Here is a 55314-nt window from a genome sequence, read left to right as displayed (position 1 = left end):
TGAGGTCCCGCGCGTAGTCGGTGTTGCCGAGCGCCCGCCAGGCGACCTCGTGCAGGTCGTGGACGTCACAGTCGGAGTCCACGACCACGATCAGCTTGGTCAGCGACATCATGTGCGCCCCCCAGATGGCGCTCATCACCTTCTGGGCGTGCTTGGGGTACTTCTTGTCGATCGAGACGATCGCGCAGTTGTGGAAGCCGCCCGCCTCGGGCAGGTGGTAGTCCACGATGTCCGGGACGATGATCTTGAGCAGGGGCAGGAAGAACCTTTCGGTGGCCCTCCCCAGTGGCCCGTCCTCGGTGGGCGGCCTGCCGACCACGATCGACTGCAGCAGCGGCCGCTTCCGCATCGTCACGCAGTCGATCGTCAGCGCGGGGAAGGGTTCCTGCGGGGTGTAGAAGCCGGTGTGGTCGCCGAACGGTCCCTCCGGCAGCATCTCGCCCGGCTCCAGCCAGCCCTCGATCACGACCTCCGCCCGCGCCGGGACCTGGAGCGGGACGGTCTTGCAGTCGACCATCTCGATCCGCTTGCCCTGCACGAAACCGGCGAAGAGGTACTCGTCGATGTCCCCGGGCAGCGGGGCAGTCGAGGCGTAGGTGACGGCGGGCGGCGCACCGAATGCGATGGCGACGGGCAGCTTCTCACCGCGCCGCGCGGCGACCTGGTAGTGGTTGCGGCTGTCCTTGTGGATCTGCCAGTGCATCCCGATGGTGCGCCTGTCGTGGCGCTGCAGCCGGTAGAGCCCCAGATTGCGGATGCCCGTCTCGGGGTCCTTGGTGTGCGTGAGACCCAGGTTGAAGAAGGAGCCGCCGTCCTCGGGCCAGGTGAAGAGCGCGGGCAGCTGGTCGAGGTCCACGTCGTCGCCGGTCAGGACGACCTCCTGGACGGGAGCACTCTCGGACTTGACCTTCTTCGGCGGCAGGTGCGTCACCGTGCCGAGCTTCCCGAACGCCTCGCGGATGCCGACGAATCCCTGCGGCAGCTCCGGCTTGAGGAGGCCGCCGATCTTGTCGCTGATCTCGGCGTAGGACTTCAGCCCCAGCGCCTTGAGGAGCCGCCGGTCGGTACCGAAGACGTTCATGGCCAGGGGCATGGACGCCCCCTTGACGTTCTCGAAGAGCAGCGCGGGCCCGCCCGCCTTGTTCACCCGGTCGACGATCTCGCCGACCTCCAGATACGGGTCGACCTCGGCCTTGATGCGCTTGAGATCGCCCTCGCGCTCCAGAGCCCGGAGCAGGGAGCGAAGATCGTCGTAAGCCATGCAGTCCAGTATCGGCCACCGGCTACCCTGGGCCCGTCACCGGGGGCGGGACAGCGCCTCCCCATCTCATCTCGGGGGATCCTCCACGATGCTCAGGGCCTTGATCTATCTGCTGCCGCTGGCGCTGACGGTCTACGCGTTCATCGACTGCCTGAACACCCCGGAGGACGAGGCGAAGCACCTGCCGAAGGTGGCCTGGATCTTCATCATCCTGCTGTTCTGGATCGTCGGTCCGATCGTCTGGCTCGCCGCGGGCAAGCTGCGCACGCCGCCCACCGGGGGGCGCACGCCCTCCGAGTGGCATCGCTCTCACCGCACCACGTGGGTCGCGCCCGACGACAACCCGGAGTTCCTCAAGTCGCTGAAGGAAGAGAACAAGAAGGACGAGTCGCTCCTCAAGGACTGGGAGGCGGACCTCCGCCGCCGCGAGGAGGAGATCAAGCGCCGGGAGGGCGGCAAGGCCCCCGAGGACCCGGCTCCCCCCACCGGCGCGTGAGCCGCTGCCCTGACGGCGTCACGTCCTCATGACGAGAGCAGCTGCCCCAGCCGGTTCAGCAGGGGCAGCAAGGCCGTGCGCTCCTCGGGTGTGAGTGCCTCCAGGGCACCGTGCACCACACGCATCTCGGCGCGGATGCGGTGCGCCAGCTCGGTTCCCTCCGCCGTGCGGGAGGCCACCTTGGAGCGGCGGTCGCCGGGTGCCGGGGTGCGCGTCACCAGACCGCGGGCCTCCATCCGGCCGATCAGGCCGGTGGCGTTGGACGCGTCGCACACCAGGTGACTGGCCAGCGCGCTCATGGGCATGGGGTCATTGAGGGCGATCAGCGCCCGCGCCTGTGAGGAGCTGAGGCCATGCCGCCCGGCGACGACGGTGAGATCGTCGTGGTGGCCCCGGACGACGACCGCGAGGGGCTCCAGCAGCTCGTCCGGATCAGGCACGGCGCGGGGTGCCGGTTCCGTCGTCATGGTCGGTCATCCTTCGGTCGGGTACGCGTGGTCCGGGCGCCGGCCGGTCCGGTGCACCACGCCCCGCATTCATTTGACATGCTCAACTTTTGCCCGTTACATGATCTCTATTGCTTGAGCATATCAAGCTTTCCTGTACGTCTGCGTCTCGTAGGGAGCACACCCCATGACCTCCGTACTCTTCGTCCTCACCGGTGCCGACCGCTGGACCCTCAACGACGGCAGCGCCCACCCCACCGGATTCTGGGCCGAGGAACTCGCCGCCCCGCACCGTGTCTTCACCCAGGCCGGCTTCGACATCACCGTGGCCACCCCCGGCGGAGTCGCCCCCACCGTGGACACGTCCAGCCTGGCCGCCGAGGCCAACGGCGGGCAGGAGCAGGCCGACGCCATCGCCTCCTACCTCGCCTCGATCGACGAGACGCTGCGCATCCCGGCCCGGCTCGAGGACGTCGTCCCCACGTCCTACGACATCGTGTTCTACCCCGGCGGCCACGGGCCCATGGAGGACCTGGCCGTCAGCGAGGTGTCCGGGCGTCTGCTCACCGCGGCGCTGGACTCGGGCACCCACGTGGCCGTCCTGTGCCACGCCCCCGCCGCCCTGCTGCCCGCCCGCCGGGAGAACGGCGACTGGCCGTTCGCCGGGTACCGCATGACCGGATTCAGCAACGCCGAGGAGACCCAGGCGGGCTTCGCCGAGAAGGCGCCCTGGCTGGTGGAGACCCGGCTCGTCGAGCTCGGCGCCGACTACGCCGCGGCCGAGCCGTGGGCGGTGCACACCGTGCACGACCGCAACCTGCACACCGGTCAGAACCCGGCCTCTTCCGAGCAGCTGGCCCGCGAGATCGTGGCGGCACTGTGAGCGCCGGGACCGCCGTGGAGACTCCGGCCGATGTGGTCGCCCGGCTCCGTACGGCCTTCCGTACCGGCCGCACCAGGGACCTCGCCCGACGCACCGCCCAGCTGACGCGGCTGCGCGCCCTGCTGACCGAGCGCGGGGACGAGCTGGCCGAGGCCCTGAGGGCCGACCTCGGCAAGAGTCGCAAGGAGGCCTACCGGACCGAGATCGACTTCACGGTCCGGGAGATCGACCACACCCTGGAGCGCCTGGAGGGCTGGCTGGAGCCCGAGCCCGCCCCCGTACCGGCGGTCCTCGCGGGGGCCACCGCCCACACCGTGCAGGACCCGCTGGGGGTCGTCCTCGTCATCGCACCGTGGAACTATCCGGTGCAGTTGCTGCTCGCGCCCGTCGCCGGTGCGCTGGCCGCGGGGAACGCGGTCGTCGCCAAGCCCAGCGAGCTGGCGCCCGCGACCTCCGCCGCCCTGGCGCGGCTGCTGCCGGAGTACCTGGACAGGGACACCGTCGCCGTCGTCGAGGGCGGTGTCCCGGAGACCACCGCACTGCTCGCCGAGCGCTTCGACCACATCTTCTACACCGGCAACGCCACGGTCGGCCGGATCGTGATGGCCGCCGCCGCGAAGCACCTCACCCCGGTGACGCTCGAACTGGGCGGCAAGTCCCCGGCGTTCGTCGACCGCGGCACGGACCTGAAGACGGTGGCCGCGCGGCTGGCCTCCGGGAAGTTCCTCAACGCCGGCCAGACGTGCGTCGCCCCCGACTACGTCCTGGCCGATCCGGAGACGGCCGGCGCTCTGGCGGACGCCCTGGCGGCAGCGGTCGAGGATCTGTTCGGCGAGGACGCTTCGGTCAGCCCCGAGTACGGCCGGATCGTGAACGAGCGGCACTTCGACCGTCTGGTGGGCCTCCTGGGCTCCGGTCGCACGGTGACGGGCGGGGCCCACGACCGGGACGAGAAGTACATCGCGCCCACGGTGCTGGCCGATGTCGCCCCGGACTCCCCCGTGATGCGGGAGGAGATCTTCGGTCCGGTCCTCCCGATCGTCACCGTGCGCGGGCTCGACGAGGCCATCGCCTTCATCAACGACCGGGACAAGCCGCTGGCGCTGTACGCCTTCACCCAGGACCCGTCGGTGCGGGCACGGCTGCTGTCCGAGACCTCGTCCGGCGGGGTGGGCATGGGCCTGCCGCTGGCCCATCTGACCGTGTCCGACCTGCCGTTCGGCGGGGTGGGCGAGAGCGGCATGGGCAACTACCACGGCCGGTACTCCCTGGAGACGTTCAGCCACCGCAAGGCGGTCCTGGACACCCCGCTCGGCTGAGACCCCGTACGCCACGAGGGCGCGACCGCGGTGATGCGGTCGCGCCCTCGTGGCATGTGGAGCCGTGCCGTCAGACCCCGGCGTAGGAGTGCTTGCCGGTCACGAAGATGTTCACGCCGTAGTAGTTGAAGAGCCAGCAGCCGAACGCGATGAGCGCCAGGTAGGCCGCCTTGCGTCCCTTCCAGCCGGCCGTCGCGCGGGCGTGCAGGTAACAGGCGTACGCGACCCAGGTGATGAAGGACCAGACCTCCTTGGGGTCCCAGCCCCAGTACCGGCCCCACGCGTCGCCCGCCCAGATCGCACCCGCGATGATCGTGAAGGTCCACAGCGGGAAGACGGCGGCGTTGATGCGGTACGAGAAGGTGTCCAGGGACTTCGCCGCGGGGAGCCGCTCCAGCACGGAGGAGGCGAACCTGCCGGGAGTCCCGCCGTTCGCGATCTTGTTCTCGTAGCTGTCGCGGAACAGGTAGAGCAGCGTGCCGACGGCCCCGAGGTAGAACACGGCGCCGCAGATGATGGCGGTGGAGACGTGGATCCACAGCCAGTAGGAGTGCAGCGCCGGCACGAGCTGGTCGCTGTCGGTGTAGAGCGTGGTGGTCGCGATGCCGAGGTCCAGCAGGACCGTGGTCACCAGCAGCAGGCCGATCCAGCGGACGTTCTTCCGCAGCGCCAGCAGGATGAGGTACGCGCCGACCGCCACCGTGGAGAAGGTGATGGAGAACTCGTACATGTTGCCCCAGGGGGCACGCCGCACCGACATGGCACGGGCCACGACCCCGCCGGTCTGCACGGCGAAGGCGACGACCGTCAGGGAGACCGCGATCCGCCCCCACAGGTCGCCCTTGAACGTCCCGCCCGCGGCGCCGGGACCGTCCGGTACGTCACGGGACCCGGCGGCCGAACGGGTCACGACCTTGGGGCGTTCCAGCACCGCGGTGCTGCCGCCCTGATGCCCGATCCGCACCTGGGGGGTGGAACCGGCGGCCGCCGGCCCGCTCAGCGCGGCGGCGGTGCGGCCCACCTTGCTGCGGCTGCCGAACACCCACTCCGCGATGTGTGCGAAGAAGGCCAGGGTGTAGACGGCCATCGACGAATAGATCAGCACATTGCTGGTGTGTGCCAGATTTTCGTTGGTTGCGGCGGCGAGACTCACTTCTCAGCCCCTTCGGCAGTTTCTTCGGCAGGTTGTCCGGAAGGTCGTCCGGGCTCGGGATCGGGATCGGGCGCGCTCGGCGCCGTGTCGTGCAGTGCGGCCGCCAGGCCGGCCAGTTCCTCGGGCAGCTTCGCGGACTCGCTGCGGCCGAGGCCGGCCATCTCGACGACGGTGACGCCGTCCGCGCCGCGCACGGCCCGCACCCACACACGGCGTCGCTGGATGAACAGCGAACCGGCGAGGCCGAGGATGGCTGCCACGGCGCCGGTCAGGGCCCAGCCGCTGGCGGGCTGGCGGGAGATCTGGAAGCTGGCCCACTCCTCGACGCTCTCGAAGGTGATCGAGCCCGCGCCGTCGGGGAGCTTCATGGTCTCGCCGGGGCGCAGGCGCTTCTTGAGTTTGTCCCCGTTGCTGTCCTTGAACTCCTTCATCTTGGACGTGTCGAGCTGGTAGACGTTCTGCGGCAGCCCGGAGTCGACGCCGAGGCTGCCGTAGTAGCCGTTGAGCGCGAGGACCGGATAGTCGGCGCCGGGGTACTGCGAGAACATCGTCCCCTTGCCGTCACCGGCGAACGTCGGGACGAAGAACGCCTGGAACCCCAGCTGGGTCTTCTTGCCGCTCTTGTCCTTGTAGCCGTCCATCACCTTGATCGCGCCGGTCGAGGTGACGTTGTTGTCGATGGGCAGCAGGGGAACCGCGTTGCGGTAGACCTCCTTGCCCCTGCCGTCCTTGACGGAGATGACCGGGGCGTAGCCGTGCGCGTTGAGGTAGACCTTCGTGCCGTCGACGACGAGCGGCTTGTTGACCTCGATGACCTTCTTCTTCGGGGCGCCGTCTGCGCCCTCGGAGTAGGTCACGCGTGCCTCGTACGTCCGGGGCGTGCCGCGCTGCGGGCCGTTGCGCTCGTAGGTGCCGACGAACTCGTCCAGGTCGAAGCTGAAGGGGGTGAGGTCGTCGTTGTCGAAGAGCGAGCCCGACTTGAAGTCGTCGTACTGGGTGATCGTGTTGGCGAAGCCGTCGCCCTCGACCACCAGTTTGCCGCCCTCGGACTTGAAGAGCTGTCCGCAGGCGAACGCGACCAGCATGACGATCAGCGCGATGTGGAAGAGCAGGTTGCCCGTCTCGCGCAGGTAGCCCTTCTCCGCCGCGACCGCCTCGCCGACGGTGTGCGAGCGGAAGCGCCGCCTGCGGAGGATCCCGAGGGCGGACTCGCGGACCTGCTCGGGGGACGCCTCGGTGCGCCAGGTGGTGTACGCGGGCAGCCTGGTCAGCGTCCTGGGGGCGCCCGGTGGGCGGCCGCGCAGCTGGCCGACGAACTGGCCGGTGCGCGGGACGATGCAGCCGATCAGCGAGACGAACAGCAGGATGTAGATCGCGGAGAACCACACGGAGCTGTAGACGTCGAAGAACTGCAGCTTCTCGTAGAGCGGAGTGACCGTGGTGTGGGCCTCCTTGAAGGTCTGCACCTTCAGTTCGTCCACGCTGTTCTGCGGGATCAGCGATCCGGGGACGGCGCCGAGCGACAGCAGGAAGAGCAGGATCAGCGCGACCCGCATGGAGGTGAGCTGGCGCCAGAACCACCGGGTCCAGCCGATGACGCCCATCGAGGGTACGGAGGCGGCGGATTCCTCGCGCGGGGCGGTGGAGAGCTGTGCCCCCGCCGCGCCGAGGTCGCGCTCGTCCGTGGTGTGCGTGTTGCTCATGGACTCAGATCCCCACAGTGAAGCCGTTGGACCAGACCTGCATCTCCTGGATGAGCACGTCCCACGCGCCCGTCAGCAGGAGCACTCCGGTCACGATCATCATGCCGCCGCCGATGCGCATGACCCATGCGTAGTGGCGCTTGACCCAGCCGAACGCGCCGAGCGCCCGGCGGAAGGCGACCGCCGCCAGGACGAAGGGGATACCGAGCCCGAGGCAGTACGCCACGGACAGGACCGCCCCGCGGCCCGCCGTCGCCTGGTCGAACGCGAGGGCGTTGACGGAGGCCAGTGTCGGGCCCAGGCACGGGGTCCAGCCGATCCCGAAGAGGGCACCGAGCAGCGGCGCCCCCGTCAGGCCGGTCACCGGCCTCTTGTGGATGCGGAACTCGCGCTGCGTCATCCAGGGCATGAGCCCCATGAAGAAGATCCCCATGAGGATCAGCAGCACGCCGAGGACCTTGGACAGCGTCCCGCTGTACCCCTGGAGCGTCTGGCCGAAGAAGCCGAAGAGCGCGCCCCCGGACACGAACACGACGGTGAAGCCGAGGACGAAGAGCGAGGCACCGGCGACGGTCCTGCCCCGTCGCCGCTCGGCGAGGTCCGCGCCGCTGACCCCGGTGACGTAGCTGAGGTAGCCGGGCACCAGCGGCAGGACGCACGGCGAGAAGAAGGAGACGAGACCACCGAGCAGCGCGATGGGAAGCGCCACTATGAGGGCCCCGTCGGCGACCGTCGCGTTTCCGCCGGCGACCGCGGCCAGCTCGATCGCCGGGATCACTTCTCTGCGACCAGCGGGTCGATCATCTCGCGCAGCTTCGCGGCGTCGAGCGCGGCGAGCGAACGGGCGGCGATCCTGCCGTCCCGGTCGACGACCACGGTCGACGGGATGGCCTGCGGGTTCAGGGTGCCCTTCGGGAAGCGCAGGAGGAGCTTCCCGGTCGGGTCGTAGAGGCTCGGGTAGGTGACCCCGAAGTCCTCCTCGAAGCTCACCGCGAGCGACTTCTGCGGGTCGCGGGTGTTGACCCCGACGAACTGCACGCCCCGGGCCCCGGTCTCCTTCGACACCTTCTCGAAGTGCTTGGCCTCGGCACGGCAGGGGCCGCACCACGAGCCCCAGAAGTTGAGGACGACGACTTTGCCCTTGTAGTCGGCGATGTCGAGGGGCTTGCCCTCCAGCGTCATGCCGTCGAGCTTCGGCGCGTCGGCGCGGTCCGCCTTGGCGACGGTCGAGATCCCGCCACTGCCGGTCACGAAGTTCGTGTTGCCGCCACCGCCTGCCTTGGTGCCGTCGCCACTGCACGCGGACAGGGTCAGCGCGCCTGCCGCAGTGAGGGCGGCGAGCAGGGTGAAGCGGCGTCGGGATGCGCGGCCAGAGCTCATGTGAAAAGTTTCGCATGGCAGTTCCGGGGATCTTGCGCACCCCCCTCGGTGCCCGTAAAGCCCCTTGTCAGGCTTGATTAAAGAAGGCGTTCCAGCCACCGTCGGGTGCCTTGCCGACCTGGAGCGTACGAAGCTTCTCGAGCACCGCCGGATCCTGTGCGTCGAGCCAGTCGACGAACTGCCTGAAGGAGACGAGGCGCACATCCGGCTTGCCCGCGATGTGCTTGAGCGCTTCCTCGACGGCGTCCATATAGATGCCGCCGTTCCACTCCTCGAAGTGATTGCCGATGTAGAAGGGCGCGCGATTCGTCTCGTAGGCGCGGTCGAACCCGGCGATGTACGCCTGGGCGGCCTGGGTGCGCCAGCCCGGATAGCGCGAGGGCATGCCGTTGGTCGAATTCACCGACTGGTTGGCGAGGATGTTGTAGTCCATGGACAGGACTTCGAAGGTGTGACCGGGGAATGGGATGCCCTGCAGCGGAAGGTCCCAGACTCCCTGGCGCTTCTCCGGCCACATCTGGGTGCCACCGGGCGAGCTCGCGTCGTAGCGCCAGCCCAGCTGTTTCGCGGTGGGAAGCAGATTGTCCTGGCCGAGAAGGCACGGAGTGCGGCCGCCGACGAGTTCCTTGCGGTAGTCGAAGGGCAGCGGATCGAGGTCGGTCCAGCCGGAGTTCGTACGCCATTCGGTGACGAACGAGACGGCCTGGTCGATCTCGCTGCGCCATTGCTCGGCGGTCCAGTTGCCGACGGATCCCGATCCCCCGCAGAAATGCCCGTTGAAGTGGGTGCCGATCTCGTGCCCTTCGAGCCAGGCCTGGCGGACGTACTTCAGCGTCTGCTTGACGTGGTCGTCGGTGAGATAGCCGATGTCGGAGGCGCCCCTGGGGTTGTTGGGCGGGCGGTAGAGGGATTTCTTCGACTCGGGCAGCACATAGAGCCCGGAGAGGAAGAAGGTCATCGCCGCGTCGTGTTCCTTGGCGAGATCGAGAAAGCGCGGGAAGAGCCCGTTGCCGACCTCACCGGCCCCGTCCCAGGAAAAGATCACGAACTGCGGGGGCGTCTGCCCCGGTTCGAGTCGTACCGGTGCGGCGGGCTGCTTCGGCTGCTTTCCGGTGTCCGCCGTGGATCCGTCGCCGATGAGCCTGATGTTCTTCTCGGGAGGGCCTCCGCCGTTGCCGTGCGCCCCCTTGCCGCCTTTGCCGCTCTTCGTGGGTTCCGGCCGGTCACCGTCCGATGACCCGAGGGAGCCGCAGCCGGCCATCGAGAGTGCGGCTGCGGCTCCGAGTCCTGCCCCGAGCAGGCCCCTTCGGTTGATTTCACGCATAGCGTCCCCATCTGCGGTCGTATTACCTCAAGGCCATACAAACTGGCGATGGCTTAGATGAGGAAACCAACACGGTGGTTCCGCTGATAATCACAAAAGTTATTACGTGAACAGACCCTTACAGGTGCTGCACAGGATCGCCGGATCGGGGCCGCGCACCGCTCCCGGTGCGCGGCCGGTGGAGCGCTACGCCCCGAACGCCTTGGACTTCCCCTTGACCGGCTTCGCGCCCGCGAGCAGATGCGCCGGGACCAGGTCCCGCGCCGGCTCGGTGTAGGCGACCGACACGATCTTGTCGCCCTGGTAGGTGAAGCTCGTCAGTGAGGCCAGGGTGCACTCGCGCTTGCGCGGGTCGTGCCACAGCCTGCGGCCCTCCACGAAGCTCCGCACGATCCAGATCGGCAACTGGTGGCTGACGCAGACCGCCTCGTGCCCGCGCGCGGCGTCACGCGCCGCGTCGAGGGCGCCCATCATCCGCACGACCTGCTCGATGTACGGCTCGCCCCAGGAGGGCTTGAAGGGGTTGGTGAGGTGCTTCCAGTTCTCGGGCTTGCGCAGCGCGCCGTCGCCGACCCCGAAGGTCTTGCCCTCGAAGACGTTGGCCGCCTCGATGAGGCGCCCGTCCGTGGCGAGGTCCACACCGTGCGACGTGGCGATCGGCGTGGCCGTCTCCTGGGCACGCTCCAGCGGGGAGGCCACGACGTACGTGATGTCGCGCTTCTCCAGGTGCTCGGCGACCCGGTCGGCCATCCGGCGGCCGAGGTCGGACAGGCTGTAACCGGAGCGGCGGCCGTAGAGCACGCCGTCCGGGTTGTGCACCTCGCCGTGCCGCATCAGGTGGACGACGGTGATGTCCTGGTCCGGGTACTCGCTCATGCCGTGGCCTCCGATGCCGCGCGTGCGGCGGCCGGCAGGGCGGCGGCGATCCGCTCCATGGCGCGCTCGTCGTGGGCGGTCGAGACGAACCACGACTCGAAGGCGGAGGGCGGGAGGTAGACGCCCTGCTCCAGCATCGAGTGGAAGAAGGCCGTGAAGCGGAAGGCCTCCTGCTTCTTCGCGCCCTCGTAGTCGCGGACGGGCTCGTCGGTGAAGAACACGGAGAACATGTTGCTCGCCGCCGACACCGTGTGCGCGACGCCCTCCTTGGTGAACGCCTCGCCGACCAGGGAGCGCAGCTCCGCGGAGACCGCGTCGACCTTCGCGTACGCAGCGTCGTCGAGCAGCCTGAGCTGGGCGAGACCCGCCGCCGTGGCCACCGGGTTCCCGGAGAGCGTTCCCGCCTGGTAGACGGGACCGGCGGGTGCCAGGTGCGCCATCACGTCGGCGCGGCCGCCGAAGGCCGCGGCCGGGAAGCCGCCGCCCATGACCTTGCCGAAGGTCATCAGGTCCGGCCGCACCCCGTCGATGCCGTACCAGCCCGCCTTCGAGGTACGGAACCCCGTCATCACCTCGTCGGAGATGTACAGCGCGCCCTCGGCCGCGCAGATCTCCTTCAGCCCGGCGTTGAAGCCGTCCAGGGGCGGCACGACGCCCATGTTGCCCGGCGACGCCTCGGTGATCACACACGCGATCTCGCCCGGCTGCGCGGCGAACGCGGCGCGCACGGCCTCCAGGTCGTTGTACGGCAGCACGATCGTGTCGCCGGCCTGCGCCCCGGTCACGCCGGGCGTGTCGGGCAGACCGAACGTGGCGACCCCGGAGCCGGCGGCGGCCAGCAGCGCGTCGACGTGGCCGTGGTAGCACCCGGCGAACTTCACGACCTTGGCGCGCCCGGTGAACCCGCGGGCCAGCCGGATCGCCGACATGGTCGCCTCGGTGCCGGACGACACCAGACGCACCTGCTCGACCGGCTCGACGCGCGCCACGATCTCCTCGGCGAGCGCGACCTCGCCCTCACCGGGCGTACCGAACGAGGTACCCCGGGCCACCGCGTCCTGGACGGCCGCGACGACCTCGGGGTGCGCGTGGCCGAGGATCATCGGCCCCCACGAACACACGAGGTCGACGTACTCGCGGCCGTCGGCGTCGGTGAGGTACGGACCCGTGCCGGACACCATGAACCGGGGCGTACCGCCCACCGCGCGGAATGCGCGCACGGGGGAGTTGACGCCGCCGGGCGTCACGAGGGACGCGCGGTCGAAAAGCGTCTGTGAAACTGGGGCTTCGTATGAATACGCCACTTTGGTCCTGATCTGCGATTCGGGGGGTTCGGGGCCCGGCCGGATTTTCCCGGCCGCCGGTGAGCAGGGAGCACGCCCTCCCCGTATGAGGCTCGTACAACGAAAGGGCGTCAGTCTCCTCGCGTCTGCGAAACTGGGGCGTCATAGGGAAAGCTCACACGTGCCATGGTGTCAGAGGCGCGCACGGTCTCGCGGACAGGTGTTTCACGGCCCGCCCGTGGGGGAGGTCACTGACGATGATCGGGTTGCGCGGCGGGGCTGTGTCTCCTAAGAAGTAGTCGGGTGGATGAGATATGCATCGCGGTGGCGGAGTGGGCGAAGGGACCGACGGCCTGGGGCCCGAGCCTGCCCGGCGAGGGCGGCACCGGCGCAAGGCCGAACGCGAGGCCGAGCGCGAGGCCGAGCGGGTACGGGACGCACTGGCGGGCGGTGCCGACGGTCCGGGGATCAGGAGTGGTGGACGGGTGGGGGTGACCTACAAGTACTTCGGTGCCCCCGACGGGGCCACCGCGGCACGCGTGCCCATCTCGATGCGCCCCGAGGAACTGGGCGGCGACGAGCTGGGCATGGGCGGCATGTTCAGCAAGATCAAGCCCGAGACGGTCGCGGCCATGGTCCTCACCGGCATACAGGGCATACCCCTGCACAAGGTCCCGCCGCTGGAGCTGGTGGTGCTCCACCCCGACTACGCGGTGGTCAAGCTGCCCATGACGGTGGTCGACCCGCTGCGGGACGTCGGCGAGGAATCCGTCGGCGCGGCGGCCTTCATCTGGTCCACCGTCCCGGACCGCGGCGGGCCGCGCGACGCGTTCAACGTCTACCAGCTGCTCCACGAGTGGCAGGACTTCTCCCACCGCCTGCACGACGCGGGGCACCAGGCCTATTGCCTGGTGTGGCCCTGACCCGCGTCCTCCCCGGAGGGCCGGCCCCCTCGGAGGCCGGCGGTACGCCCTGTCCGCGTCACGTCCCCCGTCACGTCAGTGGTAACTGAAGTCGCCCACGGTCCAGGCGTCCACGTCCTCGATCGCGACCCGGTACATGCCGCCGGTCTCCGGGATGCCGACCGCGCCCTGGAGGATGCGGGCGACGTGGAAGTGCAGATGGGTCGGCGGCCCGTCCCTCCCCGCCCGCTCGGCGAAGATGGCGGAGAACTCACCCAGGTGGGCCGAGTCCGTCAGGACCTCGGAGACACGGCGGCTCCACACCGCCTCGGGGGCCAGCCGGCCGGTGATGACGGCACCGTTGGTGACCACGGTGAGGGACATCTGATTGCTGTGCCCGGACTCCACCAGTGCGGCGATGTCAACGAGCAGCTCGTCAGGCTTCGACATGGCAGCGGATTCTATGCACCGTCGCTGTGACGCTCCCAGCCGGGACACCGTCTGCGCCCACTCCGGGCAGGAGGCGGACGCCCACGCCGGACGATGTAGGAGGATGAGGCCATGACGGGAGACGAGAAGCGGGTGGTCGTCGAGACCGCACCTGCCGGGGCCGTACTGATCCGGGTCCGCGGCAGCCTGGACGAGTGGTCGGGTTCCACGGAACTGGCCGACGCGCTGACGGGTGCCGCCAACGGCGGCGGAAGCCGCACGGTGGTGGACCTCTCCGGGGTGGAGTTCGCCGACTCCGCGGGGCTTCACACCCTTCTGGACGGCCGTCGGCAGCACGGCGAGGCGGGCATACCCCTGGTTCTGGCCGGACCGATGCCCGCGACCGTGCACCGGCTGCTGGAGGTCACGGGCACGCTCGGCGCCTTCCACGTCGCGGACTCGGTGGACTCGGCGTTCAGGTGGTGACCGGCCTCGCTTTCCGTGGCCGTTTCGCGGGCGGCTGGTGTGACCGGAGGCCCACCGGGCAGGCGGAGAGTGCATGAACGGGGAACAGGAAAGGCCAGTGGACGGCATGGACCCGGGGAACGGCCCGGGAGACGCCGTCGGAAGCGCTGGGCCGTCGGAGGCGGCCGGGCGTGAGACGGTTCTCATGCCCCGGAACGCCGCGTCGGCCCGCGACACCGTCACACGTCTCCTGGCGTCCCGGGCCCTCGGACCCGCCGGGCGCCTGGCCGAGATCGTCGTGGCCGACGCACTCCTGGTGACCTCCGAACTGGTGACCAACGCCTTCCGGCACGGGGGCGGGCTCACCGGCTTCACGGCCGAACTCACCGACGAGGGGCTGCTGCTGGCCGTGGCGGACGCCAGCCCCGAGGTGCCGGTCGCATCCCCCCACCCCCCGCGGACGGCCCACGTCGGCGGCTACGGCTGGCCCCTCGTCTGCCGGCTGGCGGAGCGGGTGTCCATCACCTTCCACCCCGGCGGCAAGCGCATCGTCGCGCTGATCGCCCTGCCCTGACAACCGTCCCGAGGTCACCGCGCCGGGCCACGGCCTCCGGCCACCCCTGCCCGGTCGATCAGGGCCCGGCGCTCTTGGCATACTCGACGGCATGTCCAGTACGCCCCCGCCCGGTCCCGGACCCGTGCCGCCGCAGGCTCCCGTGGCCGCCGAGTTCGAGAGCGACGGCTGCTGGGTCGTCCAGGCGCGCGGAGACCTCGACAGCGACACCGTCGACCCGCTGTTCATCGCCATGTGGCAGGCCGCGGCCAGTCACGACGTGGTCGTCCTGGACGCCACCGCCGTCACGTTCGCGGACTCCTCGTTCCTGAGCCTGCTCATCCAGGTGCACCAGCAGACGAGGCTGCGCATTGCCGCGCCGGGGACCGCCCTTCGGCGTCTGCTCAGCACCGCCGGAATCGACCACCTCGTGGAGCGCTACGGCACCCTCGAGGAGGCCCTGGCCGCCCCGCGCTGACCCCTCCCGGGCAGGGGGCCGTTCAGCCCGAGGGCGTGCGGGGCGGAGCGGGCCGGGCCCCCTCGTCCGCGTGTGCCTGTTCGGGCTGCTCGCCCGTCACCCGTGTCTCGAAGATGCCCCGGATGCCGGTCACGGTCAGGATCCGTTCGAGGAACGGCGGGGGGTCCTCCAGGTGCAGACGCACGCCACGCGCGCTGGTGCTCCGGTGGATCTGGAGCAGGGTGGACACCCCCATCGAGTCGCACAGCCGCAGCTCCGCGCAGTCCAGATGAAGGGCGTCCGGACCATGCGTGTCCAGGCAGGCGTCGGCCCGCGCGGCGAGTTCGCCACTGGTGTCGTAGTCCAGATCACCGCCGATGCGCATCCGCACGGTGCCGGGGCCGGTCTCGACGGTCACCGTGAGGAGCGGGTGGGGCAGGGCGGTCATGCGGGAACTCCGGAGGTGTGACCGGCCGCCAGGGTGGCGTCCAGCAGGAGACGGGCGTTGTCGAGCAGCCGTATGCAGCGGGGGAAGTCCTGGAGTTCGGCCGCGAGGACGTCCAGGGCGGGGCGCAGGGACACGGCCGGGACGCCGCGGGCGGTGAGGATGCCCGCGGTCCAGGCCAGGAACGTCGTGAGCAGCTCGTCGTCGTCCGTGTAGAGGCCGACCGCGAGGTGGTCCACGATGTGCGCGATGTCCTCCGCCGTGTGTTCCCGTTGCCGGTCCGTGTAGGACCGCATCGCCGGGAAGCGGCTCTCCATCTGGAGCATGACCTCCCGGACGAGCTGCCCCTGGTTGCGGGCGACGTAGGTGTACTCCTGGTCGGCCAGGTGGGGCAGGTCGTCCACCTGTGTGCGTCCGACGGCCAGGTCCGGGGCGGGGATGCCGTCCGCGAGCTGCCGGGCGGCGGTGCGCGCGTCCGGGGCCCAGGCGTTGGCGCCCAGCAGGCGGGCGTAGCGCCCGTCCGGCCCGAAAGCCGCTCCGCCGGCGAGCACGGGGACCCCGACGGCCTGGCAGGCGGTGATCGCCGCGTGCGCGGTGGGCAGCCGGGTGGGCAGGGACGAGGAGAGCGCGACGATCTCCGCGCCGCTGGTGTGCAGATGGGCGATCAGGTGCGGGGTGGGGACCTGGGCCCCGAGGAAGTCGACCCGCCAGCCGCGCAGCGAGAGGACCTCCGCGAGCAGCCGGGCCGGGAGCACGTGCCATTCCCTGTCGACGCAGGCCACGGTGATCCTGCCGAGCTGCGGGACGGAACGCGTGGACGGATGGTGGGCGAGTGCGGCGATGACCCGTTCGGCTATCGCGCTCGCGGCATGTTCCTCGGCGACGGTGAGACGGTTCGCCGCCCACTCGGTGCCGACCTTCTCCTGGACCGGCGCGATCACGTCGAGCAGGGCGGATTCGGCATCCAGGCCGCCGTCCAGGGCGGCGAAGACGACGCCCGCGGCGGCGTGCTCGTCGCGGTCGGTCACGGCGGCCCACAGCTGGTCCCGCAGTCCCCGGACGTCGTCCGCACCGGTCCTCACACACGCGTTCATGCGGTGTACCTGCCCCGCGTGTGCCCGTTCACCGCGCTCAGGTGCGTGGTGCGCGGCGCGGTGATCGCCACGAGGGCCATGTCGTCGTGCCTGCCGTCGCGAAGCCACTGGGAGGCGAGCATCTGGATGCGCTCCACCACGGCTTCGCCCGGCATCCCCGCGCATCCCGAGAGCGCCCGTGCGAGGCGCTCCTCGCCGAAGAGCTCGTCGCCCATCGGACCGCCACGGGCCTCGGTGACCCCGTCGGTGTAGAGGAGGCAGGTCTCGCCCGGCTGCAGCAGGACCTCCACGCTGCCGGCCTCGATGTGCGGCAGGGCGCCGACCAGAGTGCCGTGCGTGGTGACCTCCTCGACCGTGCCGTCAAGGCGCACCACCAGGGGGGCGGGGTGGCCGGCCGAGGTGAGCCGCAGCAGCACCTGGTTCTGCGTACGCCGGACCGAGGCGAGCACCAGGGTGGCGAAACGGGTGTGGTGCGAGTTCAGCAGCGCTCCGTTGAGGAGCTGGAGCATCTTCACGTGGTCGTCCGCCATCGGCGTCAGGGCCTGCAGCGTGTTGCGGATCTTGCCGGTGAGCACGGCGGCGTCCAGCCCCTTGCCGCAGACGTCGCCCAGGACCACCAGGGACGGCTCAGCGTCCGTGCCACCGGGGTGTACGTCGTAGAAGTCACCGCCCACCCGCTCGCGCGCTCCGGCCGGCTGGTAGCCGCCCGCGAACTCGACGCCGTTCACCCGGTGGAGGCTGGGCGGCAACAGGTCCCGCATCAGGGTCTGGGTGATGTCGCTCTGCTCGGCGTAGAGGCGGGCTGCGGAGAGCGCGGCTCCGGCACGGGCGGCGAACTGCCGGGCGAAGAGCTCGTCGCTCTCGCTGAACTCCGCCCGCCCGCTGGAGCGCAGCAGGATCAGGGCGCCCGCGGGCACCCCGTGACCGGGCAGCGGGGTGACCGCGACCGACCCGATCGTCCCGGTGAAGTCCTCGGGCAGCATCCACGCGGGCAGGGCGGCCGGGTCGATCCAGCGCGACGGCACGGGCGGGAAGCCCTGGAGTGCCTCGCTGAGACCGGGCACGAGTGACGGGTCGTCCGCCACCAGGGCCCGGGAGGTCTCCCCGCCCGCGACGGCGTGTGCGACGGGCATCGTCCGCCCGGAGACGGGTGCGACGACGACCGCCGCGTCGGCGAAGTACTGGGCGGCGAGGCGTGCGATGGCCCGCATGCACCGCTCGCTGTTCAGGGAGGCCATCAGCACGTTGGACGCCTCGGCGAGGAACGTGGCCCGTTCGCGCTCCGTGGTGAGCGCCGCTTCCGCCAGCCGCTGGTCGGTGTCGTCGACCAGCCACCACACGACCCGTCCGTCGGCACCCCACGAGGGGTGGGCCTCGAAGCTCTGCTCCCCGATGTGGCCCCGGACGGAGGCGGCGCCTCCACCGTCCGTCCGTCCCGGAACCGCTCCGGCCCCGGCGAAGTCGGCGTGCGCCCGTGCCAGCCAGGAGGGTGCCGTCTCCGCCATGCCCGATCCCGGCACCATGGCGTCCAGCAGCGACGCGGCGGCCGCGTTCACCTCGACGACCGTGCCGCACCGGTCGGCCATGACCACGGGGTACGGGGCGGTGTCCCAGACACCGGGCGCGGGCGGCTTCTGAGTGATCGTGGCGGTTTCCTTCGGAGGAGCCATGAGGGGGGGCCCGCCGGAAGCGAGCCGCACCACCTTCCAACTGGACGGATATTACTTTCCCTTCGGCAACCATTGCCCAGACGGGCACCGGATGGCAACCCGCCCTCGGCTCCTGCCCCCCGTCCGGGGGCCTGACCGGCACCTTGACCACAGTCCGGGTCCGAAACCTTCACGCCGTGCGCACGAATCCGGCACCGGGGCACCCGGGACCGGACGGGCGGCCGGCCCTCATGTTGCTTCAGGTGGCCGGGCGGCCGTGCCAGTCCAGGCACAGCACGAGTGCGTCGTCCACGGTCGGTCCCGAGCCGCGATGGCCCAGCACCTTCTCCAGCAGCGCCCTGGGCACCTGCGTCGCGGGCAGCATGCGGGTCTCGGTCATCGCCCTGACGAGTGCGTGGAGGCTGTACTTCTCGCCCGCGGGTGACAAGGCGTCATAGACACCGTCACTGATGAAGAACAGCCGGTCACCGGGCTCGACGGTGAAGTGCTGCGGCGTGTAGACCGTGTCCTCGAACATCCCGAGCGGCATCTGGGCGTCCAGTTCGACCGCCTCGACGGTCCCCTCGCGCATGCGCCAGACGCGCGGCGACCCCGCGTCGATGATCTCCACATCGCCGGTCCGGAGATGGAAACGGAGCAGCAGCGTGGCCAGGAACCGGCTTCCCCGGTGCTGACCGTAGAGGGCCTGGTCGGCCAGGTACGCCTGGTCCGCCAGGCTGAGGCCCGCGCGGCGCGCGTTGCGCAGGGCGTTGACCGCGAGGTTGGTGAGCAGCGCGGCCTCGATGCCCTCGCCCATGCCGTTGTTGACGGTCAGGGTGAGCTCGTCGGCGGACGCCGACCAGTCGAAGTTGTCGCCGTGGATGGCGTAGGCGGGCTCCAGTTGGGCGCCGATGCTGTACTCGGGACGGGAGCACGACCGGCCCGGCAGCAGTTGCCACTGCATCTCGGCGGCGAGGGTCAGGCGCTCGGCCCGCCGGGCCTGCAGGAACAGGTCGGTGTCCCGTTCCGCGACGACGATCTCGTGCGCCAGGGCGTCGGCGCACGCCTGCAGGTCCTCCACGACGGCCACGTCGGCGCCCGCCCCGCCGTCGGGCAGTGTGACGCTCAGCACGCCCTGCCGGTCGCCGCGGACACTGACCGGCACGTGCACGGTTACAGTGGAGGCACCGGGGTCGCGCACACAGTGCGGCTCCTGTGCGCCGAAGGCCCGGCCGGGGTCACTGCTGTGGACCGGCACCGGCCTGCGGGTGTGAGGCAGGACACCGACCGGCTGGAGCTGTGTCATCGCGTAGTCGGCGACGAGCAGTTCCACGCGCGAGGCGCCGTGACGGCTCCGGATCGAAGCCTGGAGCACGTCGAAGATCTGGTGCGGGGCGGCCTCGCGAAGCACACGCTCGACGCCGCTGGGTCTGTCCACCTGTACGGCCCTGCTTTCGTTGACATATTTTCATCACGCGACTGTTCACATCGACCAGCCGGAACGGGCATATGCCCCACACGGGAGTGTCACATGCGCGAGGAGCCCATCCAGCTCGACCGGTATGCCCCGGACGAGGCGCCCGAGGTCAGGCAGGTCCTCGAACTCCTCGAGATCGCCTGGGAACGCGGCCGCCACACCCTCACGACCTCGCCGGTCTCCGCGGCACAGATCCGTGTGATGTACATCATCGAGCGCGAGCCGGGGATCAATATGCGGACGCTCGGCCGGTACCTGGACGCGGCCGCTCCCTCCGTCAGCCGGCTGTGCGACCGGCTGCAGGCGGCGGGGTTCGTGCGCAGGACCCCACGCCCCGACGACCGCCGCGAGATGCGGCTGGCCCTCACCGACGCGGGCACGGCACACCTGCGCGACGTGCGACGCCGTCGCGAACAGGGCCTGCACCAGGCGATGAAGCGCATGACCCCCGCCGCACGTGAGGCGCTCGCCACCGGGCTGGCCGCGTTCTGCGACGCGGCCGCCGATCCCTTCCTGCCGGCCGCCGAGCCGCAGCGGCGTCAGCAGACCGTCTGAGGCGTGCCGACGGCAAGGCTCCGTGCCGGGTTCACTCGGCGCCCGCCAGTTCGCCGCTCAGCGCTCCGTGCAGACGGGCGCTCCGCTCGTTGAGGCCGATGAGCTCCACACGCTTCCCGCGCTGTTCGTACTTCGCCGTGACCGCGTCCAGGCTCGCGACGGCCGAAGCGTCCCAGATGTGCGCGCCGGACAGGTCGATGACGACCTCGTCGGGGTCGGTGGCGTAGGCGAACCGGCCGACCAGTTCGTTGGACGAGGCGAAGAAGAGCTCGCCGGTGACGGAGTAGGCGACCTGGCCGCCGTCCGGGTCCGTGACCGCGGTGACGTCCGCGAGGTGGGCGACCCGCCGGGCGAAGATGACCATGGCGGTGACCGAACCGACGACCACCCCGACGGCGAGGTTCTCGGTGACGACGACGCAGACCACCGTGATCACCATGACCGCGATCTCACCGGCGGGCATCCGCCGGAGGGTGCGGGGTGCGATGGAGTGCCAGTCGAAGGTCGCGAAACAGACCATGACCATGACCGCGACGAGGGCGGCCATGGGGATGTGGGAGACGAGCGGCCCGAACGCGATGCAGAGGACCATCAGGAAGACACCGGCGAGGAAGGTGGACAGCCGGGTGCGGGCGCCGGAGACCTTCACGTTGATCATGGTCTGACCGATCATCGCGCACCCGCCCATGCCGCCGAAGAAGCCGGTCACGATGTTGGCGACGCCCTGACCGATGGACTCGCGGGTCTTGCTGGACCGGGTGTCCGTGATCTCGTCGACGAGCGTGGCCGTCATCAGCGACTCCATCAGCCCGACCAGCGCCATGGCCAGTGCGTAGGGGGCGACGGTGGTCAGGGTGTCCAGGGTGAAAGGCACGTCCGGGAGGCCGGGCACCGGCAGGGTCGAGGGCAGCTCGCCCTTGTCCCCGACCGTCGGTACGGCGATGCCCGCGGCAACGGTGATCACGGTCAGGACGACGATGGAGACGAGCGGCGCGGGGACCGTCCTGGTGATCCTGGGGAAGAGCACCATCAGGGCCAGCCCGCCGGCGACCAGCGGATACACGGGCCAGGGGACGCCGCTCAGCTCGGGGACCTGACCCAGGAAGACCAGGATCGCCAGCGCGTTGACGAAGCCGACCATCACGCTGCGCGGCACGAACCGCATGAGCTTCGCGACGCCGAGGGCCCCGAGGACGATCTGGAAGACCCCGCCGAGCAGGACGCCCGCCACCAGGTAGCCGAAGCCGTGTTCCCGGTTGAGCGGGGCGATGACGAGCGCGACGGCGCCCGTCGCGGCGGAGATCATCGCCGGCCTGCCGCCGACGACCGAGATGACGACGGCCATCGTGAACGCGGAGAACAGGCCGACCGCCGGATCGACGCCCGCGATGATCGAGAAGGAGATGGCCTCGGGAATCAGGGCGAGGCCCACGACGAGTCCGGCCAGGACCTCGGTGCGGAAGACCTTGGGGGACAGCCGGACGGGCCGGAAGCCCTTCGGCCGGGCGACCGCGAACGACGGCGGGAAGAAGCTCAAGGGGGCCTGACCTGTCATGAGTTCGGGCGCGTCCGGCGGGCCGGGGCGTGCGGGGGCGAGGACCGGAGTGGGCCTGCACGGACGTACGTCCGCGGCGGCAGGCGGAGAGCCGGCAGAGGGCCGCGTCCGGCAGTCGCCGGTGCGGATTCGCGCTCCGGGCTCCGGGACTCGGGGTCCGCCGGAGAGGCGGGGCCCGACACCGGCCGGCTTCCGCGTTCCGGCCGGAGACGTCGTCGGCCCCGGACCACCGGCACCGGTCAACTCTACCCTGACGTCAGAGTAGAGATGGACGCTAGGCTGGGGACGAAGCGCCGTCCTCCCTCGGTCACGGCGGGAGCCGGCAGGACACAGGGGGCACCGTGAGCGGCGCACACATGCAGATCGGCGAGGTCGCCACGCGCACCGAGCTGTCCCTGCGCACCATCCGGCACTACGAGGAGACCGGACTCGTCACACCCTCGGCCCGGTCGCGGGGCGGATTCCGGCTCTACACCGAGGCGGACGTGGCCCGGCTCATGGTCATCCGCCGGATGAAGCCGCTCGGCTTCACCCTCGACGAGATGCGGGACCTGCTGGAGGCGGTGGACCGCCTCGACGCCGATGAAGGACCGACGACCCAGGAGCGTGACGCACTCCTGGAGCGCGTCCGGTCGTACGAACGTTCCGCGGCCGAGCAGGTCGCCAAGCTGCGCGTCCAGCTGGCGCGGGCCGAGGAGTTCGCCCTGACCCTGCGCACGCGCCTGGACCGTACGGGGACCACGGAGGACTGAGGGGCCGAAACGCCGGAATGCTCACGTTTCTCCGGGTAAGGAGATCATTCTTCGGCCATTCATTGGCCGAAGAATGATCTCCAGCCGCACGGCGTGGCCTGCCGATGCAAGGAGCAGCGACTCCCGAGGAGGCACCCCCGGCATGGATGACCTGCTGTTGACCCTGACCGTCCCGGCCGTGGTCCTCGCCAGTGGGGTGTACGCGGTGTGCGACTGCCGCCGCATGCGCCGGAACCCGCCTCCGCCGTACAGCCGCCGGGCCGCCCGCACCGCCGCGCGCGAGGTGCTGAGCAGCGCCGAAGCCGTCGTCGGCAGCGCGTACGACGCCCTCGGCGGGCTCTACACCGACCCGGCGGCCCCGTACCCGGCGCAGGACACCCCCGTCGTCACCGGCCGGCGGGCCGCCGGCCGGGATCGCGGCCCGTCACGGCCGGCACCCGCTCGAAAGCCGTAGCCCCGGGGCCCGCGGGGAACGGCTCGCCGAACACCTTCCCCGAGACGGACCCGGAGCCCGACCGGACCGCGCTCGCCGCCGACCTGGGGTACAGCGACCAGGCGCACCTGGTACGGGACTTCACGGCCACGGTGGGCGTTCCTCCGACGGCCTTCGCCTCGCCCCGCCGGACGGCCGGCACCCGGGGCCCCCGGGCTCCCGGCGGCGGCCCCGGAAACACGTCGCCGCCCCGGCCGCGCGATGACATCCTGAGCAGGTGAACGGACCAGAGATCACCCTCGAAGTAGCCACGGAACTCCGGCTCTTCGTCACCCACGACCGCCGCCACGGACGCACGGCCGTCACCACGGACGGTTCGTCGACCCTGGGACACGTGGTGGAGTCCCTCGGCGTCCCGCTCACCGAGGCCGGGCAGTTGCTCGTGGACGGTCGCCCCGTGCCCACGTCGCACATCCCTGCCGCCGGCGAAGTGGTCGAGGTGCGTGCCGTCCAGCGCCCCCAGCAGGTCCCGGGGGCGCCGCTCCGCTTCCTGCTCGACGTACATCTGGGCACGCTCGCACGCCGGCTGCGGCTGCTCGGTGTGGACGCCGCCTACGAGAACGAGGACATCGGCGACCCGGCCCTGGCCGCCCTGTCCGCCGCCGAGCGGCGGGTCCTCCTCTCCCGCGACCGGGGACTGCTGCGACGCAGGGAGATCTGGGCGGGGGCGTACGTCTACAGCGACCGGCCCGAGGAACAACTGCGGGACGTCCTGGGCCGCTTCGCCCCGTCCCTCGCCCCCTGGACCCGCTGCACCGCATGCAACGGGGACCTCGCGGCGGCCGACAAGGACGCGGTGAGCGCCCTTCTGGAGCGGGGCACCCAGGCGTCCTACGACGTCTTCGCGCAGTGCACGGCCTGCGACCGGGTCTACTGGCGCGGTGCCCACCACTCGCGTCTGGAGGACATCGTGGCGGACGCGGTGCGCGAGTTCGGAGACGCGGGCAGCCAGGCACCGATCACCTGAGCCGAAGCGAACGACAGGAGGGCCCGTCGGGCGGAGACCGGCTCGGGAAGGCGCGGTCGCCCGGGCCGGAACCGGGGTCTCAGAAGACGTACGCGTCTCCGGTGGACGGGGCCAGTACCTCATGGGTGCTGTTGCGGGGATTCCGGTCGCTCGCACCGCCGTTCCACACCGTGTCCACGCGCACCACGACCTCTGCCGGCTGTCCGGTGAGGCCGAGCACGACCGTGGTGCGCCGCGCCTTTCCGGCCACGGGGAGCGCCCCCGTCCCGCACACCACGGTCCGGCTGCCGCTGCGCAGGCAGCCCTGGGGCAGCCGCTGGCCCGGAGCGAGCGGCACGGAGAAGCGCAGTCGCACGGTCGCGTCCTCCAGCGCCGAGGGCCCCCGGTTGCCGGTCCGCAGCAGGACCCCGATCCTCTGGCCCTCCAGGGACACATGGCCGTGGTGGGACACGTCCGCCTCCGGCGCGATGCCCGTCGGTGCGGGCGCGGCCCCCTTCGGCGCGGGTTCGGCGACGGCGGACAGCCCCGGGCCCAGCACCACGGCCATCGCCATCGCCGCCACGGCGGACTTCCTCAGCACAGCTCCACGCGTCACTCGCATGGGATGAACCTACCGATGTGCGGCAATCATCCTTGTGCAAGGACCGGTTCGCCGCCCCTCCCCACCCGCACGGCCCACGACCGCACCCGCTTCGCCTCCGGGCGCCGCGCACCGCGGGCCCGGGGCCGCTCTCCCCCGCATGACACGCTGGCCGCATGCTCATCGCCCGTTCCGTCGCCCTCTTCGTCGTGGCCGCCCTGTTCGAGATCGGAGGGGCCTGGCTCGTGTGGCAGGGCGTGCGCGAGCACCGCGGCTGGATCTGGATCGGCGCGGGCGTCATCGCCCTCGGCGCGTACGGCTTCGTGGCAACGCTCCAGCCGGACGGCGACTTCGGCCGCATCCTGGCCGCGTACGGAGGAGTGTTCGTCGCGGGATCGATCGCCTGGGGTGTGGTGGCCGACGGCTACCGCCCGGACCGCTGGGACGTGACCGGCGCGCTCGTGTGCCTGGCCGGCATGGCGCTGATCGTGTACGCCCCGCGCGACCACTGAGCCGGGCCACGGCGGGCCGGCACCACCCCCGGCCGGAACCGCCCCGCCTATCCTGTCCCCGTACCGATCAGCTTCCGAGGAGTCCGCATGGCCGCCACCCCCATCGCCGTCATCACCGGTGCGAGCAGCGGCATCGGCGCCGCGACCGCCAGGCAGCTGGCCGCCGCCGGATACCGCGTGGTGCTCACCGCCCGCCGCAAGGACCGCATCGAGGCGCTCGCCGCCGAGCTCACCGAAGCGGGCCACCAGGCGACCGCCTACTCCCTCGACGTGACGGACCGCGCCGCCGTCGACGAGTTCGCGACCGCGTTCCGCTCCCTGGCCGTCCTGGTCAACAACGCGGGCGGGGCGCTCGGCGCCGACCCCGTGGCGACCGGGGACCCGGCCGACTGGCGGCAGATGTACGAGACGAACGTCATCGGCACCCTCAACGTCACCCAGGCGCTGCTCCCGGCCCTCACGGAGAGCGGCGACGGCACGGTCGTGATCCTCTCCTCGACGGCCGGGCTCTCGACCTACGAGGGCGGCGGCGGTTACGTCGCCGCCAAGCACGGCGAGCACGTCCTGGCCGAGACCCTCCGCCTCGAGATCGTGGGCACCCCGGTCCGCGTGATCGAGGTCGCACCCGGCATGGTCAAGACCGAGGAGTTCGCGACCACCCGCTTCCGCGGCGACGCCGAGAAGGCCGCCAAGGTCTACGCGGGCGTCGACGCACCCCTCTCCGCCGACGACGTGGCCGACACGATCACCTGGGCGGTCACGCGCCCCAGCCACGTCAACATCGACCTCCTGGTGGTGCGCCCCCGGGCCCAGGCCTCCAACTCCAAGGTCCACCGGACGCTCTGACGCGAGGGACCGGGACCGGTGCGCCCGCACGAAGGAGCCCCGGACCACGCGCGTTGGGGGGTTCCGGGGCTCACACCGGTGCCGTTGCGGGCCTCAGCCCTTCACACACACGACCTGCTTCAGCTTCGCGACGACCTCGACCAGGTCGCGCTGCTGCTCGATGACCTGCTCGATCGGCTTGTAGGCGGCCGGGATCTCGTCCACCACCCCGGAGTCCTTGCGGCACTCCACGCCCCGAGTCTGGTCCTCCAGGTCCTTCGTCGAGAACTTCCTCTTCGCGGCGTTCCTGCTCATCCGCCGGCCGGCACCGTGCGAGGCGGAGTTGAACGACTTCTCGTTCCCGAGCCCCTTCACGATGTACGAGCCGGTCCCCATGGACCCGGGAATGATCCCGAACTCCCCGGAGCCGGCGCGAATCGCGCCCTTCCTCGTGACCAGCAGGTCCATACCCTCGTACCGCTCCTCCGCCACGTAGTTGTGGTGGCAGGAGATCACCGGCTCGAACACGACCCGGGCCTTCTTGAATTCCTTGCGGACGACGTCCTGGAAGAGGCCCATCATGATCGAGCGGTTGTACGCGGCGTACTCCTGCGCCCAGAAGAGGTCGTTGCGGTAGGCCGCCATCTGCGGGGTGTCCGAGACGAAGACCGCCAGGTCACGGTCGACGAGGCCCTGGTTGTGCGGGAGCTTCTGGGCCTGCCCGATGTGGAAGTCGGCGAGTTCCTTGCCGATGTTCCGGGACCCGGAGTGCAGCATCAACCACACCGATCCGGCCTCGTCGAGGCAGAACTCGATGAAGTGATTCCCGCTTCCGAGCGTTCCCATCTGCTTCGTTGCCCGCCCCTGACGGAATTTGACCGCTTCGGCGATCCCGTCGAATCGCGACCAGAAGTCGTCCCAGCCGCTCGTCGGGAAGCCGTGCAGCTTTCCGGGGTCGACGGCGGAGTCGTGCATGCCCCGGCCCACCGGAATGGCCTGCTCGATCTTCGACCGCAGCCGGGAGAGGTCACCCGGCAGGTCGTTGGCGGTCAGCGACGTCTTCACCGCCGACATTCCGCAGCCGATGTCCACACCCACGGCGGCCGGGCAGACCGCACCGTGCATCGCGATCACCGAGCCGACGGTCGCGCCCTTGCCGAAGTGGACGTCCGGCATGACCGCCAGGCCCTTGATCCAGGGCAGGGTGGACACGTTCCGCAGCTGCTGCATCGCGACGTCCTCGACCGACGCCGGGTCCGCCCACATCCGGATCGGAACCTGAGCACCCGGCATCTCTACATACGACATAACCCCTCGATTCCCCCGAAAAAACTGAAAGCGCAAAACCGGTGCCGAGGTCGGCATAACGGTCGGCCGACCGGCATTCACAGCGGCGCGTGCGATACACATTGTGTCCATCGGCCGCCATCGAGCGGCAACCCGTTTTCGTACCGAAGGGAGCCTGGGACCGTGCGACACATGGCGTACGTACCCGGCGTCGCGCTCCTCGCAGCGCTCGTCGCCGGCTGCAGCGCCGGCTCCGGCGCCGACGACCCCGCCGCCGACAGCAAGCCAGGCAGCCCGACGGTCTCGGCCGCGCCTCCGGGGAAGTACCGCACCCTGCCGGAATCCTGCCGCGCCGTACCGCGCTCCACCCTCAGGGACCTGCTGCCCGCCGCAGCGGATCTTCCCGAGGACCAGCAGGAGAAGATCTACGAGGGCACCGCCGTCGTCACCTACGACACCGACCGCAAGGTCGGCTGCCGCTGGAAGGCGGACGCCCCGGACGCCTCCCGGAATCTGTCCATCGACTTCGAGCGCGTCGTCTCCTACGACCCGGCGGTCAGCGACGACGACCGCGCCCGAGACGTGTACACGAAGAAGGAGGACGCCGCCGGGCTGCCGGCCCCCGGCGGCGTGACCCCCAGCGGGTCCGCGACCGGGTCGCCCAGCGGCAGCCCCTCCGCCTCCGGCGGCACACCCCCGGCCTCTCCCGACGCCGCCACGGGCCCGGATGCCGACGCAGCCCCGTCCGGCGGCGCGGATCTCGGACCCAGGCTGCTCGGCGGACTCGGGGACGAGGCGTTCCTCGACGACGCCCTCACCCGGACGGGTTCCACCGCCCAGCACCGCACCGTGAGCGTGGTATTCCGCACATCGAACGTCATCGTGACCGTGAGCTACACCGAGCAGCCGGCCCTCGTGACCGAGGTCCCCGACAGCCGGGAACTGCAGGAGAAGGCCCAGGCCCTGGCACGGAATCTGGCAGAGACCCTGAGCGAATGACCGGACGCCGAGCAGCCCCGGACAAGGCACCTTCCGCGCTCCGGGGCCCTCGGCCGAAGGCGGCATCCGGTCCCGGTCCGTCGTACCGTGGCCCCCGGCCCGCCTACGACAGGACCGTCTCCGGCAGCCGGCCGCAGTGACCGTGTGACCGCCGTACCGCAACCGCCCGCACGACCGAGAACACCGTGCCGTCCGAGTGAAGGAACCATGCACCGATCAGCTCCGCGACTGTCCCGCATACTCGCCTGCGCCGCCGTTCCGGTGATGCTCGTCGCCGCCGGCTGCTCGTCGGACTCCGGCGACGCGAAGGAATCCGCCTCGTCGACCTCTCCGAGCGCGCAGAAGTCCGGGCCGTCCGTCGAGCCCGCGAAGTTCGACTCGCTGCCCGACGCCTGCGGATCGATCAGCAGGAAGACGGTCGGGGACCTGGTTCCCAAGGCGAAGAGCAAGGGCGGCACCCCGGACAAGTCAAGCGACACCGCGGCCCGCGGCGGCTGCGCGTGGAACGGTCTCGACGACAACGGCGTGAAGGGCTCGCAGTACCGCTGGCTCGACGTCGCCTTCACCCGCTTCGACTCCGATCAGTCGCTGGGCAGCGGCGCGAAGCGCGCCGCCGCCGAGTACACCAAGCAGATCGGTAAGGCGCAGGCCACCGAGGGCGCCAAGAAGGTCTCCGCCAACCCCGCCACGGGCATCGGCGAGCAGGCGACCGCCGTCGTGTACACCCTCACCAAGACCAGCGAGGAGTTCGAGTACGCCACGGTCGTGGCACGCACCGGGAACGTCGTCGTCAGCGTCACCTACAACGGGGCCGGATACGCCGGCGCGAAGAAGCCCGCCGCCGCCGACATCCTCAAGGGCGCGCAGACGGCCGTCAAGGAAGCCGTGGCCAAGGTCGGCGCCGACGACGACACCGACGCGGACACCGGGAAGTCCCCGGCCTCCCCGTCCGCCAAGGCGACCGGGAAGGCGACGCCGTCCGCCAAGGCGACCGCGAAGACGTCGGCACCGGCCAAGGCGACCTCCAAGACGACGGCCACCTCCAAGCCCAAGTCGTGACCTGAGGCGTGCGGGGGCGCCAACTCCCCTGCACAGAGCTGGCTTTACGCAGCCCGGTACCCCCGCTGGTACCGGGCTGCGGGCCCTCCCCGCGCAACACGCCGAGCCGGCATGTGCCAGGCTGTGCGCGCGCCGGGTGCCGAAGTGGAACCGGTTCATCGAAGTCGGGAGGGGATCGCGGATGGCCGCCATGCAACTGACACGCACGCACCGCGTACTCATCGGGGTCGTCGTCGCCGGCGCCGTGCTCATCGCCGCGATCGGTTTCGCCGGCTCGTACGCCGCCGTACGCGAACTCGCGGAGGAGAAGGGCTTCGGCCAGTTCTCCCTGGTCTTCCCGATCGGCATCGACGCGGGCATCTGCGTCCTGCTCGCGCTCGACCTCCTGCTGACGTGGATGCGCATCCCGTTCCCGCTGCTGCGCCAGACAGCCTGGCTGCTCACCGCCGCGACGATCGCCTTCAACGGCGCGGCCGCGTGGCCCGACCCGCTGGGCACCGGCATGCACGCGGTGATCCCGATCCTCTTCGTCGTCTCCGTCGAGGCCGCACGGCACGCCGTGGGCCGGATCGCGGACATCACCGCCGACAAGCACATGGAGGGCGTCCGGCTCACCCGCTGGCTGCTGTCCCCCGTCCCCACCTTCAAGCTGTGGCGCCGCATGAAGCTGTGGGAGCTGCGCAGTTACGAGCAGGTCATCAAGCTCGAACAGGACCGGCTGATCTACCAGGCCCGCCTCCAGGCCCGCTTCGGCCGCAACTGGCGCCGCAAGGCACCCATCGAGTCGATGATGCCGCTGCGTCTGGCGAAGTACGGCGTCCCGCTCGCCGACACCGCCCACGCCGGGCTCGCCGCCGCCGGCATCGAGCCGGCCCTGCTGCCGCCCGCCCCCGCGGCCGTGGAGGCCGGACAGCACCCCCAACTGCCGTACACCGCACAGGGGCAGGAGCCCCGCGAGCTCCAGGAGCAGGACCCCCGGGCGCAGGCGGCAGCTCAGCAGCAGGCGGCGCGGCAGGAGCACAACGACCAGCCGCAGCAGTACCCGCAGGAGGGCCCCGGCTCGCACGAGAGCCCCTGGTTCGCGGCTCCCCAGGTACCCGAGGACGCGTACGAGAGCGCGTACAACCCGACGTACGTCGAAGGCCTCGAACCCACCCCGGTGATGATCCCCTCGGGCCCCGGAGGCCGCACCCGCCCGCTGGGCAACGTCGGCACCATCGGCGCCTTCCCGCACCCCCGCTCGGGGGAACCGCAGCAGGTCATGCCCCAGGAGCAGCCGCAGGGTCAGCACGATCCGCAGCAGGGCCCGACGGCCGAGCAGCAGGAGGCCGACACGGCCGAATGGGCCGAAGCCGAGGCCGACTTCAGCGCGACCGCGTACGAGGTGTTCACGACTTACACCAAAGAACACCAGGACTACCCGAGCGCGGAGGCGCTCGAGATACACCTCGCGGACGTCCGCGACGTCCACCACCCGCGCAGCGCCGCACTGCTCCGCAAGCTGCTGCCCGGCTTCAAGCAGCGCTTCAACATGGACGAGGCCGCCAACCACATCGCGTAGGGCGGACCGGACAGAGCGAAACGGGCGGGCCGCTGAGCGGCCCGCCCGTCCTCACGTCGGGAAGCGTTACGCGCCGAGCAGCTTCCGCACCCGGTCCGCCCCGACCGCGAGCAGCAGCGTGGGCAGGCGCGGGCCGGTGTCCCGGCTCACCAGCAGCCGGTACAGCAGCGCGAAGAACGACCGCTGGGCCACCTTGAGTTCGGGCGTCGGCTTGGCGTCCGGCTCCAGACCCTCCAGCACCTTCGGCACGCCGTAGACGAGCGTGGTCAGCCCGTCCAGCGACCAGTGCGAGTCCAGCCCCTCCAGCAGCAGCCGCAGCGACTCGCGGCCCCGCTCGTCGAGGGACCCGAGGAGTTCCTTGTCCGGCTCGTCACGGACGACGGTGCGCGCCTCGGCCGGGACCTGGGTCGTGATCCAGCTCTCGGCGCGGTCGAGGCGGGGACGCGCCTCGTCGAGCGTGGCCAGCGGGTTCGCCGGGTCGAGCTCGCTGAGGATCCGCAACGTCTGGTCCTCGGCACCGGCGGTGATGTCGGCGACCGAGGCCAGCGTCCGGTAGGGCAGCGGGCGCGGCGTGGCGGGAAGCGGGCCCGCCGCCGTGCCGATCGCCCGGGCGTACGCGGCCGCGTCGGCGGGCAGCACGGTCCCCTCGGCGACCTTGCGGGCCAGCGAGTCCCACTCGTCGTAGAGCCGCTGGATCTCCTGGTCGAAGGCGATCTTGAAGGACTGGTTCGGCCTGCGGCGCGCGTACAGCCAGCGCAGCAGCGGCGCCTCCATGATCTTCAGTGCGTCGGCCGGGGTCGGCACGCCACCCTTGCTGGAGGACATCTTGGCCATGCCGGAGATCCCGACGAACGCGTACATCGGTCCGATCGGCTGGACGCCGTCGAAGATCTCGCGCACGATCTGGCCGCCGACGACGAACGAGGAGCCCGGTGAGGAGTGGTCCACGCCGCTGGGCTCGAAGATCACGCCCTCGTAGGCCCAGCGCATCGGCCAGTCGACCTTCCAGACCAGCTTCCCGCGGTTGAACTCGTTCAGCCGGACCGTCTCGGCGAAGCCGCACTCCGAGCAGGTGTAGTTCAGCTCGGTGGTGTCGTCGTCGTACGAGGTGACGACCGTGAGGTCCTTCCCGCAGTTGCCGCAGTACGGCTTGTACGGGAAGTAGCCGGCGGAGCCCGAGCCACCGTCGTCCTCGTCCGCCGCGCCGGAGCCCTCGGCGGCCTCCAGCTCGGCCTCGTCGACCTTCTTCTGCTGCGGCTTCTTGCCGCCCTTCGCGTCCGCCGCGCCGTCCTTCTTGGTGCGGTAGCGGTCGAGGACGGCGTCGATGTCGGCGCGGTGCCTCATCGCGTGCAGGATCTGCTCGCGATACGTGCCCGCCAGATACTGCTCGGTCTGGCTGATGCCGTCGTACTCGACACCCAGCTCGTCCAGGGACGCCGTCATCGCGGCCTTGAAGTGCTCGGCCCAGTTCGGGTACGCCGACCCGGCCGGCGCGGGCACCGAGGTCAGCGGCTTGCCGATATGCGCCTGCCAGGACGCGTCGACACCCTCGACACCGTTCGGGACCTTGCGGTAGCGGTCGTAGTCGTCCCAGGAGATCAGGTGGCGCACGGTGTACCCGCGGCGGCGGATCTCGTCGGCGACGAGGTGCGGGGTCATGACCTCGCGGAGGTTCCCCAGGTGGATCGGGCCCGACGGGGACAGGCCGGACGCGACGACGACCGGTTTGCCAGGCGCACGTCGCTCCGATTCGGCGATGACATCGTCCGCGAAGCGGGAGACCCAGTCGGTCTCGGTGCTGCTCTGACTCGAAGCCACGGTCGGCACGTCCTTCTCTCGTGTAGGACTCGTAGGGGCGACCCCCATCAGGGGCACACCCATTCTCCCAGGTACCGCCCGCAGCGCGAAAACGGCTTTACGCCCCATGGGATACTGAGGTGATCCTCGTCCTCTACCGAAACGGCAGCCGTCTCATGGCTTCGGTCCCCTCCCTCGCTTCCACGCTCCAGCAGCAGCTGGCGGACGCCCTGACGGCAGCCCTGCCGGAGGCCGGCACCGCGGACCCGCTGCTGCGCCGAAGCGACCGGGCCGACTTCCAGGCCAACGGGATCCTCGCGCTCGCCAAGAAGGTCAAGGGCAACCCCCGCGAGCTGGCCGACAAGGTCACGGCCTCCCTGCCGTCGGGTGAGCTGATCAAGGACATCGAGGTCTCCGGCCCCGGCTTCCTCAACATCACGCTCACCGACCGGGCGATCACCGAGACGCTCGCCGCGCGCGCCGCCGACACCGACCGCCTCGGGGTGCCGGTGAACGCCGCCGCCGGCACGACCGTCATCGACTACGCCCAGCCGAACGTGGCCAAGGAGATGCACGTCGGCCACCTCCGGTCCGCCGTCATCGGTGACGCCATGGTCCAGATCCTCGAGTTCACCGGCGAGAACGTCGTCAGGCGCCACCACATCGGCGACTGGGGCACACAGTTCGGCATGCTCATCCAGTACCTCTTCGAGCACCCCGGCGAGCTGGAGCACGAGGGCGGCCGGGCCGACGGCGAAGCGGCGATGTCCTCGCTGAACCGCGTCTACAAGGCGTCGCGCGCCCTGTTCGACTCCGACGAGGAGTTCAAGGCACGCTCCCGTGACCGGGTCGTGGCCCTCCAGGCCGGCGATCCCGAGACGCTGGCACTCTGGCAGGGCTTCGTCGACGAGTCGAAGATCTACTTCTACTCCGTCTTCAACAAGCTCGACATGGAGATCGCCGACCCCGACATCGTCGGCGAGTCCGGTTACAACGACATGCTCGAGGAGACCTGCCGGATCCTGGAGGAGACGGGCGTCGCCGTCCGCTCCGAGGGTGCGCTGTGCGTGTTCTTCGACGACGTGAAGGGCCCGGACGGCAACCCGGTCCCGCTGATCGTCAAGAAGACGAACGGCGGCTACGGCTACGCCGCGACCGACCTGTCCGCGATCCGCGACCGGGTGGGGAACCTCAAGGCCGACACCCTGGTCTACGTCGTCGACGCCCGGCAGTCGCTGCACTTCAAGATGGTCTTCGAGACCGCCCGCCGCGCCGGCTGGCTGAACGAGGACGTGAAGGCGCACCAGCTGGCCTTCGGCACGGTCCTCGGCAAGGACGGCAAGCCGTTCAAGACCCGTGAGGGCACCACCGTCCGGCTGGAGGACCTGCTGGACGAGGCGGTCTCGCGGGCCACGGCGGTCGTCCGGGAGAAGGCCGGGAGCGTCGGCCTCTCCGAGGAGGAGATCGTCGAGAACGGCAGGTACGTCGGGATCGGCGCCGTGAAGTACGCCGACCTGTCCACCTCCGCCGTGCGGGACTACAAGTTCGACCTGGACCAGATGGTCTCGCTGAACGGCGACACGTCCGTCTACCTCCAGTACGCCTACGCCCGGATCCGCTCCATCATGCGCAAGAAGGGCGACGCGAATCCGGCCGCGCACCCCGAGCTGGAGCTCGCCCCGGCCGAGCGGACGCTGGGGCTGCACCTGGACCAGTTCGGCGAGGTCCTGTCCGAGGTGGCCGAGGGATACGAGCCGCACAAGCTGGCCGCGTACCTCTACCAGCTCGCCTCGCACCTGACCACGTTCTACGCCCAGTGCCAGGTGCTCAGCCCCGACAACGCGCCCGAGGTCGTCGAGAACCGGCTGTTCCTCGTCGAGCTCACCGCCCGCACCCTGCACCAGGGCATGAAGCTGCTCGGCATCCGGACGCCCGAGCGGCTCTGATCATCCGGTACGCCGACGGCCCCGGACACCTCACGGTGTCCGGGGCCGTCGGCGTGTCCGGGTCGTCTCAGAGCCAGCGACGGATCGGCAGGACGGCCAGTTCGCGCATCCGCTGCGCCGGTGAACGGCGCCGCCACCGGGCGCCGTCGATCAGCACGCTGTTGTCCCGGTCCTCCTCGAAGTGCTCGTCGAGGGTCGCGGTGAAGGCCGGATCGAGCACGGCGAGCATCACTTCCTCGTCGTGGTCGAGGGAGCGGCGGTTGAAGTTCGTCGACCCGATGAGCGAGGCCACGCCGTCCACCGTGAGCGCCTTCGTGTGCATCATCGTCGGCTGGTACTGGTAGATCTTCACGCCGCAGGCGGTGAGGTCCTCGTAGTGGTGCTGCCCGGCCAGCTGGCACACCCGCTTGTCGGTGTGCGGGCCGGGCAGCAGGATCTCCACGGTGACACCGCGCCGGGCGGTGGCACACAGCAGCTCGATGAAATACGTGTCGGGCGCGAAGTACGCCGTCGTCAGGCGCACCCGCTCCTCGGCGGACTCCAGCACGACACGGAGCAGGGTCTGCATGTCCTGCCAGCCGAAGCTGGCCGAACCCCGCACCACCTGCACGATCGATCCGCCCTGGGGTTCGATCTCCACGAACCGGTCGCGCTCGTCGAACAACTCGGCGTGGCACTCCGACCAGTTCTGGGCGAACGCGGCGGCCAGGCCGTCCACGGCGGGCCCCCGCACCTGGACATGGGTGTCGCGCCACTCACGCTCGTTGCGGGCGTCGCCGCACCACTCCTCGGCGATCCCCACCCCGCCCGTGAACGCCGTCCGCTCGTCGGTGATGAGGACCTTGCGGTGGCAGCGGTGGTTCTGCTTCAGCGGCGAGAGGTACAGCGGCTTGCGGAACCACGCCACCTCCACCCCGGCGTCCTCCATCATCCCCAGCTGGTCCTTCTCGATCAGCCGGCTCCCGAACCCGTCGAGCAGCAGCCGCACCCGCACACCCGCACGCGCCCGCTCCGACAACGCCTCCGCGAAGTCCCTCGCTATGTCACCGCGCCAGTACACGAACGTCATCATGTCCACGGTGTGCTCGGCACCACGGATCGCACCCAGCATCGCGGCGAAGATCTCGTCCCCGTTGCGCAGGGGGACCACCTCGTTGCCCTCGGTGGCCGCGATGCCTATCAGGCGTTCCAGCCGTCGCCGCAGGCGCACGGTGCGCTCGGCGATCTCCCCGTCCGGTCTGTCGCCCATGTCCGGTCTGCCGTCCACGTCGGGTCTGTCGTCCACGGACTTCTCGTCTGTGCGGATGGACATCTTTCACCTGCTCGTCAGTGGCTGCGGGCAGGCGACACCGCCGCCGGCCCCTCGTACTCCCGGAACTCCTCGTACCCCGGAGAACGCCGCTCACAGCTGGGTGAGCTCCCACTGTGCGATATCGGGCCGGTAGAGGTACTCGGGCCTGGCCGTGATGCTGCTCGTGCGGAAGGGCCTGCCGTGGTCGTCGACCCTCAGCGTCCCGGTCCGGCCACCGCTGGACCAGGAAAGCTCCAGGTACCAGCTCACGTCGTGGCCCTCCACGTGGGCGTCCAGGTGGAACACCTCCACGTCGGTCGAACTCACCCGGTACGGAAAGTCCTTCGCGGGCACGACCTCGTCACCCTGCGTCCCGGCGACCGGCTCCGTCCGCGGCCGGGCGTCGTCCAGGTCGACGTCGAAGGACTGCGGCGTGATCCCGCTGCCGCAGCCGGTCCCCATGGAGTACGCCGACCGGTCGAGCGCCGGGTCGCGCGCCAGAACCCGCACGTTCAGCCCGGTCAGGACGACCGCGTCCCGCGACGCCCCCTGGACGGTGAGCGCGAGCTTCATGGCTCCCCCGTCGACGCCGTCCAGCGCCCTCGCCCAGCCCCGGGTGTCCTGCGGTGCGGGCGGCGGCGGTACGTCGTCCGGCTCCCGGTCGAGCAGGTAGAACTGCCCGCACGGCTCCTCCCAGTTGTAGGAGCTGATGGTGGCGTGCACGGGTACGCCACTCGCCTCCTCCTCCCCCTCCTTCCCGTCCGTTCCGGCTCGCGTCGGAGAGGCCTTCGCAGTCCGGCTGCCGGCAGCCGCAGGCGACGACTCCGAACGGCTCGGCTCCGCCGAAGCGCTCGCGCGCAGGCCGCCACCCGCACCCGGTGTGGTCGCCGGAGCGCTCAGGGACGGCTTCGCTTCCACGTCGTCGGCCGCGTCGCCCCGGGTGAACCCGTGGAGGGCGAGAGCCGTCGGCACGGTGAGCGCCACGACGGCCGTGGCGGCGAGCAGGACCCGCATCCTTCTGGTCCGGCCCCTCCCCGCGGCGGCCCGGACGCCGGACGCCTGGGAGGTCACGTCCGCCGCGACGGGTTCCGTTTCAGGGTGGTCGTCCGGCTCCGGTTCGCCGTGTCCGTCATCGGGCCGGGTCCCGGGATCCGCTGCGCCCCCGGACGGGGCGACCGGCTCCGGGTCCGCGGTCCCCGCAGCGTCCTCGCCGTCACCCCGGAAGCGGCCCTCGTCCGGCGCCACGGCCCCGGGAACGGCGCCCCTCCCCGCCTCCGGCCTCCGCGCCCCCCGCCGCTTCGCCTCGTCGGCCAGGATCCATCTGCGGTGCAGCGCCACCGACTCGTCCGGGTTCGCCCGGCACACCCGCGCCAAGCGCTCGACGGGTGCGTAGTCGGCGGGCACGGCGTCGCCGTTGCAGTAGCGGTGGACCGTCGAGGTACTCATGTGCAGCTTCCGGGCGAGTGCGCCGTAGCTCAGCCCGGAGCGCTCCTTGAGCCGCCTGAGCTCCGCCGCGAAGTCCTGGATCTCCGTACCCACCCCGACCGTCCCTCCCTCTGGTCCGTCCCGAAACGGCGTTCCAGGAGGGTCACGTATCAGCAGCTCAGGGCCCGTCCCGCCGTTCCGGCGTCCCGTCCTGGCCAGCAGCCGTTGCCACCGGAACACGGGCCCACACAGGATGTGGACACACCGCCGAACGCCACCTCGTCCGATCCGGAGACGCAGTGCGGACCCGCCGCGACATCAGCCTGACGGACATCGTTGCCACGGGAGTGCTGATCGCCTGCACGGCGATCGTCATCGCCCTCCTGTGGCATCTCTGACCACTCGTCATTGTCCAGTACATCCAGCACGGCCCCGAACGCCGAAGCGGCGCGACGGGCACGACCGAACCATCGACACGGGGAGTACGACCTCATGCGCAGCCTTCGTTTCAGCCACGCAGCCCGCACCACCGCCCTCGGCACAGTGGCCCTCGCGGCCGCCCTCTCGCTGACCGCCTGCCAGGGTGGGGACACATCGGCGTTGGAGTCCGCCGCACCGGCGGCCGACGCCCCCTCCGCCCGGCCGGCGGACGACGGCGAAGCGCAGTCCGGCACGGGCGCGGCAGCATCCGGTAACGAGTCCGCCGGGGGTTCCGGATCGGGCGACGAGAGTGCTTCCGTTTCCGGCTCGGCCGACGCGAAGCCCGCCGCGGACAAGCACACGAACAACCCGCAGGGCAGCGGGAAGGACGACGGCCCCGTCACCCGCGCGTGCGACGGTGGTAACGCGAAGGTGACGCTCAAGCCCGTGACCCGCCCCCTCAACCACATGCTGCTCACCGTCACCAACACCGGCTCCACGGCGTGCAACGCCTACCACTACCCCTTCCTGCGGTTCGGCGAGGCGCAGTCCACCCCGCCGGTCTACGAGGAGAGCAAGCCGCAGGCCGTCGTCACCCTGGACCCGGGGCAGTCCGCCTACGCCGGCGTGATGACGTCGTCCGCCGACGGGAGCGGCACGGGCGGCTACTCCACGAAGCAGCTGATCGTGAGCTTCCAGGGCCCTACGGGCACCGGCTCCTCCGGCCCCTCCGCGAACGTGCCGCTCGGCAAGGCCGTGTACGTCGACAGCACACTGACCGTCACCTACTGGCAGAGCGAGATGGGCGACGCCCTGATGTACTGACGGCACCGGAGACTATGGGGCGGCACCCGCGAGGGGGCCGCCCCCGACCGCCGGACTTCGCCGCCTCGTTTCCTTCGCCGCCCTCGCAGCTTTCGCTGCCCGGAGCCGAACCGGGCGTTGTCAGTGGCGGCTCCTGGAGTCGGTTGCATGGCGACGCTCCCGAATCCCCTTCCCCTGCTGGCCCTTCCGCCGGGCACCCTCGTGGACACCACGGTCGACGACCCCTGGCACGAGCCCCTGCTCTGGTACGCGGACGAGCCCGCGCGGCCGGGCGACTGGGCACGGCTGCGGGCGACCGGCCGGCCGCTCGGTCTACTCCCGGTGCTGGTGGACGGCGGGCGCCTCGATCAGTGGCCCGAGGACTGGGAACTCGACCCCGCCGGGGCCTCGTACCCGGGTGACCACGAAGCCGGGGAAGTCCTCGGCGAGTTCTGGGAGCAGTGCGCCCCGGACGAGATGGAGGACGGAGCCGATTGGCCCGGACTGGCGCCCGCCCCGTCCGGGAATTCGTCCGAGACCCCGGACGAGGTGGCCGCGGAGATGGCCGACGAGCTCGCGGACGGCCTGAGAACCGCGCTCGTGCCCGCGCGGCGCAGCGCTGACATACCGGCGGCGATCGGCTGGTCGGGCCCCCTCAACCACGAGAACGACGTGGCCAGGCTCTGCGCCGTGCTGCGCTCCTGGGAGGACCGCTTCGGCATCCGCGTCGTGGCCCTCGGCTTCGACACGCTGACCGTGTCCGTCGGGCGGCCTCCCACCACCGTGGCGGAAGCGCGGGCACTGGCCGCCGAGCACTTCGCGTTCTGCCCGGACAACATCGACGCGGCCCCTCCGAACGGCCTGGCCGAGTACGCCGACAAGTACCTCCTGGGCCAGGAGACGTGGTCGTTCTGGTGGGACTGAGCACAAGCGTCCGGGCGCCCGTCCCGGTTGACTCGTACGCTGCCCGGAGGGCTCGCCGACGATCGCCGGGCCCCGCCGCCCCGGTGTCCGTTTCGTACAAGACCGTGCACCGCCCGGCTCGGTAGCGTCGCTGCCATGAACACTTCCGAGGCGGGGATCATGCACCTCACCGTCCACATCGACCGCGCCGCCGACGACGTCTACGACTACGCGTCCGACCCTTCGCACCTTCCCGCATGGGCGGCGGGACTGAGCGGCTCCATCGAGGAGACCGACGGGCAGTGGGTCGCGGACTCCCCCATGGGGCGGGTCGTGGTCGCCTTCGCGCCCAGGAACGGCTTCGGCGTCCTGGACCACGACGTCACGCTGCCTTCGGGGGAGACCGTCCACAACCCGGTCCGGGTGATCGCCGACACCGCCGGCTGCGATGTCGTGTTCACCCTGCGCCGGCGGCCGGAGATGACCGACGACGACTTCCGGCGCGACGCGGACACCGTCACCGCGGACCTGGCGACGCTCAAGCACGTCTTGGAGCGTGCCTGACGAGAGCCGCCGCCCGGCAGCGGCTCACCCCTCGGTGATCCGCGCACCGTCGCTCGCGCCCTCGGAGAGGAACAGCGCCAGACGGCCGCCCTCCTCCGACACGGCACCTCGTTCGTTGCCGGTGAATCCCCGCAACGGGCTGACGGTCACGGCGCCCGCGTCCACCGTCCAGGTGGCGGATACGCGGCCGTCGACCAGCACCACCCGTGCCCCCTCGACCGAGAGGCCGCGGTGCGCGTCGTCGATGATCCGGCTGCGGTCGCGGTAGCCGAGGATCGCGTTGTCGAACGCGGGCAGGAACCTCACGGGCGCGGGCGTACCGGGGTCCGGGCGGGGCGCGTCGGGCAGGTCGAGCAGTTCGCGCCCGCGCTCGTCACGGAAGCTGATCAGCTCCCCGCGTACGGCGGCCACCGCCGCCGGCAGCCCCGCGAGACCGCACCAGGCGCGCAGGTCCGCCGACGCGGCGGGGCCGTAGGCCGCGAGGTAGCGGCGCACCAGCGCCTCGCCCACCGGGTCGGTCCCCTGGGGAGCGGGGGCATCGGCTTCGCGCCCCAGCCATGCGGCGAGCGGGGTGTTGTGGACCCCCGCCTTCACGCGCCACAGTCCCCGCGGCGGCATCTGCACCATCGGGACGAGCGCGGCGACCACCATCTCACCCAGCGCCCTGCGCCCCGGGCCCGGCCACCGGGCTGCGAGGGCGTCGGCGATCGCGGTCATCGTGCGGGGCTCCCCGTCGGCCATCACCGCACCGGCGGCGGCGGCGAGTTCACCCAGGTCCACCCCGTCGAGTTCACGCCGGTAGGTACCCAGCACCCGCTGGCGCAGCATCGGATCGTGCCGCGCCCGCCACGCCAGCGCATCAGCCGCCGTGACGAGATGGACGGTGCGCCGCATCAGATGCGTACGCACCACGCGCCGCCCCGTCAACAGCTCGTCCAGAGCCGCCGGATCGAACGCGCGCAGCCTCGACCACAGTCCGGCGAAGGGCTCCTGCGGCTCCTGCGCCTGGAGGCCGCACAGGTGCGCGACGGCGTCCAGGGGCGTCATCGCGGCCCGCTCCAGGAGCAGTTGCCTGGCGAGCGTCGCCCGGTTCAGCGCGCGGGCACCGAGGACGGTCATCCGGTCACCGCCGTAGGCGCACCGGCCGGACGGCGGAACGGTGCGACGTCCGGGGTATCAGGAGGGGTGGTGGGCACGGAAGGGTGTTCCTTTCACCGGCGTACGGGACCGAGAGGGCGGACGCCCTCGGGAACCAACGTCGCAGGGGTAGAGGTCAGGAAGTGGCCGCTTCACCGGGCAGCATGTCCACCATGCCGAAGACCTCAGCCCGCCTGCTCGCGCTGCTGTCCCTGCTGCAGGCCCGGCGGGACTGGCCGGGCGCACTGCTGGCGGAGCGCCTGGACGTCAGCCCGCGCACCGTCCGCCGCGACATCGACCGCCTGCGCGAACTGGGCTACCCCGTCGCGGCCTTCAAGGGCCCTGAGGGCGGGTACCGGCTCGAAGCCGGCGCCGGTCTCCCCCCGCTGCTGTTCGACGACGAGCAGGCCGTCGCCCTGGCCCTCGCGCTCCAGGTCGTCACCACGAGCGGCGCCGGCGTCGAGGAAGCCGCCGCACGCGCCCTGACCACCGTCCGGCAGGTCATGCCCGCCCGGCTCCGCAACCGGGTCGACGCCCTGAAGGTCACCACGGTGCGACAGCCCGCCGCCGGGCAGGCCGCAGAGGCCGGCGGCGACACCCTCATGGCGCTCAGCGGCGCCGTCCACGCCCGCGAGGAACTGCGCTTCGACTACGCCTCGCCGGACCTGGGAAGCGACCGCCCACCCAGGCGGGTCCAGCCCCACCACCTCGTCACGTACGCCGGACGCTGGTACCTCGTCGCCTGGGACCTCGACCGCGACGACTGGCGCACCTTCCGTGCCGACCGGATCACCCCGCGCATCCCCACGGGCCCCCGCTTCACGCCGCGTGAGGTACCCGGCGGCGATGTGGCTGCCTTCGTGGCCGGCCGGTTCCGCGGCTCGGGCCCCCTGGGCGACTGGCCCTGCCGCGGCGAGGTGATCCTCCGTACCTCTGCCGCCGCGGTGCTCCCGTACACCCTCGACGCCGTCGTCGAGGAGCTCGGCCCCGACCGCTGCCGACTCGTCGTGGGCGCGTGGTCGTGGCCCGCGCTGGCCGCCGCCCTCGGCCGGTTCGACGCCGGAATCGAGGTCATCGGCCCGCCGGAACTGAGGGACGCCTTCGCGCACCTGGCCCGCCGCTACGCCGAAGCGGCCGGAACGCCCTCCCTCAGCCCTTAGGAAGCGCTGCTCCCGCCGCCGGCGCGCCCCGCGGCGGAGGCGAACCCCAGCCAGGTGTGGCGGTTGCCGGCCCAGCACCAGCCGATCTTGGGGGCGTTGCGGCGCTCCCGGCCGTCCCTCCCCGTGCCGTTGCTGATCCAGACGGCCGGAGTGCGGGCGTCCAGCACGTCGTTCGCCTTGCGCAGCCGTGAACCGATGGTCATGAAGCAGCGGTTGCGCTCCAGGACGGCGGGCGCCTGGAGTACCCAGTGGATGCCCTCGGACAGCAGCAGCGGCGACCTGCCCTGGTCGGCGAGGGCCGGCAGCGCCTCGTCCGGACTCCAGTCGGCCATGGAGTCGCCCCGGTCGAGGCCGGTGACGACGTAGAACGGGGTGTCCGGCAGCTCGACGGTGTCCAGCGGGGCGAAGAGATCGACGTCAGCCATGTCCGTGACGACGAAACCGGGCCTGCCGTCGCGGTCGAGGAGCGGTGCCAGGGCGGACGCCGGAACGCGGTCGGGGTGCACGGCCAGCAGGGCGCCGTCGTCCACGCCGGCGTCCGCCGCCCATGCGTGCAGCGCGGCGGCGTCGATGCCCGCCCGCTCGTGCACGCCGAGCCGGATCAGCCGGTCGGCCTGGTCGGCGAGAGGCGGAAGTGTCGTCGCGGCGGCAGCGGGTGCGGGCTCGGTCAAGGCAATCCCTCACTTCACGGGTGCGGGGCAGCGGGCGCGGGATGAACGAGGCACCCCGCCGGAACGTTCCCGGAGCCCGCCGCCCGGACGCCGGGCACAGTCAACCACCCGGCCGCGCGGGCCGCGGTCCCGCGCCCACGCCGCCCCGGCGTCAGCGCCCCAGCTTCTGCGCGACCTCCGTCGCCCAGTACGTCAGGATCATCCGCGCACCCGCCCGCCGGATGCCGGTCAGGCTCTCCAGGATCGCCGCGTCCCGGTCGATCCAGCCCTTCTCCGCGGCGGCCTCGATCATCGCGTACTCACCGCTGATCTGGTACGCCGCGACCGGCACGTCCACCGCGTCGGCGACCTTGGCCAGGACGTCCAGGTACGGTCCGGCGGGCTTGACCATGACCATGTCGGCGCCCTCCTCCAGGTCGAGCGCCAGCTCGCGCAGCGACTCGCGGAGGTTCGCCGGGTCCTGCTGGTACGTCTTGCGGTCGCCCCGGAGCGAGGAGCCCACGGCCTCGCGGAAGGGCCCGTAGAAGGCCGAGGAGTACTTCGCGGTGTAGGCGAGGATCGACACGTCCTCGTGGCCCGTCTGGTCCAGCGCGTCACGGACGACACCGACCTGGCCGTCCATCATGCCGCTGGGGCCCACCACATGGGCGCCCGCGTCGGCCTGCACCTGGGCCATCTCGGCGTACCGCTCCAGTGTGGCGTCATTGTCGACGCGGCCGTCCTCGGTCAGCACACCGCAGTGGCCGTGGTCGGTGTACTCGTCCAGACAGAGGTCGGACATGATCACGAGGTCGTCGCCGACCTCCTGCCGCACCGCGCGCAGGGCGACCTGGAGAATGCCGTCCGGGTCCGTCCCCGCCGTGCCCCGGCCGTCCTTCTTCTCGTCCAGCGGGACGCCGAAGAGCATGATCCCGGAAACACCGGCCGCGACCGCGTCGACGGCGGCCTTCCGCAGCGTGTCCAGGGTGTGCTGCTGGACACCCGGCATGGCCGAGATGGCGACAGGGGTGTCGATGCCCTCGCGCACGAACGCGGGCAGGATCAGGTTCGCCGGGTCGAGCCGGGTCTCGGCGACCATGCGCCGCATGACGGGGGTCGTCCGCAGCCGGCGGGGCCGCGAGCCGGGGAAGTTTCCGTAATCGGTCATCCTTCGAGACTAGACCCGCGCGCCTCACCGTTTTACCGACAGCCGAGCCGGAAAAACGCGGCCCCGGCCCGGGTGCGTGACGACCTCAGCCACCGGCCCGGGAGCGGCGTTCCTCCCCGGCATCACCGCACCCCGCGCCCGTCAGGATCGCGCCCGCGACAACCCCGAAAAGCCGATCGGCGCGTGACGCCAGCGCGGGCTGGTCACCGAGCCAGGCGAGCATGGCCACCAGCCCGAACAGATCGGCCCCGTCGATATCGCTCCGCGCCACGCCCTCGGCCTGGGCACGGGCGAGGAGCCGCGCACCGGCCGCGCGCAGGGTGACGCAGGAAGCGTGCAGCGCCGACTCGGTGTCCTCGATGGCGGCTGCCATCAGAACCGTCGCGCCCCGGTACTCGGTCGTCCACTCCACGCAGTCGCGCAGCCACGAGACGAGAGCGTCTCCGGACGAGTGCGACGTCTCGAGTTCGGCTGCCCGTGCCGCCAGCTCTTCGAAGCTCGTGCGCAGCAGGGCCTCGAGAAGCGCCTCGCGCGTAGGAAAGTGACGCAGCAGCGTCGCGAGCCCGACGTCGGCCCTGCGCGCGATGTCGCGCAGCGACACCTCGACACCTTGCTCGGCGATGGCGGTACCCGCGACTGCGAGCAGGTGGTCGCGGTTCTTCCTGGCGTCGGCCCGCATCGGTCCCTCTTGACTTTCCGGATCAGTGGTCCATATATTCGGATCAGTGATCCGTTTACATGGATCACTGATCCGAATCAGCGTATCCCGTAGCGCGAGCAGGAGAGAGACGATGCCGGCACACACGATGAGGGCGATCCGGCTCCATGAGCACGGCGGCCCTGAGGTTCTGCGCCACGAGGAGGTGCCGATTCCCCGGCCGGGGCCGGGCGAGGTACTCGTCCGCGTACACGCGGTCGGCGTCAACCCTCCCGACTGGTACCTGCGCGACGGGATGTCCGGCCTGCCTCCGGAGACGAGGCCGAAGTTCACCCTGCCCGTGATTCCGGGGACCGACCTGTCGGGCGTCGTCGAGGCCGTCGCCGCGGACGTGGACGGCTTCTCCGTCGGTGACGAGGTCTTCGGCCTCCTCCGCTTCCCCGGCTTCGACGGCAGCACGTACGCCGAGTACGTGGCCGCGCCCGCGTCGGACCTGGCACTCAAGCCCGCCGGTGTCGATCACGTGCACGCCGCCGGGGCACCCATGGCCGGGCTCACCGCCTGGCAGTTCCTGATCGAGCTCGGCCACGACCACCCCTCTCCCTTCCAGGCGGCGAGGCACCGTCCGGTGCCGCTCCACGCCGGCGTGACGGTGCTCATCAACGGCGCCGCGGGCGGTGTGGGGCACCTCGCGCTCCAGCTGGCGAAAGAGCGGGACGCACGCGTCATCGCGGTGGCATCGGGCGCGCACGAGTCGTTCCTGCGCGAGCTCGGCGCGGACGAGTTCATCGACTACACCAAGGGCCGTCCCGAGGAACTCGTGCGCGACGTCGACCTCGTCCTCGACGCCGTAGGCGGCCCCCACAGCAGGCGCCTCCTGCGAACGCTCAAGCGGGGTGGTTCCCATTTCCCCGTGTTCTTCGGCGAGTTCGACGAGGAGGAGAACACGAAGCTGGGCGTCACCGTCACAGGCACCCAGGTCCGGTCGAACGGCGCGCAGCTCGCCGAACTGGGGCGCCTGCTCGACGCGGGCGCGGTCCGCGTCGCGATCGACAGCACGTTCGCGCTCGCGGATGCCCGAGCAGCGCACGAACGAGCCGCCCGAGGGCACATCCAGGGCAAGATCGTGCTCACGGTCGCCTAAGCGCTCTCCCGTAGGAACGACACCAGCCGCGCACGCGTCGCCGCGGCGGCCGCGCTCGGACCCGGCCAGGGAGCCGGAGTGCCCTGGTTGCTGGTGCCGGAACTGCGCGTGATCGCCGACGGCCGGCTCCGCATCCACCACCAGGGACAGGAGGCCGGGACCATGCTGCTGGGGGCGGGAACAGCCCGGCGCGGCCCAGGCGGTCCACCTGACCGCCCGACGCCACGGCGTCACCCGACGGCAGGCAGCACCCGCAAAAGCAGACGGGCCCGGCCGCTCCGTGAAGGAGCGGCCGGGCCCGTGCATGCGTCGTCGACCCTCAGGTCGTCGTCCGGCGCCGTCTCGCACCCGGACGCCGCTCACTCGGCCGGGTCACCGGGTCACCGGCCTCCTTGGCCGCGTCCCGGCGCTGCGCGCCGAAGTCCGCCAGCGCCTGCGCCAGCTTGTGCACCGACGGCTCCGGGGACAGCACGTCCACCCGCAGGCCGTGCTCCTCGGCGGTCTTCGCCGTGGCGGGGCCGATGCACGCGATGACGGTCACGTTGTGCGGCTTGCCCGCGATACCGACCAGGTTGCGGACGGTCGAGGACGAGGTGAAGAGCACCGCGTCGAAACCGCCGCCCTTGATCGCCTCGCGGGTGTCGGCCGGCGGCGGCGAAGCGCGGACCGTGCGGTACGCGGTGACGTCGTCGACCTCCCAGCCGAGCTCGATGAGCCCGGCCACGAGGGTCTCGGTGGCGATGTCGGCACGCGGCAGGAACACCCGGTCGATCGGGTCGAAGACCGGGTCGTACGGCGGCCAGTCCTCCAGCAGACCCGCTGCCGACTGCTCGCCGGACGGCATCAGATCCGGCTTCACGCCGAAGTCGACGAGCGCGGCACCGGTCTGCTCACCGACGGCCGCGACCTTGATCCCGGCGAAGGCACGGGCGTCCAGCCCGTACTCCTCGAACTTCTCCCGCACGGCCTTCACCGCGTTGACCGACGTGAAGGCGATCCACTCGTACCGGCCGGTGACCAGGCCCTTGACCGCCCGCTCCATCTGCTGGGGCGTACGCGGAGGCTCGACGGCGATCGTCGGAACCTCGTGCGGCACGGCACCGTAGGAGCGCAGTTGGTCGGAGAGCGAGGCCGCCTGCTCCTTCGTACGCGGCACGAGCACCTTCCAGCCGAACAGCGGCTTGGACTCGAACCACGCGAGCTGGTCACGCTGAGCGGCTGAACTGCGTTCCCCGACCACGGCTATGACCGGCAGGTGCCCGTCCGGCGACGGGAGGACCTTGGCCTGCTTCAGGACCTGGGCGATCGTCCCGAGGGTCGCCGTCCAGGTGCGCTGGCGCGTCGTCGTCCCCGCGATCGTGACGGTGAGCGGGGTGTCGGGCTTGCGGCCCGCCGAGACCAGCTCACCGGCGGCAGCGGCCACCGAGTCCAGCGACGCCGACACGACCGCGGTCGCGTCGCTCGCCCCGACCTCGGACCAGCAGCGGTCGGACGCGGTGCGCGCGTCGACGAAGCGCACGTCGGCACCCTGCGCGTCACGCAGCGGCACACCGGCGTACGCCGGCACTCCGACGGCGTTCGCAATGCCGGGCACGACCTCGAAGGGCACGCCCGCCGCGGCGCAGGCGAGCATCTCCGCGCCCGTGTTGCCGTCCAGGCCGGGGTCGCCCGTGACGGCACGAACGACCCGCCTGCCGCCCTTCGCTGCCTCCATGACAAGATTGGCCGCATCCCTGAGAACGGGCACTCCGGCGGGTGTTGACGCCATGTCAACAACCGCCAGCTCAGGCGTGCTTACCCCTGCCCGCGCATGGCAGCGGACGACGTCGAGAACCTCCGGTTCGGCGACAAGGACGTCCGCGCTCGCAAGCGCCTCGACGGCGCGCAGAGTCAGCAGTCCCGGGTCGCCGGGACCGGCGCCGAGGAAGGTGACATGCCCTGAGGACAGGACAGGGAAGTCGGATACGACAGGGCCGGTGGGGCTCAAAGTGCTCGCTCCCCCATAAGACCGGCCGCACCCTTGGCGAGCATCTCGGCCGCGAGCTCGCGACCGAGGGCCGCCGCGTCGTCGTGCGACGTGGGGACGGGACCGGTGATGGACAGCTGCACCAGGGAAGTGCCGTCGGTGGAACCGACGACACCGCGCAGGCGCAGTTCGTTGACAACCTGCCCGTCGGCCAAGAGGTCGGCCAGCGCACCCACAGGTGCGGAGCATCCGGCCTCCAGGGCGTTGAGCAGGGCGCGCTCGGCGGTCACGGCGATCCTGGTGTACGGGTCGTCGAGCTCGGCGAGCGCGGCGGCGAGGTCCGCGCTGGTTGCAGCGCATTCGATCGCCAGTGCTCCCTGGCCGGGAGCGGGCAGGACGGTGTCGACCGGCAGGAAGTCGGTCACCTCGTCCGTGCGTCCGAGGCGGCTGAGCCCGGCGGCGGCGAGAACCACCGCGTCCAGCTCCCCGCTCCGTACGAAACCAATGCGCGTATCGACGTTGCCGCGGATCGCGACGGCCTCTATCTCGAGGCCGTGCGAGCGAGCGTACGCGTTGAGCTGCGCCATGCGACGCGGCGAGCCGGTACCGATGCGCGCACCGGGCGGCAGCTGCTCGAAGGTCAGCCCGTCCCGCGCCACCAGGGCGTCACGCGGGTCCTCGCGCGGCGGCACGGCGGCCAGGAGAAGGCCATCGGGCTGCGTGGTCGGCAGGTCCTTGAGCGAGTGGACGGCGAAGTCGACCTCGCCGCGCAGCAGCGCCTCGCGCAGGGCCGCGACGAACACGCCGGTCCCGCCGATCTGCGCCAGCTGCTCCCGGGAGACGTCTCCGTACGTGGTGATCTCGACGAGCTCGACGGGACGCCCGGTCACCTCACGGACGGCGTCGGCGACCATGCCGGACTGCGCCATGGCGAGCTTGCTGCGCCGGGTGCCTAGCCGGAGCGGTGTGCTGGTGTCGGTCTCCCCGCCCAGGGGTGGGTTGTCGGTCATGACCGCCCTCTATTCGGGTCGTTCAGGTCTGCCCGGGAGACGGCGGCCACCGTCTGCGGGTCGAGGTCGAAGAGTTCACGCAGCGCATCGGCGTACCCGGCACCACCGGGCTCGCTGGCGAGCTGCTTGACCCGCACGGTGGGCGCGTGCAGGAGCTTGTCGACGACGCGGCGCACGGTCTGTGTGATCTCGGCGCGCTGCTTCTCGTCCAGGTCGGGGAGACGTCCGTCGAGCCGGGCGATCTCGCCGGCCACCACGTCGGCGGCCATGGTGCGCAGGGCGACGACGGTCGGAGTGATGTGGGCGGCGCGCTGGGCGGCTCCGAAGGCGGCGACCTCGTCGGCGACGATGGTGCGCACCTGGTCCACATCGGCGGCCATCGGGGCGTCCGCGGACGCCTCGGCGAGCGACTCGATGTCGACGAGGCGCACACCGGCGACGCGGTGGGCAGCGCCGTCGATGTCGCGCGGCATCGCGAGGTCCAGCAGGTGGAGCCGCACGGGGCCGTCCACGGGGAGACGCACCGGCATCCGGCGCACGGCCCGGTCCTGCGCGGTGGAACCGTTCTCCACCCATGCCGCGTGCTGGTCCAGCTCGTCGGGCGCGGGCGCGACAGGGGCCTGCGGCGGCTGCGCCGCCGAGTCGAAGTCGACGCCGAGCGCACCGGCGACGGCCTCGGCGGTCAGCACGAGACCCGTCGCGCCGGTACAGGAGACGACGATGTCCGCACGTGTCAGTTCGTCCGGGAACCCGGCCATCTCGACGGCCCGGGCGGTCGGGACACCGGCCTGGGCGAGGATCTCGACGAGCCGGTCCGCGCGCGCCCGGGTCCGGTTGGCGACGACGATCTCCTCCACTCCGGCGCGGGCCAGGGTGGCCGCGGCGAGCGAGGACATCGACCCGGCACCGATCACCAGGGCCTTCTTGCCGGCCGCCCACGCGGGGACATCGGCGCCGTCGGCCAGCTGCTCGAGACCGAAGGTGACGAGCGACTGCCCGGCCCGGTCGATCCCCGTCTCGCTGTGGGCGCGCTTGCCGACCCGCAGGGCCTGCTGGAAGAGGTCGTTCAGCAGCCGCCCCGCGGTATGGAGCTCCTGCCCCAGCGCCAGGGCGTCCTTGATCTGGCCGAGGATCTGCCCCTCGCCGACGACCATCGAGTCCAGCCCGCACGCCACCGAGAAGAGGTGGTGAACGGCACGGTCCTCGTAGTGCACGTAGAGATACGGAGTGAGCTCGTCCAGACCGACGCCGCTGTGCTGCGCGAGCAAGGTGGACAGTTCGGCCACACCGGCGTGGAACTTGTCCACGTCGGCGTACAGCTCGATGCGGTTGCAGGTGGCCAGGACGGCCGCCTCGGTGGCGGGCTCCGCGGCGAGCGTGTCCTGCAGCAGCTTCGTCTGCGCCTCGACCGCCAGCGAGGCCCGCTCCAGTACGGAGACGGGTGCGCTGCGGTGGCTCAGCCCGACGACCAGAAGGCTCATGCCGGCATCACGGCGGGCATGTCCCCGTCGGGTCCCTTCCGGCCGGCGGGCGTGGCGCGCATCGGCGGCGCCTCGTCGTCGTCCACGTCGTCGCCCGTCCCCCTGCCGTCGGCAGCGGCCTCCTCGCCGGCCTTGCGCTGCTCGTGGAAGGCGAGGATCTGCAGCTCGATCGAGAGGTCGACCTTGCGCACGTCGACGCCGTCCGGCACGGAGAGCACCGTCGGCGCGAAGTTCAGGATGGACGTCACACCGGCGGCGACCAGCCGGTCGCAGACCTGCTGGGCCGCACCGGGCGGCGTGGTGATGACACCGATGGACACACCGTTGTCGCTGATGATCCGGTCCAGGTCGTCGGTGTGCTGGACGGCGATCCCGGCCACGGGCGTACCCGCCATGGCGGGGTCGGCGTCGATCAGGGCGGCGACACGGAACCCACGGGAGGCGAACCCTCCGTAGTTGGCGAGCGCGGCGCCGAGATTACCGATGCCGACGATCGCGACGGGCCAGTCCTGGGTGAGCCCGAGCTCGCGGGAGATCTGGTAGACGAGGTACTCGACGTCGTACCCGACACCGCGTGTGCCGTAGGAGCCCAGGTAGCTGAAGTCCTTGCGCAGCTTCGCGGAGTTGACCCCCGCCGCCGCGGCGAGCTCCTCCGAGGAGACCGTCGGGACCGAGCGCTCGGAGAGCGCGGTCAGGGCGCGGAGATACAGCGGAAGCCGGGCGACGGTGGCCTCGGGAATTCCTCGGCTACGGGTCGCCGGTCGGTGAGTTCGGCCAGTTGCCACGGTGCTCCTGCGGGATGAGCGGGGCTGCAGGCGGCCGTATGTCCTATGACCGCCCCGTCGACAGCAGGCTATGTCTTTGTGAACGCGTGCACAAAGATAGTGTCCGTTTTGTCCGGTCAAAGTGACCGGGGTCACGCATATTCCCTGCGTGCCCCCGGAACCGGGGACGACATCCGTCCGTTGCGGGCCCGAAGGGGGCAAGACGGTACACACTCCTCATGTCCACGCCCCCGAGACCACTCAAAACGCCCATGATGTTAGCCCGGTTTCACCGGCGAATCCCCCTTACGCACCCAAAGCCGTGCGCAGCCTCGCCGCATCGACCCGCCAGAAGGTGTGCTGCTCACCGTCGATCAGCACCACCGGAATCTGCTCCCAGTACTCCTTGTGCAGCGCCTCGTCCCGCGTGATGTCCTTCTCCACCCACGACGCGCCGGTCTCCTCACAGACGGCGCTCACCACCAGCCGCGCGTCATCACACAGGTGACAGCCGGGCTTCCCCACCAGGGTCACCACCCGGTCCGCGGGCTTCTTCCTCGCACGACGCAGCAGAGCACTCATACCTTCATTCTGCGCCCTCACGGGCCGGGCCCCCCGACCGCGTAATCACCCGTTTAACGCCCTGGCCCCGGAGAGTTCACAACGCCGCATCCCGCCGGGTCGGGAACGGCCGAACAGAATGGTTATGCTCACGACATGGCCGCACTTGGATGGCTCACCCCCCGCAGGCGCCCCGCCACGGCACGCAGCGTGCTCGCAGGCGAGGCAGCAGCCGAGGCAGCACGGAAGTCGGCGCTCAGCGCCGACGCGGGGGAGCCGCAGGCCCCCTCCGACCAGGACCGCGAACCCCCGTTCCCGGTGGCCGGGGACGACCGGGCCGCCGCCTTCTTCGATCTCGACAACACCGTGATGCAGGGCGCCGCGATCTTCCACTTCGGCCGCGGACTGTACAAGCGGAAGTTCTTCCAGCGCCGCGAACTCACCCGGTTCGCCTGGCAGCAGGCCTGGTTCCGGCTGGCCGGCGTCGAGGACCCCGAGCACATGCAGGACGCCCGCGACAGCGCCCTGTCCATCGTCAAGGGACACCGGGTCTCCGAGCTGATGTCCATCGGCGAGGAGATCTACGACGAGTACATGGCCGACCGCATCTGGCCCGGGACCCGCGCCCTCGCACAGGCCCACCTCGACGCCGGCCAGAAGGTCTGGCTCGTCACGGCCGCACCCGTGGAGACCGCCACGATCATCGCCCGCCGCCTGGGCCTGACGGGCGCGCTGGGCACGGTCGCCGAATCGGTGGACGGCGTCTACACGGGCCGGCTCGTCGGAGAGCCCCTGCACGGCCCGGCGAAGGCCGAGGCGGTGCGCGCCCTCGCATCGGCGGAAGGCCTCGACCTGGAGCGCTGCGCCGCGTACAGCGACTCGCACAACGACATCCCCATGCTGTCGCTGGTCGGCCACCCGTACGCGATCAACCCGGACACCAAGCTCCGCAAGCACGCCCGCGCCCTGGACTGGCGGCTGCGGGACTACCGCACGGGCCGCAAGGCGGCCAAGGTCGGAATCCCCGCCGCGGCGGGCGTCGGCGCCCTCGCCGGCGGCACCGCGGCCGCGGTGGCGCTCCACCGCCGCCGCCGCTGACGCCTCCCCTTTCCCGCCCGCTCGTTCACACCGGGCCTGCTTCCCCACGCCCCCGGACATCGCGTCCGGGGGCGTACGACTGTCCCCCACCAGCGGCGCGCCCGGGTGCGTACGGCCAATCGGGAGCGGAACAGCGGGCACCGACACCCATCGCTCCGGCCAGTCGCGTTGCGTTCCGACGACCACAACCCGTCGCCCCCGCATGCACTTCCCGAAGGAATTCGATCAATAAACGGTCACCATGCGCTACTCAAACCGTCACTTAGAGGTTACGGAAGCGACGTAACCGATGATTTGAGCAACTGGGTGTAGCACGGCCTGTACGAAGCGTTATTCTCCTCAGACGCACAAGGAGCCCGCCACCCGCTACGACGAGTGACGGTATTCGAACTGCACGTGATGGAAGCTCTGCCTCTGGGAGTCCCGTGTACCCACACGTCGGGGTTGACACCTCGGGCCTGGCTACGCTCCGCGCAACGGTCCTCGACCACTTGCGCGGCTTCGTCCCCACCGCGTACGCCGTCCCCCAATTTGCCACCCCTGCACCTGCCGGTCCTTGCTATGCCCTGGCCGAACGCAGCGCGGCGGTCGGAAGACGCAGCAACCGCGGCGCCTCGGCTGCCGCGTCGTCGGCTCCCGTGCGCCGTCCGACAGCCGACAGTGACAGCGCGCGCATGATGGATCTCGTCGAGCGCGCGCAGGCCGGCGAGGCCGATGCCTTCGGCCGCCTGTACGACCAGTACAGCGACACCGTGTACCGGTACATCTACTACCGCGTGGGAGGCAAGGCGACGGCGGAGGACCTCACCAGCGAGACGTTCCTGCGCGCGCTCCGCCGCATCTCCACTTTCACCTGGCAGGGCCGTGACTTCGGCGCCTGGCTGGTCACGATCGCCAGGAACCTGGTCGCCGACCACTTCAAATCCAGTCGTTTCCGACTGGAAGTGACCACAGGCGAAATGCTCGACGCGAACGAGGTCGCGCGGAGCCCGGAGGACTCCGTCCTGGAGTCCCTCTCGAACGCCGCGCTGCTGCAAGCCGTACGCCGGCTCAACCCGCAGCAGCAGGAGTGCGTCACGCTGAGATTCCTGCAGGGCCTCTCGGTCGCCGAGACCGCCCGGGTCATGGGAAAGAACGAGGGCGCGATCAAAACCTTGCAGTACCGGGCCGTGCGTACGCTCGCACGGCTTCTGCCGGACGACGCCCGCTGACATCACCATCCGTGACGTGTTCGTGACACACCGATCGGATCATCTTTCGTCCGTAACCCAACTGCCGCGCCACTCGTTGTGCCGGATGCAGGCCCCCTGTCGCCGCACCAGACCGTTTCCACCCGCGCTCGATCGTGTGGAAACGTCTCCGGTGGGCAACCTTCCGGACCCTCAGGGGAGTCGACCGTCATGACGAGAGGAGGTGCCGCCAGTGATCGCAAACGTTTCGGCACACCGGCGGGCGAACGCCTTCGCCCAGGCCCTGGAGGACCAGTCCCCCCAGGGTGCGGCGGCCGTACAGCCCGAGGACCCGGCCCAACCGGCCGACCACGGAACGCTGTTGGCCCTGGCGAACGGCCTCGGTGCACTACCGGAGCCGGAATTCGATCCCGAGGTCAAAGTGGTGCAGCGGGCGCAGCTCGTCGCCGCCATGGAGACCATGTTCGCCGAAGGCGGTGCGTCCACGGGCCCTACAGTGCCCGAACAGCGGAGCAAGGGCGCCCACCGGGCGTCCCCGATCCGAAAGCTCCGGCCCCGCTCCCGCTGGGCGAAGGGCCTCACCGCGGGCGGGCTCACGGTCGGTGTCGCCGCGGGGGCGTTCGGCGGAGTCGCCGCTGCCAGTTCCGACGCCCTGCCCGGTGATTCCCTCTACCCCCTCAAGCGCGGCATGGAGGACCTCAGCCTCGGCATGGCCAACACCGACGCCGACCGCGGCGAGGTCTATCTCGACCAGGCCTCGACCAGGCTCGGCGAAGCCCGTCGCCTGATGGAGCGCGGCCGCGCGGGCGACCTGGACCACGAATCGATCGGCGAGGTCAGGCGCGCACTCGACGGCATGACGCACGACGCCACCGAGGGCCACCGCCTGCTCCACTCCGCGTACCAGCGCGACGGCTCCATCGGCCCCATCCAGACGCTGGACACCTTCTCCCGCTCGCACCGCGCGAGCTGGAGCAGCCTGCGTGACCGCCTGCCCGTCCAGCTGAACGACGTCGGGGACCGGGTCAGCTCCGTCTTCGACGCCATGGACGAGGAGGTCGCCCCGCTGAAGTCCCTGCTGCCCCGCCCCCCGGACACCGACCGGCACGCCCCGCCCGCCGGCTCCTCCCGGGAGAAGGAGGGCTCGACGGCTCCCGACCGCAGGGCGCCCGCGAGCTCCGCCGCCCCGGACGACAGCGCCTCCACGAGCAGCTCGCCGAAGCCCTCCGGCTCCGGCAGCAGCTCGGCCGACGGCCTGCTCGACGGGGGCGCGGACGGCCTGCTGGACGACCTCCCGACGGACGACACCACCCCGTCGTCCCCGGGCGGCGCATCCGGCTCCTCCCCCGCACCCGACGTCACCCTGCCGCCGCTGCTCCCCGGGCTGCTGCCCGGCCTGGGCATCGAAGGCGAGGACATCGAGCCGTAGGGGTCCAA

53 protein-coding genes and 2 pseudogenes (1 of these 55 running past the window's edge) are annotated in these 55314 nt (G+C 71.0%); 25 read left to right on the top strand and 30 right to left on the bottom strand.

What is annotated here, in order from left to right; all coding sequences use genetic code 11:
* On the bottom strand, nt 1-1261 hold the 5' portion of the coding sequence (locus OG206_RS18735; RefSeq protein ID WP_327117524.1) for a menaquinone biosynthesis decarboxylase. It extends 197 nt beyond the left edge of the window; 1261 of the gene's 1458 nt are visible here — the first part of the coding sequence; the start codon lies at nt 1259-1261; the stop codon falls past the left edge of the window.
* A gap of 88 nt (nt 1262-1349) precedes the next feature.
* On the opposite strand from OG206_RS18735, the gene OG206_RS18730 reads away from it, so the two are divergent.
* A complete protein-coding gene (locus OG206_RS18730) occupies nt 1350-1757 on the top strand; it encodes a PLD nuclease N-terminal domain-containing protein (RefSeq protein WP_327117522.1) in 408 nt (135 codons plus the stop codon).
* A gap of 26 nt (nt 1758-1783) precedes the next feature.
* Here the strand turns inward: OG206_RS18730 and OG206_RS18725 are convergent, their stop codons facing one another.
* Nucleotides 1784-2224, bottom strand: a complete 441-nt coding sequence (locus OG206_RS18725) for a MarR family winged helix-turn-helix transcriptional regulator (RefSeq protein WP_327117520.1) — start codon at nt 2222-2224, stop codon at nt 1784-1786.
* 166 nt (nt 2225-2390) lie between these two features.
* Between OG206_RS18725 and OG206_RS18720 the strand changes: the two genes are divergently transcribed.
* Together OG206_RS18720 and OG206_RS18715 are read left to right on the top strand one after the other, a co-directional pair.
* Entirely contained in the window at nt 2391-3086 is a 696-nt protein-coding gene (locus tag OG206_RS18720) for a type 1 glutamine amidotransferase domain-containing protein (protein ID WP_327117518.1), read from the top strand.
* Nucleotides 3083-4405, top strand: a complete 1323-nt coding sequence (locus tag OG206_RS18715; RefSeq protein WP_327117516.1) for an aldehyde dehydrogenase family protein — start codon at nt 3083-3085, stop codon at nt 4403-4405. The genes OG206_RS18720 and OG206_RS18715 overlap by 4 nt, the downstream gene beginning before the upstream one ends.
* A gap of 70 nt (nt 4406-4475) precedes the next feature.
* On the opposite strand, the gene ccsB is transcribed toward OG206_RS18715, so the two are convergent.
* The 7 genes from ccsB to hemL form a co-directional block, all read right to left on the bottom strand.
* The gene (gene ccsB / locus OG206_RS18710) at nt 4476-5558 is read right to left on the bottom strand and encodes a c-type cytochrome biogenesis protein CcsB (protein ID WP_327117514.1); all 1083 of its coding nucleotides are present in this window, start codon (nt 5556-5558) and stop codon (nt 4476-4478) included.
* Nucleotides 5555-7261 carry a cytochrome c biogenesis protein ResB gene (gene resB / locus OG206_RS18705; protein ID WP_327117512.1) on the bottom strand — a complete coding sequence of 569 codons (1707 nt, stop codon included), beginning with the start codon at nt 7259-7261 and terminating at the stop codon, nt 5555-5557. Before resB ends, ccsB begins: the two co-directional genes overlap by 4 nt.
* Before the next feature lie 4 nt (nt 7262-7265).
* Entirely contained in the window at nt 7266-8036 is a 771-nt protein-coding gene (locus tag OG206_RS18700; RefSeq protein WP_442805950.1) for a cytochrome c biogenesis CcdA family protein, read from the bottom strand.
* Nucleotides 8036-8641 (bottom strand): TlpA family protein disulfide reductase, encoded by a 606-nt coding sequence (locus OG206_RS18695; RefSeq protein ID WP_327117508.1) that lies wholly within the window; start codon nt 8639-8641, stop codon nt 8036-8038. The genes OG206_RS18700 and OG206_RS18695 overlap by 1 nt, the downstream gene beginning before the upstream one ends.
* A gap of 67 nt (nt 8642-8708) precedes the next feature.
* Nucleotides 8709-9965: a hypothetical protein gene (locus OG206_RS18690; RefSeq protein ID WP_327117506.1), complete on the bottom strand. Its 1257-nt coding sequence runs from the start codon at nt 9963-9965 to the stop codon at nt 8709-8711.
* A 186-nt stretch (nt 9966-10151) separates the two neighbouring features.
* Nucleotides 10152-10841, bottom strand: a complete 690-nt coding sequence (locus OG206_RS18685; RefSeq protein WP_327117504.1) for a histidine phosphatase family protein — start codon at nt 10839-10841, stop codon at nt 10152-10154.
* Nucleotides 10838-12145 carry a glutamate-1-semialdehyde 2,1-aminomutase gene (hemL, locus tag OG206_RS18680; RefSeq protein ID WP_327117502.1) on the bottom strand — a complete coding sequence of 436 codons (1308 nt, stop codon included), beginning with the start codon at nt 12143-12145 and terminating at the stop codon, nt 10838-10840. The genes OG206_RS18685 and hemL overlap by 4 nt, the downstream gene beginning before the upstream one ends.
* Nucleotides 12146-12438: 293 nt before the next feature.
* Here hemL and OG206_RS18675 point away from each other — a divergent pair, with 293 nt between their 5' ends.
* Nucleotides 12439-13047 carry a hypothetical protein gene (locus OG206_RS18675; RefSeq protein WP_327117500.1) on the top strand — a complete coding sequence of 203 codons (609 nt, stop codon included), beginning with the start codon at nt 12439-12441 and terminating at the stop codon, nt 13045-13047.
* A 75-nt stretch (nt 13048-13122) separates the two neighbouring features.
* Here the strand turns inward: OG206_RS18675 and OG206_RS18670 are convergent, their stop codons facing one another.
* A complete protein-coding gene (locus OG206_RS18670; RefSeq protein ID WP_327117498.1) occupies nt 13123-13476 on the bottom strand; it encodes a hypothetical protein in 354 nt (117 codons plus the stop codon).
* Between the two features lie 111 nt (nt 13477-13587).
* On the opposite strand from OG206_RS18670, the gene OG206_RS18665 reads away from it, so the two are divergent.
* The 3 genes from OG206_RS18665 (at nt 13588) to OG206_RS18655 (ending at nt 14951) form a co-directional block, all read left to right on the top strand.
* Entirely contained in the window at nt 13588-13941 is a 354-nt protein-coding gene (locus OG206_RS18665) for an STAS domain-containing protein (protein ID WP_327117496.1), read from the top strand.
* Nucleotides 13942-14125: 184 nt separating this feature from the next.
* The gene (locus OG206_RS18660) at nt 14126-14494 is read left to right on the top strand and encodes an ATP-binding protein (RefSeq protein WP_327117494.1); all 369 of its coding nucleotides are present in this window, start codon (nt 14126-14128) and stop codon (nt 14492-14494) included.
* Nucleotides 14495-14585: 91 nt separating this feature from the next.
* Entirely contained in the window at nt 14586-14951 is a 366-nt protein-coding gene (locus tag OG206_RS18655; protein ID WP_327117492.1) for an STAS domain-containing protein, read from the top strand.
* A gap of 22 nt (nt 14952-14973) precedes the next feature.
* Here OG206_RS18655 and OG206_RS18650 read toward each other — a convergent pair whose 3' ends face one another.
* From OG206_RS18650 to OG206_RS18635, 4 genes are all read right to left on the bottom strand, one after another.
* Nucleotides 14974-15378 carry an STAS domain-containing protein gene (locus OG206_RS18650; RefSeq protein ID WP_327117490.1) on the bottom strand — a complete coding sequence of 135 codons (405 nt, stop codon included), beginning with the start codon at nt 15376-15378 and terminating at the stop codon, nt 14974-14976.
* Nucleotides 15375-16469: a cobalamin B12-binding domain-containing protein gene (locus OG206_RS18645; RefSeq protein ID WP_327117488.1), complete on the bottom strand. Its 1095-nt coding sequence runs from the start codon at nt 16467-16469 to the stop codon at nt 15375-15377. The genes OG206_RS18650 and OG206_RS18645 overlap by 4 nt, the downstream gene beginning before the upstream one ends.
* A complete protein-coding gene (locus OG206_RS18640) occupies nt 16466-18139 on the bottom strand; it encodes a PP2C family protein-serine/threonine phosphatase (protein WP_327117486.1) in 1674 nt (557 codons plus the stop codon). Before OG206_RS18640 ends, OG206_RS18645 begins: the two co-directional genes overlap by 4 nt.
* A 238-nt stretch (nt 18140-18377) precedes the next feature.
* Nucleotides 18378-19556, bottom strand: a complete 1179-nt coding sequence (locus tag OG206_RS18635; protein WP_327117484.1) for a PP2C family protein-serine/threonine phosphatase — start codon at nt 19554-19556, stop codon at nt 18378-18380.
* Between the two features lie 93 nt (nt 19557-19649).
* On the opposite strand from OG206_RS18635, the gene OG206_RS18630 reads away from it, so the two are divergent.
* Nucleotides 19650-20150, top strand: a complete 501-nt coding sequence (locus OG206_RS18630) for a MarR family winged helix-turn-helix transcriptional regulator (RefSeq protein ID WP_327117482.1) — start codon at nt 19650-19652, stop codon at nt 20148-20150.
* Nucleotides 20151-20181: 31 nt separating this feature from the next.
* Here the strand turns inward: OG206_RS18630 and OG206_RS18625 are convergent, their stop codons facing one another.
* Nucleotides 20182-21705 (bottom strand): SulP family inorganic anion transporter, encoded by a 1524-nt coding sequence (locus tag OG206_RS18625; RefSeq protein WP_442805864.1) that lies wholly within the window; start codon nt 21703-21705, stop codon nt 20182-20184.
* A 341-nt stretch (nt 21706-22046) separates the two neighbouring features.
* On the opposite strand from OG206_RS18625, the gene OG206_RS18620 reads away from it, so the two are divergent.
* Nucleotides 22047-22457, top strand: a complete 411-nt coding sequence (locus tag OG206_RS18620) for a MerR family transcriptional regulator (RefSeq protein WP_327117478.1) — start codon at nt 22047-22049, stop codon at nt 22455-22457.
* Nucleotides 22458-22843: 386 nt separating this feature from the next.
* Here OG206_RS18620 and OG206_RS18615 read toward each other — a convergent pair.
* Nucleotides 22844-22948 (bottom strand): annotated as a pseudogene (locus tag OG206_RS18615) (TIGR03086 family metal-binding protein); the annotation flags it as partial.
* A gap of 7 nt (nt 22949-22955) precedes the next feature.
* Between OG206_RS18615 and OG206_RS32625 the strand changes: the two are divergent.
* Both OG206_RS32625 and OG206_RS18605 read left to right on the top strand, forming a co-directional pair.
* Nucleotides 22956-23069 (top strand): annotated as a pseudogene (locus tag OG206_RS32625) (AraC family transcriptional regulator); the annotation flags it as partial.
* Between the two features lie 98 nt (nt 23070-23167).
* Nucleotides 23168-23917, top strand: coding sequence for a Mut7-C RNAse domain-containing protein (locus tag OG206_RS18605; RefSeq protein WP_327117476.1), 750 nt, complete (start codon nt 23168-23170; stop codon nt 23915-23917).
* Between the two features lie 79 nt (nt 23918-23996).
* On the opposite strand, the gene OG206_RS18600 is transcribed toward OG206_RS18605, so the two are convergent.
* The gene (locus OG206_RS18600; protein ID WP_327117474.1) at nt 23997-24518 is read right to left on the bottom strand and encodes a hypothetical protein; all 522 of its coding nucleotides are present in this window, start codon (nt 24516-24518) and stop codon (nt 23997-23999) included.
* Between the two features lie 155 nt (nt 24519-24673).
* Between OG206_RS18600 and OG206_RS18595 the strand changes: the two genes are divergently transcribed.
* Nucleotides 24674-25009: a YnfA family protein gene (locus OG206_RS18595; RefSeq protein WP_327117472.1), complete on the top strand. Its 336-nt coding sequence runs from the start codon at nt 24674-24676 to the stop codon at nt 25007-25009.
* An 87-nt stretch (nt 25010-25096) separates the two neighbouring features.
* Nucleotides 25097-25855, top strand: coding sequence for an SDR family NAD(P)-dependent oxidoreductase (locus OG206_RS18590; protein WP_327117470.1), 759 nt, complete (start codon nt 25097-25099; stop codon nt 25853-25855).
* A gap of 93 nt (nt 25856-25948) precedes the next feature.
* Here the strand turns inward: OG206_RS18590 and OG206_RS18585 are convergent, their stop codons facing one another.
* Nucleotides 25949-27142, bottom strand: a complete 1194-nt coding sequence (locus tag OG206_RS18585; protein WP_327117468.1) for an RtcB family protein — start codon at nt 27140-27142, stop codon at nt 25949-25951.
* A gap of 171 nt (nt 27143-27313) precedes the next feature.
* On the opposite strand from OG206_RS18585, the gene OG206_RS18580 reads away from it, so the two are divergent.
* The 3 genes from OG206_RS18580 (at nt 27314) to OG206_RS18570 (ending at nt 30740) form a co-directional block, all read left to right on the top strand.
* The gene (locus OG206_RS18580) at nt 27314-28120 is read left to right on the top strand and encodes a DUF3558 domain-containing protein (protein WP_327117467.1); all 807 of its coding nucleotides are present in this window, start codon (nt 27314-27316) and stop codon (nt 28118-28120) included.
* Nucleotides 28121-28327: 207 nt separating this feature from the next.
* The gene (locus OG206_RS18575; protein ID WP_327117465.1) at nt 28328-29179 is read left to right on the top strand and encodes a DUF3558 domain-containing protein; all 852 of its coding nucleotides are present in this window, start codon (nt 28328-28330) and stop codon (nt 29177-29179) included.
* A gap of 181 nt (nt 29180-29360) precedes the next feature.
* The gene (locus OG206_RS18570) at nt 29361-30740 is read left to right on the top strand and encodes a DUF2637 domain-containing protein (RefSeq protein WP_327117463.1); all 1380 of its coding nucleotides are present in this window, start codon (nt 29361-29363) and stop codon (nt 30738-30740) included.
* A gap of 66 nt (nt 30741-30806) precedes the next feature.
* On the opposite strand, the gene lysS is transcribed toward OG206_RS18570, so the two are convergent.
* On the bottom strand, nt 30807-32567 hold the full coding sequence (gene lysS / locus OG206_RS18565; RefSeq protein WP_327117461.1) for a lysine--tRNA ligase: 1761 nt from the start codon (nt 32565-32567) through the stop codon (nt 30807-30809).
* 146 nt (nt 32568-32713) lie between these two features.
* On the opposite strand from lysS, the gene argS reads away from it, so the two are divergent.
* The gene (argS, locus tag OG206_RS18560; protein ID WP_327117459.1) at nt 32714-34483 is read left to right on the top strand and encodes an arginine--tRNA ligase; all 1770 of its coding nucleotides are present in this window, start codon (nt 32714-32716) and stop codon (nt 34481-34483) included.
* Between the two features lie 67 nt (nt 34484-34550).
* Here the strand turns inward: argS and OG206_RS18555 are convergent, their stop codons facing one another.
* Both OG206_RS18555 and OG206_RS18550 read right to left on the bottom strand, forming a co-directional pair.
* The gene (locus OG206_RS18555; RefSeq protein ID WP_327122321.1) at nt 34551-35732 is read right to left on the bottom strand and encodes a phospholipase D-like domain-containing protein; all 1182 of its coding nucleotides are present in this window, start codon (nt 35730-35732) and stop codon (nt 34551-34553) included.
* 153 nt (nt 35733-35885) lie between these two features.
* Nucleotides 35886-37313 (bottom strand): transcriptional regulator, encoded by a 1428-nt coding sequence (locus OG206_RS18550; protein ID WP_327117457.1) that lies wholly within the window; start codon nt 37311-37313, stop codon nt 35886-35888.
* A 378-nt stretch (nt 37314-37691) separates the two neighbouring features.
* On the opposite strand from OG206_RS18550, the gene OG206_RS18545 reads away from it, so the two are divergent.
* The 3 genes from OG206_RS18545 to OG206_RS18535 all read left to right on the top strand — a co-directional run bounded on the left by OG206_RS18545 (nt 37692) and on the right by OG206_RS18535 (nt 39890).
* A complete protein-coding gene (locus tag OG206_RS18545; RefSeq protein ID WP_327117455.1) occupies nt 37692-38444 on the top strand; it encodes a DUF4232 domain-containing protein in 753 nt (250 codons plus the stop codon).
* A 147-nt stretch (nt 38445-38591) separates the two neighbouring features.
* Complete coding sequence (locus tag OG206_RS18540; protein ID WP_327117453.1) at nt 38592-39347, top strand: DUF4253 domain-containing protein; 756 nt, start codon at nt 38592-38594, stop codon at nt 39345-39347.
* 135 nt (nt 39348-39482) lie between these two features.
* The gene (locus OG206_RS18535; RefSeq protein ID WP_327117451.1) at nt 39483-39890 is read left to right on the top strand and encodes an SRPBCC family protein; all 408 of its coding nucleotides are present in this window, start codon (nt 39483-39485) and stop codon (nt 39888-39890) included.
* Between the two features lie 24 nt (nt 39891-39914).
* Here OG206_RS18535 and OG206_RS18530 read toward each other — a convergent pair whose 3' ends face one another.
* The gene (locus OG206_RS18530; RefSeq protein ID WP_327117449.1) at nt 39915-41009 is read right to left on the bottom strand and encodes a winged helix DNA-binding domain-containing protein; all 1095 of its coding nucleotides are present in this window, start codon (nt 41007-41009) and stop codon (nt 39915-39917) included.
* A gap of 191 nt (nt 41010-41200) precedes the next feature.
* Here OG206_RS18530 and OG206_RS18525 point away from each other — a divergent pair, with 191 nt between their 5' ends.
* Complete coding sequence (locus OG206_RS18525; protein ID WP_327117446.1) at nt 41201-42187, top strand: helix-turn-helix transcriptional regulator; 987 nt, start codon at nt 41201-41203, stop codon at nt 42185-42187.
* Here OG206_RS18525 and OG206_RS18520 read toward each other — a convergent pair.
* The 3 genes from OG206_RS18520 to OG206_RS18510 form a co-directional block, all read right to left on the bottom strand.
* Nucleotides 42184-42858, bottom strand: coding sequence for a DUF5701 family protein (locus tag OG206_RS18520; protein WP_327117444.1), 675 nt, complete (start codon nt 42856-42858; stop codon nt 42184-42186). The genes OG206_RS18525 and OG206_RS18520 overlap by 4 nt on opposite strands.
* A 151-nt stretch (nt 42859-43009) precedes the next feature.
* The gene (hemB, locus tag OG206_RS18515) at nt 43010-44005 is read right to left on the bottom strand and encodes a porphobilinogen synthase (RefSeq protein ID WP_327117442.1); all 996 of its coding nucleotides are present in this window, start codon (nt 44003-44005) and stop codon (nt 43010-43012) included.
* Nucleotides 44006-44090: 85 nt separating this feature from the next.
* Complete coding sequence (locus OG206_RS18510) at nt 44091-44684, bottom strand: TetR/AcrR family transcriptional regulator (RefSeq protein ID WP_327117440.1); 594 nt, start codon at nt 44682-44684, stop codon at nt 44091-44093.
* Nucleotides 44685-44796: 112 nt separating this feature from the next.
* On the opposite strand from OG206_RS18510, the gene OG206_RS18505 reads away from it, so the two are divergent.
* Nucleotides 44797-45807 (top strand): NADP-dependent oxidoreductase, encoded by a 1011-nt coding sequence (locus tag OG206_RS18505; RefSeq protein ID WP_327117438.1) that lies wholly within the window; start codon nt 44797-44799, stop codon nt 45805-45807.
* A gap of 319 nt (nt 45808-46126) precedes the next feature.
* Here OG206_RS18505 and OG206_RS18500 read toward each other — a convergent pair whose 3' ends face one another.
* The 5 genes from OG206_RS18500 to OG206_RS18480 all read right to left on the bottom strand — a co-directional run bounded on the left by OG206_RS18500 (nt 46127) and on the right by OG206_RS18480 (nt 51610).
* On the bottom strand, nt 46127-47794 hold the full coding sequence (locus OG206_RS18500; RefSeq protein WP_327117436.1) for a bifunctional uroporphyrinogen-III C-methyltransferase/uroporphyrinogen-III synthase: 1668 nt from the start codon (nt 47792-47794) through the stop codon (nt 46127-46129).
* Nucleotides 47791-48783 (bottom strand): hydroxymethylbilane synthase, encoded by a 993-nt coding sequence (hemC, locus tag OG206_RS18495; RefSeq protein WP_327117434.1) that lies wholly within the window; start codon nt 48781-48783, stop codon nt 47791-47793. Before hemC ends, OG206_RS18500 begins: the two co-directional genes overlap by 4 nt.
* Nucleotides 48780-50264, bottom strand: a complete 1485-nt coding sequence (locus OG206_RS18490; protein ID WP_327117432.1) for a glutamyl-tRNA reductase — start codon at nt 50262-50264, stop codon at nt 48780-48782. Before OG206_RS18490 ends, hemC begins: the two co-directional genes overlap by 4 nt.
* On the bottom strand, nt 50261-51049 hold the full coding sequence (locus OG206_RS18485) for a redox-sensing transcriptional repressor Rex (protein ID WP_327117430.1): 789 nt from the start codon (nt 51047-51049) through the stop codon (nt 50261-50263). Before OG206_RS18485 ends, OG206_RS18490 begins: the two co-directional genes overlap by 4 nt.
* A 285-nt stretch (nt 51050-51334) precedes the next feature.
* A complete protein-coding gene (locus OG206_RS18480) occupies nt 51335-51610 on the bottom strand; it encodes a glutaredoxin family protein (RefSeq protein WP_327117428.1) in 276 nt (91 codons plus the stop codon).
* Nucleotides 51611-51745: 135 nt separating this feature from the next.
* Between OG206_RS18480 and OG206_RS18475 the strand changes: the two genes are divergently transcribed.
* The 3 genes from OG206_RS18475 (at nt 51746) to OG206_RS18465 (ending at nt 55306) form a co-directional block, all read left to right on the top strand.
* Nucleotides 51746-52687 (top strand): HAD family hydrolase, encoded by a 942-nt coding sequence (locus OG206_RS18475; RefSeq protein WP_327117426.1) that lies wholly within the window; start codon nt 51746-51748, stop codon nt 52685-52687.
* Between the two features lie 425 nt (nt 52688-53112).
* Nucleotides 53113-53898: an ECF subfamily RNA polymerase sigma factor, BldN family gene (locus OG206_RS18470; RefSeq protein WP_327117424.1), complete on the top strand. Its 786-nt coding sequence runs from the start codon at nt 53113-53115 to the stop codon at nt 53896-53898.
* Between the two features lie 211 nt (nt 53899-54109).
* Entirely contained in the window at nt 54110-55306 is a 1197-nt protein-coding gene (locus OG206_RS18465) for a DUF5667 domain-containing protein (protein ID WP_327117422.1), read from the top strand.
* The last annotated feature ends 8 nt before the right edge of the window (nt 55307-55314 follow it).

The organism is Streptomyces sp. NBC_01341, from assembly GCF_035946055.1.
In the GTDB taxonomy this organism is placed as follows: domain Bacteria; phylum Actinomycetota; class Actinomycetes; order Streptomycetales; family Streptomycetaceae; genus Streptomyces.
The sequence above is the reverse complement of the archived record's forward strand: the minus strand, read 5'-3'. Positions and strand labels throughout refer to the sequence as shown.

What these genes read in the sequence shown, in the direction of transcription:
- OG206_RS18545 (WP_327117455.1), top strand. Translation starts at nt 37,692, where the DNA reads ATGCGCAGCCTTCGTTTCAGCCACGCAGCCCGCACCACCGCCCTCGGC.
- OG206_RS18535 (WP_327117451.1), top strand. Translation starts at nt 39,483, where the DNA reads ATGAACACTTCCGAGGCGGGGATCATGCACCTCACCGTCCACATCGAC.
- OG206_RS18540 (WP_327117453.1), top strand. Translation starts at nt 38,592, where the DNA reads ATGGCGACGCTCCCGAATCCCCTTCCCCTGCTGGCCCTTCCGCCGGGC.
- OG206_RS18730 (WP_327117522.1), top strand. Translation starts at nt 1,350, where the DNA reads ATGCTCAGGGCCTTGATCTATCTGCTGCCGCTGGCGCTGACGGTCTAC.
- OG206_RS18505 (WP_327117438.1), top strand. Translation starts at nt 44,797, where the DNA reads ATGCCGGCACACACGATGAGGGCGATCCGGCTCCATGAGCACGGCGGC.
- OG206_RS18555 (WP_327122321.1), bottom strand. Translation starts at nt 35,732, where the DNA reads ATGGGCGACAGACCGGACGGGGAGATCGCCGAGCGCACCGTGCGCCTG.
- OG206_RS18655 (WP_327117492.1), top strand. Translation starts at nt 14,586, where the DNA reads ATGTCCAGTACGCCCCCGCCCGGTCCCGGACCCGTGCCGCCGCAGGCT.
- OG206_RS18685 (WP_327117504.1), bottom strand. Translation starts at nt 10,841, where the DNA reads ATGAGCGAGTACCCGGACCAGGACATCACCGTCGTCCACCTGATGCGG.
- OG206_RS18525 (WP_327117446.1), top strand. Translation starts at nt 41,201, where the DNA reads ATGCCGAAGACCTCAGCCCGCCTGCTCGCGCTGCTGTCCCTGCTGCAG.
- OG206_RS18595 (WP_327117472.1), top strand. Translation starts at nt 24,674, where the DNA reads ATGCTCATCGCCCGTTCCGTCGCCCTCTTCGTCGTGGCCGCCCTGTTC.
- OG206_RS18670 (WP_327117498.1), bottom strand. Translation starts at nt 13,476, where the DNA reads ATGTCGAAGCCTGACGAGCTGCTCGTTGACATCGCCGCACTGGTGGAG.
- hemB (WP_327117442.1), bottom strand. Translation starts at nt 44,005, where the DNA reads ATGACCGATTACGGAAACTTCCCCGGCTCGCGGCCCCGCCGGCTGCGG.
- OG206_RS18725 (WP_327117520.1), bottom strand. Translation starts at nt 2,224, where the DNA reads ATGACGACGGAACCGGCACCCCGCGCCGTGCCTGATCCGGACGAGCTG.
- OG206_RS18585 (WP_327117468.1), bottom strand. Translation starts at nt 27,142, where the DNA reads ATGTCGTATGTAGAGATGCCGGGTGCTCAGGTTCCGATCCGGATGTGG.
- OG206_RS18675 (WP_327117500.1), top strand. Translation starts at nt 12,439, where the DNA reads ATGCATCGCGGTGGCGGAGTGGGCGAAGGGACCGACGGCCTGGGGCCC.
- OG206_RS18530 (WP_327117449.1), bottom strand. Translation starts at nt 41,009, where the DNA reads ATGACCGTCCTCGGTGCCCGCGCGCTGAACCGGGCGACGCTCGCCAGG.
- OG206_RS18490 (WP_327117432.1), bottom strand. Translation starts at nt 50,264, where the DNA reads ATGAGCCTTCTGGTCGTCGGGCTGAGCCACCGCAGCGCACCCGTCTCC.
- hemC (WP_327117434.1), bottom strand. Translation starts at nt 48,783, where the DNA reads ATGACCGACAACCCACCCCTGGGCGGGGAGACCGACACCAGCACACCG.
- OG206_RS18720 (WP_327117518.1), top strand. Translation starts at nt 2,391, where the DNA reads ATGACCTCCGTACTCTTCGTCCTCACCGGTGCCGACCGCTGGACCCTC.
- OG206_RS18665 (WP_327117496.1), top strand. Translation starts at nt 13,588, where the DNA reads ATGACGGGAGACGAGAAGCGGGTGGTCGTCGAGACCGCACCTGCCGGG.
- OG206_RS18570 (WP_327117463.1), top strand. Translation starts at nt 29,361, where the DNA reads ATGGCCGCCATGCAACTGACACGCACGCACCGCGTACTCATCGGGGTC.
- OG206_RS18575 (WP_327117465.1), top strand. Translation starts at nt 28,328, where the DNA reads ATGCACCGATCAGCTCCGCGACTGTCCCGCATACTCGCCTGCGCCGCC.
- OG206_RS18640 (WP_327117486.1), bottom strand. Translation starts at nt 18,139, where the DNA reads ATGGCTCCTCCGAAGGAAACCGCCACGATCACTCAGAAGCCGCCCGCG.
- OG206_RS18645 (WP_327117488.1), bottom strand. Translation starts at nt 16,469, where the DNA reads ATGAACGCGTGTGTGAGGACCGGTGCGGACGACGTCCGGGGACTGCGG.
- argS (WP_327117459.1), top strand. Translation starts at nt 32,714, where the DNA reads ATGGCTTCGGTCCCCTCCCTCGCTTCCACGCTCCAGCAGCAGCTGGCG.
- OG206_RS18660 (WP_327117494.1), top strand. Translation starts at nt 14,126, where the DNA reads ATGCCCCGGAACGCCGCGTCGGCCCGCGACACCGTCACACGTCTCCTG.
- resB (WP_327117512.1), bottom strand. Translation starts at nt 7,261, where the DNA reads ATGAGCAACACGCACACCACGGACGAGCGCGACCTCGGCGCGGCGGGG.
- OG206_RS18695 (WP_327117508.1), bottom strand. Translation starts at nt 8,641, where the DNA reads ATGAGCTCTGGCCGCGCATCCCGACGCCGCTTCACCCTGCTCGCCGCC.
- OG206_RS18625 (WP_442805864.1), bottom strand. Translation starts at nt 21,705, where the DNA reads ATGACAGGTCAGGCCCCCTTGAGCTTCTTCCCGCCGTCGTTCGCGGTC.
- OG206_RS18600 (WP_327117474.1), bottom strand. Translation starts at nt 24,518, where the DNA reads ATGCGAGTGACGCGTGGAGCTGTGCTGAGGAAGTCCGCCGTGGCGGCG.
- OG206_RS18630 (WP_327117482.1), top strand. Translation starts at nt 19,650, where the DNA reads ATGCGCGAGGAGCCCATCCAGCTCGACCGGTATGCCCCGGACGAGGCG.
- OG206_RS18590 (WP_327117470.1), top strand. Translation starts at nt 25,097, where the DNA reads ATGGCCGCCACCCCCATCGCCGTCATCACCGGTGCGAGCAGCGGCATC.
- OG206_RS18690 (WP_327117506.1), bottom strand. Translation starts at nt 9,965, where the DNA reads ATGCGTGAAATCAACCGAAGGGGCCTGCTCGGGGCAGGACTCGGAGCC.
- OG206_RS18480 (WP_327117428.1), bottom strand. Translation starts at nt 51,610, where the DNA reads ATGAGTGCTCTGCTGCGTCGTGCGAGGAAGAAGCCCGCGGACCGGGTG.
- OG206_RS18650 (WP_327117490.1), bottom strand. Translation starts at nt 15,378, where the DNA reads ATGACCGCCCTGCCCCACCCGCTCCTCACGGTGACCGTCGAGACCGGC.
- OG206_RS18510 (WP_327117440.1), bottom strand. Translation starts at nt 44,684, where the DNA reads ATGCGGGCCGACGCCAGGAAGAACCGCGACCACCTGCTCGCAGTCGCG.
- OG206_RS18580 (WP_327117467.1), top strand. Translation starts at nt 27,314, where the DNA reads ATGGCGTACGTACCCGGCGTCGCGCTCCTCGCAGCGCTCGTCGCCGGC.
- OG206_RS18475 (WP_327117426.1), top strand. Translation starts at nt 51,746, where the DNA reads ATGGCCGCACTTGGATGGCTCACCCCCCGCAGGCGCCCCGCCACGGCA.